Below are 55,108 nucleotides of genomic sequence, written 5' to 3'. Positions count from 1 at the left end.
GCGCACCATGTCACATCTTGACCCCGAGGTCGCCGCCCTCCTCGCAATGGGAGAGCAGCCGTCGGACGCTGACCGGCGCCACCTCGACGCCTGTGCGGACTGCCGCGCGGAGGTCGACTCGTTCGGCAGGGCCGTGCTCGCGGGTCGCGCATCGGGAGCAGGCGAGCCGCTTCTGACACCCCCGGACCGCGTCTGGGAGTCGATCCGTTCCGAGTTGTCGCTGTCGACCCCCATGCCGGACGACGGGGGACAGGACGATGCCGATTCGGCCCCGGCATCCGTCGGCGCGTCCCGCGGCTCCCGTTCACACCTCGCATCGCGCCGCAGGCGGGTCAGCCGCCGACCGGTGTTCTTCGTCCTCGCCGGCGCCGCGGTCGCGGTGGTGGCCATCGTCGCCGGAGTGTGGGCGTCGGGCGGCATCGTTCCGAAGGCCGACGTCATCTCCGAAGCGCGGCTGGACGGACTCCCCGGCTGGTCGGGTGCGGGCGGCGAGGCGCTCCTCGAGCGCGTCGACGGACACGATCGCGTCGTCATCGACCTGGCGGCATCCGTTCCGGACGACGGGTACCGCGAAGTCTGGCTCCTCACCGCCGACGCGAGCGACCTCGTCAGCCTGGGGACACTCGACGGCTCGACCGGGACCTTCGATGTGCCCGACGCGGTCGATCTGTCTCGCTTCACCGTGGTCGACATCTCGCAGGAGGACGTCGACGGCGACCCCGGGCACTCGGGCGATTCCATCGTCAGGGGAACCCTGTCACCCCCCTGAGTGATCGGGAGTGTCGCTGACGGGTGCCGGCGGCTTCCCGCTTAGGCTCGACTGGCCATGATCCGCTTCGAAAAGGTCTCCAAGAAGTACCGCGGCACCAGCAAACCCGCTCTCAGCGACGTCGAGTTCGACGTCCAGCGCGGGGAGTTCGTGTTCCTCGTCGGCGCCTCGGGCTCGGGCAAATCCTCGTGCCTGCGCCTCATCCTCCGGGAGGACACCGCGTCCGACGGCCGTGTCGTCGTCCTCGGACGCGACGTGCGTGGGCTGAGCACTCGCAAGGTGCCGTACTTCCGTCGTCACATCGGGTCGGTCTTCCAAGACTTTCGTCTCCTGCCGAACAAGACCGTCTTCCAGAACGTCGCCTTCTCGCTGCAGGTCATCGGCTCGAGCCGCGCGTTCATCCAGCAGTCCGTGCCCGAGGCCCTCGCGCTCGTCGGCCTCGCGGGAAAAGAGAAGCGCCTGCCGCACGAACTGTCCGGCGGTGAGCAGCAGCGCGTCGCGATCGCGCGGGCCATCGTCAACCGCCCGCAGATCCTCCTCGCCGACGAGCCGACCGGAAACCTCGATCCCGGCACGTCGGTCGACATCATGCAGTTGCTCGCGCGCATCAACGCCGGCGGCACAACGGTCGTCATGGCCACGCACGAGGCGGGCTTCGTCGACCAGATGCAGCGCCGCGTGATCGAGCTGCGCGGCGGTGTCGTCGTCCGCGATGAGCGACACGGCGGGTACGGCGACACCTCCGGTCTCCCGGTCCTGACCCCCGAGACGGTCAAGGGCGCCGCGGCCACCGCTGCGCTGACAGCGGTCCTCGAGTTGCAGAAGCAGATCGCTTCATCGGGTGACACCGGCGACGTCGAGCCCCTGCCGGAGTCCGTAGAGCCGCCCGCGCCGCAGCAGGACGCCGTGCTTCCGGCCGTCCCGGTCGTGCAGGACGAGCCCGTGGCGCCCCAACCGCGCCACGAGGACCGGCCGGCCGCCGAGCCCGATATCGGCACCCGCGGCATCCCGATCACGCCTGCGGACATCGATCTGGCAGACATCGACGGCCTCGGTGCCGCCGACCGGCTGGGACTCGGACGCCGTGACGACGACGAAGTGGGGCCGACCGCATGAGAGTCCGTCTCGTCCTCGGCGAAGCGCTCACCGGCCTTCGCCGCAACGCCTCGATGGTGATCTCGGTCATCCTCGTCACGTTCGTCTCGCTCACCTTCGTCGGCGCTGCGATGCTCATGCAGATGCAGATCGCGAAGATGCAGGGCTACTGGGCCGAACGCGCACAGGTCGCGGTCTTCATGTGCCGCGACGGCTCGACGCAGACGACCTGCAGCGACGGCGAGGCCACGGAGGAGCAGCTGAAGGAGGTCGCCGACAAGCTGGACAGCCCCGCGCTGAAAGACATCGTCCGCAGCGTCCGCTTCGAGACGCGCGACGAGGCCTACCAGAACGTCCTCGACCTGATGGGTCAGGACTACAAGGACTTCATCACCCCCGCCCAGCTCAACGAGACCTACTGGGTGAACCTGACCGACCCCACGCAGACGGACGTCATCGACGAGGCGTTCAGCGGCATGAGCGGCGTCGAGGAGGTGAAGGACCAGATGGAGTACCTGCAGCCCCTCTTCTCGGCACTGACGATCGCCACGTACATCGCGGTGGCGATCGCAGGCCTCATGCTCGTGGCGGCCGTCCTCCTCATCGCCACCACGATCCGCCTGTCCGCCTACGCTCGGCGCAAGGAGCTCGGCATCATGCGGCTCGTGGGGGCATCCAATCGGTTCATTCAGACCCCCTTCGTCCTCGAGGGCGTCTTCGCGGCGTTCATCGGGTCGGCGCTGGCGAGCGTCGCCATCTGGCTGGGTGTGCAGTACGGGGTGCGTGGTTACCTGGTCGATGAGGTCGACTTCGTGACCACCTGGATCGACGGACGCGATGCTCTCCTGGTGATCCCCGTCATCGTGGGACTGGGACTCGTCCTCGCCGCTTTGTCGGCGAGCGTCGCGATCCGCAGATGGCTGCGCACCTGAACCGGCGCCTCCGCTAGACTGGCAGGCCGGCCGCGCGCGGAGTGCGGCCGCGTCGAGGAGTCATCATGCCCAGGGAACGCGGAGAGCAGGTCATCGCGACCAACCGTCGCGCGCGCCACGAGTACGCCATCGAGAAGACGTACGAGGCGGGCCTCGTGCTCACCGGAACCGAGGTCAAGTCGCTCCGGCAGGGGCGCGCGAACCTCAGCGACGGCTACGCGTTCATCGACGGAGGACAGGCCTGGCTCGACGCCGTGCACATTCCGGAGTACTCGCAGGGTCATTGGACGAACCACTCGACCAAGCGCACCCGCAAGCTGCTCCTGCACAAGGACGAGATCATCAAGCTGTCTCATGCGATCTCCGCGGGCGGCTACACCCTGGTTCCCCTCAAGCTCTACTTCTCCGACGGTCGCGCGAAGGTCGAAATCGCCGTGGCGAAGGGCAAGCGGGAGTTCGAGAAGCGTCAGACGATCCGCGAGCGCGAGGACAAGCGCGAAGCCGAGCGCGCCATGCGCGGCCGCAACCGTCTGGGGGAATGACCCTCACGGCCGCCGGAGGCGTCGCCGGGGTTCCGGCGGCGGGGGAACGGCCTTCGCCGCGATGATCGCACCGCGCGGGATGCGCACGGTTCCGCGGACGCCCTCGACCACGACGAGGTCCGCCTCGACGCTGACGAGCGGACCCAGAGCGTCGGTGGCGCGTCCATCCGGCAGCACGTAGCGCACCACGACGCGGGATCCGGGTTCGGGAAGAGAGATCACCAGCGGCTGGGGGCGTAGTCCTTGAGGAAGACGCCGAACACATCGTCACCGGCCTCACCCCGAACGATGGGGTCGTAGACGCGCGCGGCACCGTCGACGAGGTCGAGCGGTGCGTGGAAGCCCTCTTCGGCGAGCCGGACCTTCGTGGGGTGGGGGCGCTCGTCGGTGATCCACCCGGTGTCGACGCTCGTCATCAGGATGCCGTCGGATTCGAACATCTCGCGTGCGCTCGTGCGGGTGAGCATGTTGACCGCTGCTTTGGCCATGTTGGTGTGAGGATGCCCCGGTCCCTTATAGCCGCGTTCGAAGACGCCCTCCATCGCGCTGACATTGACGATGTAGGTGCGCCGCGCCGGGCTCGCAGCAAGGGACGGCCGCAGCTTCGACACGAGCAGGAACGGAGCGGTCGTGTTCGCGAGCTGGACCTCGAGCATCTCGAGGGGGTCGACCTGCTCGACGCGCTGCACCCAGGAGTTGGAGTGGTCGAGGTCGGGGATAAGTCCGCCCGCATCGATCGCGGTCCCGTCCGCGAGTCGGTCGAGCGAGGTGGATCCTGCGGTCATCGCCTCGCGGGTGAGGATGTCCGCACGGTCGGCTGCGGCAGCCAGGATCGGATGGGCGCTCACGGAGCGCTCGAGGGCCTCGGGATGCCGGTCGTTCGTGTGCCCGAAGGTGACCAGTGCGGGGAGTGGACCGTCGGGCAGTGGTGCGAGTTCGGCGTCGATGAGCGGCTGGTAGGCGCCGGGGGAGCGCCTCACGGTCTGCGTTGCGTTGTTGATGATGATGTCGAGCGGGCCGTCCGCGGCGACGTCGTCGGCGAGAGCGATGACCTGTGCCGGGTCGCGGAGGTCGATGCCGACGATCTTGAGTCGATCGATCCAGTCCGCCGAGTCGGGCAGCGCGCGGAAGCGGCGCACGGCGTCACGGGGGAACCGGGTGGTGATGGTCGTGTGCGCGCCGTCCCGCAGCAGGCGCAGCGCGATGTACATGCCGATCTTCGCTCGACCGCCGGTGAGGAGGGCGCGGCGACCCGTCAGGTCGGTGCGAGCGTCGCGCTTGGCGTGGCTGAGGGCCGCGCAGTCGGGGCAGAGCTGATGGTAGAAGGCGTCGACGACCGTGTACGGCTGCTTGCAGATGTAGCACCCGCGCGCCTTCTTCAGCACGCCGGCGATGGGCGCGGCGGTTCGTGCCGCGATGGGTATGCCTCGGGTCTCGTCATCGATGCGGTCGGGTGCGCCGGTCGCCGTCGCATGAACGACATCGCGGTCGGCGTCGGCGATCGCCTGACGGATCTCGCGCCGCCGCTCCTTCTTCGCCGCCTTGAACATGGCGGCGGTCGCCTGTCGGACCGTGATGAAGTCGGGATGCGTCTGGGGGAGGGACGACAGCATCGCGAGGACGCGGAGCGTCGTGGCGAGGTCGTCGGGATCGATCCCGGGTTCGTCGGGCAGGGCGTCGGGGAGCACATGAGATTGTACGTCGGCCCGACTGTTAGCGTTTTCGCGTGATACTCCCCGACGCCGGCTCCGCTCCGTCCATCCGCGTATCGGCGGCCGTTATCCGTGACGACGCCGGCAGGTTGCTGCTGGTGCGCAAGAGCGGCACGAGCGCCTTCATGCAGCCCGGCGGCAAGCCGGAGCCGGGGGAGACGCCGGCCGAGACGCTCGTCCGCGAACTGGGCGAGGAGCTCGGCGTGGCGGTCGGGCTCGAGGATCTCCGAGGGGTCGGTGTCTTCCGTGCGGACGCCGCGAACGAACCGGGTCACGAGGTCGTCGCGGACGTGTTCGAGGTGTCGCTCGGCGGGCAGGTGCCGGTCGCTGCCGCGGAGATCGCGGAGCTTCGATGGGCGTCGCACGGCGATGCCGGCAGGATGGAGATCGCGCCTCTCGCCGCCGAGTATTTCCTCGCCGAGTGATCCCGACTCGAGCGGTGGTAGTCTGGGATGCTCGGACGCTCCGGCATCCGAGATATGACAACTCCACAGCGTGACAACGGTCCATACGCCGCCAGGCGTCTCGGGGATGATCGGTTTCGACATCGCCTGTGACTCTGCGGGAAGCGGGCCGAGGATGCAGGGTTATCTCGTAAACGATCTCTGCGAACCAATAACTGCCAATAAGAAGCAGTCCGACTTCGCCCTCGCTGCGTAAGCAGCCAGCTCGAGTCCGTCAGTCCGTGAGTGATCCCCTCACGGTCCCTGGCGTCATCTAAGGGATCTCGCTGCGTGGCGTCGCCTGAGCGTCACGCGGGACTTTTTCAGGCTGGGCTCGTCGACTTATGTGTCTGTACTGAAGGTCGGAGCCGAGCAGAACGCCTCTTACAGACTGCGCCCGGAGAAGACGCCGTCTCTCAGCGATGGACGGGGGTTCGATTCCCCCCATCTCCACGAACCGTTGTCACGGAGTACAGCCCCCGGTCCGTTCGCGGATGCGGGGGCTTCGTCGTTCACTCAGCCGAGGTCGATCAGGTCGAGACCTTGTCTCGTGTCCGAGACCTCCACCCATCCGTTGCGGAACAGATAGGTCATCCCATACCCCTGGTCGTCCAGGCGCAGGGCTGACGACGGATCCTCGGTGATCATCGTGCCGCGAGGATCGTCTTCGCGGAGCCATCCTTCCGCTTCCAGAGCGGCCTCCGCCGCAGACGCGTCGGCCTCGCTGATCGGAGACCACCCGAAGAGGATGAGGTCGTCGTTCGTCGGGGAGCTGAAGTCCCCCCAGGTGCACGCGATCCCCTTCGGCAGTTCGAGGTCGAGGATGACGAACGGATCCTCCCGTACCGTCCACCCCGTCGAACCGAACGTCTCGACGGTGTCGGGAGAGAGCATGTTCTCGCAGGTGACGTCGTCCGGATCGATCTGCGCCGGCCCAGGTCCCGCGGTCGACGACGCCTGCGGCGTGCCGTCGGAAGGAGCGGCGCCGGGGGCGCCCCCGGGGACGCAGGCACTGAGCAGGACGACCGAGCCGACCGCGACGATCCCGGCCGCCCGCAGACGTGCGGAAAGGAGCGTCACGTTCGCAGCATCTCCAGGAAGGAGTCGTGCAGGATGCCGTTGGTCGCCAGCGACGACCGGGCGTCGAGTCGCTCCCCGCCGTCGATGTCGGTGAAGCGACCGCCGGCCTCGATGATGATCGGGACGTGAGCCGCGATGTCGTACTCGCGGACGTCGAACTCCGCGACGAACTCGAGGCGTCCCTCGGCGAGGAGCATGTACGGCCAGGCGTCGCCGTACCCACGGTCTCGCCACACGGCGCGCGTGAGGCGCAGAAGAGCGTCCGTGCGACCCGCGGCATCCCACTGACCGATGCTCTGGAAGCTGATGCTCGCGTCGCCGAGCGAGGTGACGTCCGAGGTCCGGATCGGGCGGGTCGCGCCGTCGGCGGTGCGCGTCCACGCACCGGACCCCGTGGCGCCCCACCAGCGGCGGGAGATGGCAGGCTGGCTGACGACTCCGACGCGCGGGGCGCCGTCGATGACGAGGGCAATGAGGGTCGCCCACATGGGGATGCCCTTGAGGTAGTTCGCGGTGCCGTCGATCGGATCGATGATCCACTGGCGGCGAGTGTCGCCACTCGTGCCGTACTCCTCGCCGAGGATCCCGTCGCCGGGACGCTCCGCGGTCAGGAGGTCGCGGATGGCGCGCTCCGTAGCGAGGTCGGCCTCGGTGACGTGTGTGGCATCGGCTTTCGTCCTGATCTCGAGATCGGGTGCGTCGAAGCGTTCCATCGAGACGCGATCCGCGGCATCCGCGAGGCGAAGGGCGAGCGCGAGGTCGTCACTGAGGTCGTCGCCGAAGGGGGCTGTCCAGTCCGTCGAAGAGGGAGAGGGCGTCACGGTGTCCAGGATACGGCGTGCACCTGAGTGCGCCGATGCGTGCAGGGCGCCTCGATTGGCGCGGGACGCAATCGTGATGCTAGTGTTGACCCTCGGTTCGAGTTCTTCGAATCACGCACCTCTAGCTCAATCGGCAGAGCAACTGACTCTTAATCAGTGGGTTCCGGGTTCGAGTCCCGGGGGGTGCACGGACGGCCTCGATCACTCTCGCCAGTGATCGGGGCCTTCTGCTTTTCCGCAGTCTTCTCGGACGCCGGAGGTGCCGTCAGAGCCAGTGTTTGCGCTTGAACACGACGTAGAGGGCGACGGAGCTTGCGACCATCAGGCCGAGAGCCATCGGGTAGCCGTACGTCCATCGGAGCTCGGGCATGTTCTCGAAGTTCATGCCGTAGATCGTTCCCACCAGGGACGGGCCGAACAGGATCGCCGCCCACCCGGAGATCTTCTTCACCTGATCGTTCTGTTCGAGTGACGTGTCGGTCTGACGCTGGGTGACGAGGGTGGAGTGCACCGTCAACGCGTTCTCGAGGATGGAGCGGAACGCCACGATCCGCTCGTTGAGGCGGATGACGTGATCGAGGACATCCCGCAGCGATCGCTGGAGTTCGATGTCGACCCCGTACTTGTCCGATCCCTGCAGCAGCCGCTGCAGCATGTCGTCGAGCGGGAGCGTCGACTTGTGGAGCGCGATCACCTCGCGAGCCAAGCCGTAGATGCGCTGCGAGAGGCCGGCATCCGATCCGCCGAAGAGCACCTCCTCGATCTCGTCGATGTCGTTCTCCACGCCGGTGGTGACCGGCGCGTACTCATCGACGACCTGATCGAGGATGGCGTAGAGGATCGCTTCCGGCCCCATGCGCAGGAGCTCCGGCTGCTGCTCCATCCGGGCGCGTACCTGAGCGAGATCGGGCGAGTCCGCGTGCCGCACCGTCACGACGAAATCGGGGCCCACGAACACGTGGAGTTCGCCGAACGCCACCGACTCCGTCCGATCGTTGTAGCGCGCCGGCCGGAGCACGGCGAACAGGACATCGCCGTACCGTTCGAGCTTGGCGCGCTGATGACCGGTCAAGGCGTCCTCGACGGCGAGCGGGTGCAGCGAGAACTCCGCAGCGACAGCGGCGACCTCGTCCTCGGTCGGGCGGTACAGCCCGATCCAGGCCATCCCGTGATGATTCCGCATGTGCTCGAACGTCTCGCTGAGATTCGAGGGGTCTGTGATGCGATGGCCGTCCACGTACACGGCGTTGTCGACGATGGGCATGGGACGATTCTCCGTCCTCGAGGGAGCGGATGCCGTCGCCGCGCTCGCGTGCCTCAGCCCAGATGTGGGCTCAGGTCCCGCTCGTACCTTCCCCTTAGACGCCCTCCGCCGAAGGTGAGCACCATCGAGAAGGATGCGCCCAATCGTCCGGAGCGCCCAACAGGTGGCCTACGACGGCGCCGATGAGATCGCAGGTCGTGTCAGGCGTCATCGCGTCACGACGAGAGTTTCCGCAACGCGGACCCTTTGTGCGCTGCTTTCGCGCCGGTCTTCTCGGATTCCACGATGAAGGCGGGCTCGTCCGATGAGGCGGTGAAGTCCTGACCATCGAAGGTGAAGTCGCTCGTCTTCCGCTCGGTGACGGTGCCCTGCGTCCGTCCCTGCGACGTGTTCCAGCTGACGCGATCGCCCTTCTTCAGATCTGCCATGTCTCTTCCTCCTTGTTCACCGCGACGAGCGCGGACCGGTCGATGGTGACGCGAGTGAGCACGATGCCCGTCAGAAGCGAGCCGAGCCCGCCGACGGCCATATCGCCGATCGTGTCCTGGTACGTGACGAAGATGTCGGGAGCCAGGTAGGTCTTGCCGAGCCATTCGACCATCTCCCACAGAGCACTGATGGCGAGCCCGATCGTGGGGACGAGGACGACGGTGCCCCGGCGGGGGAGCGTCGGGGGCACCACGCCGGCGCGCTGCAGGAGCAGAAGCGCCATTGCTGCGATCAGTCCGGTGGCGGCGAAGTGCACGACGAGGTCCCACCAGGCGATCGATCGGTACAGATCGAGGACGTTGCTCCAGGCCGCGACGGTGACCGTGGCTCCGTAGAGGAGATCGAAGCCCGGTCTGGCAGCGATCGCTCGGGGGATCAGAAGTGCGGGCAGGGCGAGGGCCAGGATGCCGGCATCCGTCGGAGTCCACCAGATGGCGGCGGCCAGCACGCTCACGAGACCCAGGAGGCGGACGCCGTCGGCCATCCATTCCGTCGCGGTGTGGGCCCGGCGAAGGGGATCGTGTCTCATCTGGGCACCTCGATCGCCGCGTGGATCGCCAGGTGATCCGACGGCGCAATACCGTCCTCTCGCCGAGCATCGATGCCGATGCGGTCCACCGCGATGTCGGGGCTTGTCAGGATCACGTCGATCCGTGCTCCGCCGCGGATCGGGTCGCGGTATCCCGTGTACGTGCCGAACGCGGGCGTCACCCGCTCGTCCGCCGTGGCCCAGGCATCCGTCAGGAGGTCGTCTTTCAGAAGCGCACGCTGAGTCGCCGAGTCCACTCCGGCGTTCAGGTCACCCGTCACGACGGCCGGGATGCCGAGACGCCGTACCTCGTCTCGTACAGCGTCGGCGGCGCGCAGGCGGGAACGAGCGGAGAACGGATCCAGGTGGGTGTTGACCACTGCGAACCGTGCGCCGGTGGTCCGATGCCGGAAGACCCCGACGACCATGATCCGGGGGACGAGGTTGCCCCACGAGCGGGATCCCTGGAGCTCCGGGGTGTCGGAGAGAGCGAGCTGTCGTGTCGCGACGAGCTCGAGTCGCGCAGTGTCGAAGAAGATCGGACAGCCTTCGCCCCGTCCTCCGCGTCCGCGTCCCACGCCGATGCGTGTGTACGACGTTCCCAACGACTGCAGGATGTCGCGAGCAGGTGAGGGCAAGACCTCCTGCGTGGCGAGCACCGCCGGGGCCTCGCGGGCCAACATCCGCATCATCGCCTGCCGGCGACGGTCCCAGCTGTCAGCGGGAAGGGAGAGGAAGCGGGGGAGGGGACGGCGCACGTTGAAGGTCGCGAGGTGAAGGAGACCCCCACCGACATCGCCGAGGAGAGGAGTCATGTCCGCTGCTCCCCGGGACCGCGATGACGGCGTGCGCGGCGCAGGACAGAGCGGGCCACTCGGATAGGCGCGAAGTCCGCGGGCCAGTGCGACACGACCGTACGGATGCCGCGGACGATCCGCCGCCGGAAGGCCGATGCGGACGCGAACGGCCGCATCGAGATACCCATTCCTGCCTCGGGGACGAAGCGGATCCGGTGGTGTTCACCCAGGTGGAACGCGAGGTCGAGATCGTCGTGTAGTTCCGGATCGCCGCGGTGCACCGCATCACTGACCCGCCTCCACGCGCTGCGACGCATCGCCAGGTTCGACCCGAAAAGAGGGAGGTGGCCCAGGGTGGGGGTGAGAACCAGTCCGTAACTGCCGAGGTACGCCGCGGCCAGGGGCCGTCGGAGCGGGCGAGGGCCGTCGATGAACCGAGCGCCACCGGCGAAGACGTCGACGTCGGGTCGTCGATGGGCGACGGTACTCATGGTCTCGATCCACGATGCGGCCGGCACGCAGTCCGCGTCGAGCCGGAGGATCAACTCACCCTTCGCAGCGTCGTAGCCGGTCGCGGCGGCGGCGGGGATGCCGGGCTGGGCGCACGCGACGACTCGGGCCCCGCCCTCACGCGCGACACGGGCGGAATCGTCGTCCGAGCCGTTGTCGACGACGACGATCTCGTCGGCCGCACGTGTCTGCAGAGCGAGGGCCCGGAGGCATCGCCGGAGTCCTTCGGCGTCGTCCTTCACGGGGATGACGACGCTGACGGATCCGGTGATGTCCTGCGGGCCCTCGCCTGTCATGACTCAGCCGAGGTTCTCAGCGATCCAGTCCTTGGCGATGTCCGCGCTCGAGCGCTGTCCGTCGGTGGACTCGACGTTCATGGCCACGAGCTCTTCAGGGCTCATCGCCGCGCTCACCTTGTTGATGACGTCCGCGATCTCATCAGCCTTGTCGGCGTTGGCGATGGGGACCACGTTCGCGGCGAGGAAGAGTCCCTTAGGGTCCTGGAGCGTGACGAGATCCTCGGTCTCGATGCGCGGGTCGGCGCTGTACACGTTGGCCACCTGGATGTTGCCCGCGACGAGTTCGTCGACGGTCGTGTCGGCGGTCGCCTCGAACTTGGCATCGACGCCGTACACCTTCTGGAGGTCGGTGAAGTAGGGGCGCTGCTCCAGCTCGGGCGCGCCGCCGAACGTCAGATCCGTGAGGCTGGCCAGGTCGCCGATCTCGGTGAGGTTGTTCTCCTTCGCGAATGCAGCGGTGACGTTGTAGGAATCCTGGTCGGTCGCCGGCGAGTAATCGAGCGCCGTCAGGTTCTCCGGCAGCACCTTCTCCATGGCTGCGTAGACCTCGTCGGCCGATCCCGCCGTCGCGGACTTGTCGTAGTACTGCAGCAGGCTGCCCGTGTACTCGGGGAAGAGATCGATGGAGCCGTCCTCGATCGACGGCATGTACGCGTCACGCTGTCCGATCGCGAACTTCCGTTCGACCGTGAAGCCGTCGCTCTCGAGCACCTGCGAGTAGATCTCGGCGATGATCTCGTTCGACGGGTACGACTGCGAGCCGACGACGATCGTCTTCGACTGGTCTCCTCCGCCGTCGTTGCCGTTCGAGCCGCTGCCCTCGAGGGAGTCGCTCGAGCCGCAGGCGGAGAGGGCGACGATGGCGACGGCAGCGAGGCCGACGGCTGGCAGGATGCGGGTGCGTGTGATGGACATGGATGCCTCCGGGTGGGGTGGTGGTCGGGATGTCTGGGTCAGGTGGTCGGAACGGCCGTGCGCCGGGTGCGGCGACGCGCGGGGGAAGCGTGCTGGACGGCGACGCCGCGGGGCACGACGATGCGCTGGAAGAGGGCGAAGATCCCGTCCAGTGCGAGGGCGAGGACGACGACGACGATCGACGCACCGAGGATCTGGGCGGCGTTACGGGTCTGGATGCCCTGGATGAGGGCGAAGCCGAGGCCGCCCAGACCCACGTATGCCGCGATGGTGACCGTCGCCACGACTTGCAGGACCGCTGAACGGATGCCGCCGATGAGCAGGGGGAGGCCGAGGGGGACCTCGATCTTCCAGAGGATCTGCATCGGCGTCATCCCGACGGCGCGTCCCGCCTCCACGGTGGACCGGCTGATCGCTTCGACGCCGGCGTAGGCCCCGGCGAGGATCGACGGGATCGCGAGGAGGACGAAGGCCACCACGGCGGCCTGCTCCTTGAAGTTGACGCCGATGACGAGGTACAGCAGGACGACGAGCCCCAGCGAGGGGAGGGACCGCGCGGCTCCCGAGAGGAACACGGCGATCTCACGGCCCTTGCCGGTGTGGCCGATCGCCCACCCGGCGGGGATCGCGATGATCGCGGCGATCGCGACCGAGCCGAAGGTGAAACCGAGGTGCTGAAGGACGGCCTCCCAAAGGGGGAGGTAGCCGGTGGCCCGGTCGGGGGAGAAGATCCACGCGAAGGCCTCGAGGAAGACGTTCATGCCGTCACCTCCGCCGCGCGTGCACGCTCGCGGGGCACTCGTGTCCGGCGGGTCCACGGCATGAGCGCACGCCCGGCGAGCACGAGGACGAGATCGATCACGAGGGCGATGACCACGACGGCCAGGACACCCGCGAGCACTTCGGGGATGATCCGCCGCTGCGATCCGTTGGTGAAGAGGTACCCGAGGTTCTGCACCCCGATGAGTGCTCCGACCGTGGCGAGCGAGATCGTCGAGACCGCGGTCACCCGCAGACCCGCGAGCATGACCGGGCCGGCGAGCGGGAAGTCCACCGTCCAGAAGCGCTTGACCGGCCCGAACCCGACGGCGACCGCCGCGCTGCGGACCGCGGCATCCACCGATGCGAGGCCGTCGGTCACGGAGCGCGTCATGATCGCGACCGCGTAGATCGTGAGGGCGACGACGAGGTTCGTCTCGGAGAGCAGACCGATGCCCGTCGTCGCGCTGATGAGGGCGAACAACCCGAACGAGGGGATCGTGTAGAGGATGCCGACCACGCCCAGCAGCGTGCCGCGGAGCCTCGTGAACCGGAACGCCGCCCAGCCGAGGGGGATGGCGATGACGAAACCGAGGATGATCGAGATGGCGCTCTGTCGGAGATGGGCGAGAGTCAGCTGTCCGATCAGGTCGAGGTTCTCGGAGACCCAGTTCATCCGGGCGTCACCCTTCGTCACCCGGCGCGCCGGGAAGAAGGACGCCCTGCGTACGGCCGGACCCGTCGACGAGCACCGTGCCCCGGTCGGTCTGCTTGGCGTGGAAGGCCCGCGCACCGCGGTCGGCGCCGATGAAGCTCGCGACGAACTCGTCGGCGGGGCCCTCGATGATCTCCGACGGCGTCCCGCGCTGCGCGATGCGAGCGCCCTTCTGGAGGATGACGACCTGGTCACCCAGGAGGAATGCTTCGTCGATGTCGTGGGTCACGAAGACGATCGTCTTGTCGAGTTCGCGCTGCAGCCGGATGACCTCAGCCTGCAGCTCCTTGCGCACGATGGGGTCGACCGCCCCGAAGGGCTCGTCCATGAGCAGGATGTTGGGGTCCGCGGCGAGTGCGCGTGCGACCCCGACGCGCTGCTGCTGACCGCCCGAGAGCTGAGCGGGATAGCGGTCGGCGAACGCCGTGTCGAGGCCGACGACCTCCATCAGCTCCAACGCGCGACGCCGGGCGCTCGCGCGGGTCTGGCCCGTGAGCACCGGCACGGTCGCGATGTTGTCGGCCACGGTGTAGTGGGGGAGGAGGCCGGCGTTCTGGAGGACGTAACCGATGCTGCGACGCAACTGCACGGCGTCGCGCGAGCGGATCGACTCGCCGTCGATCGTGATGTCGCCGGAGGTCGGTTCGATGAGCCGGTTGATCATCCGGAGCAACGTCGTCTTGCCGCAGCCGGAGGATCCGACCAGCACCGTCGTCTTGCGAGCCGGCATCTCGAGGGAGACGTCGTCGACGGCGGCTGCTCCGTCGCCGAATCGCTTCGTGACGGATCGGAATTCGATCGCCATAGGGGTCCTTTCGGCCGGTGCTTCAGCAAACCACAGACCTCCGACATCCCGGCAGTCCCGGGCGTCCATTGACGTCATCTGCCCGATATGGCAAGGGGCGGCCTCGGGAGGCGTCCGCTCGGTACGGTGTGGGGCATGACCACACGCGAGTACGACCTCATCGTCATCGGAGCCGGCCCTGTCGGCGAGAACGTCGCCGACAGGGCCGTGCGCGGCGGATTGTCGGCCGTGATCGTGGAGAGCGAACTCGTCGGCGGCGAGTGCTCGTACTGGGCGTGCATGCCGTCGAAAGCGCTTCTGCGGGCACCCGCCGCTCTGCGGGCCGCCCGAGACGTCGCGGGCGCTGCCGAGGCGGTGAGCGGGGGCGTCGACGTCGCGGCCGTCCTCGCGCGACGCGACCGGATGGTGCACGACTACCAGGACACGTCGCAGGTCGAGTGGCTGGAGAGCGCAGGGATCGATCTCGTCCGGGGTCACGGCCGCCTGACGGCGGAGAAGCAGGTCACGGTCGAGGCTGCCGACGGGTCGACGACGGTACTCCGCGCGCGCCACGCGGTCGCCGTGTGCACGGGCTCGGCTGCGCTGCTGCCCGACATCCCCGGACTGCGGGATGCCGCGCCGTGGACGAGCCGCGAGGCGACCGGCGTCACCGAGGTGCCGTCCTCCCTCGTCGTGCTCGGTGGCGGCGTCGTCGGGGTCGAGATGGCGACCGCGTTCGCCGCATTCGGATCCGAGGTCACGGTGATCGCCCGGTCGTCCCTGCTGGGCGGCCTCGAGGACTTCGCCGGCGAGGCCGTGGGCACGTCGCTCACCGCTGCCGGCGCGACCGTCCGCACCGGCGTCGGGGTCACCGGCGTCGAGCGTGCCGAGGACGGCGTGACAGTGTCGCTCGACGACGGGTCGACGGTGCGTGCCGAGGAGATCCTCGTCGCCACGGGTCGGGTGCCCCGCACCGAGGACGTCGGGCTCGACGCCGTCGGGCAGAAGGCCGGAGAGTGGATCGAGGTCGACGACACGCTCCGCGTCCCCGGCAGCGACTGGCTCTACGCCGTCGGCGATGTCAACCACCGCGCGCTTCTCACTCACCAGGGCAAGTACCAGGCGAGGATCGCTGGCGACGTCATCGCGCGGCGCGCCGCCTCAACCGACGTCGACACCTCGGCCTGGGGACCGCTCGCAGCGACGGCCGACCATACCGCCGTGCCGCAGGTCGTGTTCACCGACCCCGAGGTCGCCGCCGTCGGGCACACCGAGGCATCCGCGCGAGCCGCCGGCATCGCCGTCCAGGTCGTCGACTACGACCTGTCCTGGGTCGCCGGGGCCAGTACCCACTCGGACCGCTACGAAGGCATGTCGCGGGCCGTCATCGACACCGAGCGGCGCGTCCTCGTCGGAGCGACGTTCGTCGGACCCGACGTCGCCGAGCTCCTGCACGCCGCGACCATCGCGATCGTCGGCGAGGTCCCGCTGGAGCGCTTGTGGCACGCTGTCCCGGCGTACCCGACGGTCAGCGAGGTCTGGCTCCGGTGGCTGGAGTCGGCCGGACTCTGACCCGCGTCACATCCGTCTCGCGGACTGGACGCGCGTCGTCAGCTGGTGCGCGTGGGCGAGCAGCAGCCTGCCCAGTTCCGGCAGCCGGTCTGCGCCGAACCGGAACTCGACCCCGGTGAGGCTGAGGGCCCACGCCGGTCGTCCCGCGTGATCGAAGACGGCCGCGCCCAGCCCCCAGGACCCCGGCACGATGAGTCCGGGATTGACGGCGTACCCGCGGTCGCGTGTGTCGGCGACTCGCCGTGTGAGGGACGCCGCATCGTGGGCCTCACCCCATCGTGCGACGAGTTCGGGATGTCGGACGAGGTAGGCATCCACGTCCTCCTGGGGCAGGAAAGACAGGATGGCGAGTCCGGCGGACGCCACGCCGAGGGGGAATCGGACGCCCTCGCTGAGAACGAAGGACCGGATCGGGAACGAGCCCTCCTCGCGCACCAGGCACACGGTCTCGTCGCCTCTCCGGACGGACAGGAACGCGCTCTCCTCCGTCTTGACTGCGAGGGAGCGGACGATGTCGCCCGCGAGATGGGTGACGTCGTAGCGAGGGGCGGCCGCGGCGCCCATGAGGAACAGCTCCGGGCCTGCGAGCCAGCGCGCACTCCGTTCGTCCTGGTCGACGAGCCCCTCCGCGCGGAGGGCGGACAGGAGGCGGTGGGTGGTCGTGCGTGTAAGGCCGGCGTCGACGGCCAGCTCCCGCACACCCTTGCCCGTCGTCCCCGCCGCGCTCACGAGTCGCAGCAGGTGGACGGCGCGCGCGATCGCCTGCGCGCCGGGGACGGATGCCGCGGGTCGTTCCACAATGTGGACCCTAGGCGCCGGCTCGCCCACATGGCAATCATCCGTTCCCGCTCCGGCTCACCGACGGGGGAAGCTGGAGGGCGGACGACACGAAGGAGTGCGCAGTGATCGACAAGACGGTGGCAGGCGCGGCGGAGGCGGTCGCCGACATCCCGGACGGCGCGAGCATCGCCGTGGGCGGTTTCGGGCTCTCGGGCAATCCGATCGCCCTGATCGAGGCCCTGCTCGCGCAGGGCACAACGGACCTCTCGATCGTCTCCAACAACTGCGGGGTCGACGACTGGGGGTTGGGCATCCTTCTGCGTGCGCGCCGCATCCGGAAGATGACCTCGTCCTACGTCGGTGAGAACAAGGAGTTCGAGCGGCAGTTCCTCTCGGGTGAACTCGAACTCGAGCTGACGCCTCAAGGGACCCTCGCCGAGAAGTTGCGCGCCGGCGGCTCGGGTATCGCGGCGTTCTTCACGCAGACGGGCGTCGGGACGCAGGTCGCCGACGGCGGGTTGCCGCGGCGCTACGACGGCCGGGGCGGGGTGGCGCTGGCATCCCCGGCCAAGGACGTCCGGACGTTCGCGGTCGATGGCGTCGAGAAGGAGTACGTGCTCGAGGAGGCGATCACGACCGACTTCGCTTTCGTGCACGCGCTCCGCGGCGATCGGCACGGGAACCTCGTCTTCGCGAAGTCGGCCCGCAACTTCAACCCGTTGGCCGCGATGGCGGGTCGCGTCTGCATCGCGCAGGTCGAGGAGCTGATCGAGCCGGGCGGGATCGATCCGGATGCCGTCCACCTGCCCGGCGTCTTCGTGCATCGTGTGGTGGAGGTCGGGACCGAGATCGAGAAGCGCATCGAGCGACGTACGGTCGCTGCGGAGGGGGAGTGAGATGGCGCTGACCAGGGATCAGATGGCGGCACGGGCGGCCGCGGAGCTGCAGGACGGCTCCTACGTGAACCTGGGGATCGGGCTCCCGACTCTGGTTCCCAATCATGTGCCCGAAGGGGTCGTGGTCGTACTGCAGTCCGAGAACGGCATCCTGGGGGTCGGGCCCTACCCCCGAGAGGCCGACGTCGATCCCGACCTCATCAACGCGGGAAAGGAGACGGTGACGACGCTCCCGGGGGCTGCGTTCTTCGACTCCGCACTCAGCTTCGGGATGATCCGCGGGGGGAAGATCGACGCCGCGATCCTCGGCGCGATGCAGGTCTCGGCGACCGGCGACCTCGCGAACTGGATGATCCCCGGGAAGATGGTCAAGGGTCCGGGCGGGGCGATGGACCTGGTCCATGGCGCAGCCCGCGTGATCGTCCTGATGGAGCACGTCGCCCGGGACGGCTCTCCGAAGATCGTCGACGCGTGTTCCCTGCCGTTGACCGGCCGCGGCGTGGTCGACCGCATCATCACGGACCTCGCCGTGATCGACGTCACGGGCGACGGTCTGGTGCTGGTGGAGAGCGCCCCCGGCGTCAGCGTGCAGGATGTCCGCGACGCGACGGAGCCGGGCCTCATCGTGTCCGATGCGAAGGTGGAGTCATGAGCGAAGAGATCGTCATCGTCGGTGCGGCCCGCACCCCGCAGGGCAAGTTGAAGGGCGCGCTGTCGTCCTTCTCGGCGCCGGAGCTCGGGTCGTTCGCGATCCGCGGAGCCCTCGAACGCGGTGGGGTGGATCCCGCGGCGGTCGACGCGGTGATCATGGGACAGGTCCTGCCCGCCGGTTCGGGTCAGAATCCGGCGCGGCAGGCGGCTCTCGGGGCCGGCATCGGCTGGGGCGTCCCGGCATCCTCCGTCAACAAGGTCTGCCTGTCCGGTCTCACCGCGGTGATCGACGCCAAGCGCATGATCGCGTCGGGGGATGCCGCGGTCGTCGTCGCCGGCGGGATGGAGTCGATGTCCCGTGCCCCGCACCTTCTGACGGGTTCGCGCGACGGCTGGGCGTACGGCTCGATCGAGGTCCTCGACCACATGGCGCACGACGGACTCACGGACGCCGCCGAGGGGATCTCTATGGGGCTCTCGACCGAGCGGCGCAACCCGGGTCTCGGACTGACGAGGCGGGAGCAGGACTCCGTCGCGGCGCTCTCGCACCAGCGTGCGGCCGCCGCGGCCGAGGCGGGCGTGTTCGACGCGGAGATCGTGACGGTCGAGGTTCCCCAGCGCAAGGGTGAGCCGCGACGGATCACCGCCGACGAGGGCGTCCGCCCCGATACGACGGTGGAGAGCCTGGCGGGGCTGCGACCTGCGTTCTCACCCGACGGCGACATCACCGCGGGGAACGCCTCGCCGATCTCGGACGGCGCGGCCGCGGTCGTCGTGACGACGCGATCCCGCGCCGAGGCAGAAGGATGGACTGTCCTCGGGGTGATCGGCGCCGCAGGGCAGGTGGCGGGACCCGACAGCTCGCTGCACTCCCAGCCGGCCCGCGCAATCGCTCACGCCCTCGAGCGGCAGGGGCTGTCGGCATCCGACCTGGACGTCGTCGAGATCAACGAGGCCTTCGGCGCGGTCGTCGCCCAGTCGCAGCGGGAGCTCGGCGTCGACGAGGACATCGTGAACATCCACGGCGGCGGTATCGCGATCGGTCACCCGATCGGCGCCTCCGGTGCACGACTGGTCGTCCACGCGGTGCACGAACTCGTTCGTCGAGGGACGGGGATCGCTGCGGTCGGCCTGTGCGGCGGCGGCGGTCAGGGCGAAGCGCTCATCCTGACGCGCTGAATCCGCCGGACGTCAGCGGGAGAGGCGGCGCTTGAGCAGCTTCGTCTTCTCTCCGTCGCGCGGCGAGTCCATCGGGATGAGCTTGCCCCGGGATGCTCGACGTGTGTCGACGACCGAGCCGATCGCGAGCGCAAGGGTGATGCCCCAGCTCAGCCATGCGAGGGCGGTGCGCCACGTGAAGGGCTCCGGGCTGCGCGCGGAGCGCAGCAGCGTGACACCGCCGGTGAGGGCTGACAGCAGGCCGGTTCCGAACAGGTATTTGCGCATACCACCCACGGTACTGCGCCGGACGCATGCCGCGGCGGTTGTTAGCCTGAAGTCATCCATCGAGAGGAACACCGTGACTGTGGCTTCCGACTTCGTCGTCGTGTCCAACCGCCTTCCCGTCGACCGGACCGACGATGAGAACGAACCCTGGCGACGCTCTCCCGGTGGACTCGTCACCGCCCTCGATCCCGTGATGCGCAGCACCAACGGTGCCTGGGTCGGCTGGCCCGGCCAGCCGGGTGTCGAGCTCGACCCATTCGAGTTCGACGGCCTGCACCTGGTGCCCGTAACGCTCTCGGCCGACGACATGCAGCTCTACTACGAGGGCTTCTCGAACGACACGATCTGGCCGCTGTACCACGACGTCATCGCCGCTCCCACCTACCACCGCACCTGGTGGGACGCCTATGTCAAGGTCAACAAGAGGTTCGCCGAGGCGGCGTCGGAGCACGCCGCCGAGGGGGCGACCGTGTGGGTACACGACTACCAGCTCCAGCTCGTGCCGAAGCTCCTCCGCGAGCTCCGCCCCGACCTCACCATCGGCTATTTCCACCACATTCCGTTCCCCGCATACGGGCTGTATGCGCAGTTGCCGTGGCGCCGCCAGGTGCTCGAAGGACTGCTGGGCGCCGATGTCATCGGCTTCCAGCGGGTGGCGGATGCCGGCAACTTCGCGCGTGCCGTGCGCCGCCAGTTGGGATTCGACACCAAGGCGGGCGCCATCGCCGTCCCTACGGAGGACGGGGGAGTGCGCACGGCGGTGGCCCGCGCCTATCCGATCTCGATCGATGCCGCGGAGTACGAGGAGCTCGCGAAGCGGCCCGACATCCGGGCGCGCGCGGAGGAGATCCGCTCCAGCCTGGGAAACCCGAAGGCGATCCTCCTTGGCGTGGATCGCCTCGATTACACGAAGGGGATCCGTCACCGTCTGAAGGCGTACGGCGAACTGCTGGCCGACGGCCGACTGTCGGTACACGACGTGATCCTCGTCCAGGTCGCGAGCCCCAGCCGCGAGCGGGTGCAGACGTACATGGAGCTCCGTGACGAGATCGAACTGACCGTCGGTCGCATCAACGGGGACGCGGACGAGCTCGGCTACAGCGCCATCCAGTACCTGCACCACTCGTACCCTCGCGAGGAGATGGTCGCCCTCTTCCTCGCTGCCGACGTCATGCTCGTCACAGCCCTGCGCGACGGCATGAACCTGGTCGCGAAGGAATACGTCGCGAGCCGGGTCGACGGTGGCGGGACGCTCGTGCTGAGCGAGTTCACCGGCGCGGCGGACGAACTGACCCAGGCGATAAAGGTCAATCCGCACGATATCGCGGGACTGAAGGACGCGATCATGCAGGCGATCGAGATGCCCGAGAAGGAGAAGGACCGCCGCATGCGCGCGCTCCGTCGACGTGTGCGCGAGAACGACGTCGCGAAGTGGTCCGAACGGTTCCTCTCGGACCTGAGCGCCGCGCGCGAGGAGCGTTCATGAGCGACGTCCACGCCGTCGCGCGGACGAAGAAGCTGCTCGTCGCGCTGGACTTCGATGGCACGCTCTCGCCCCTCGTCGACGAGCCGATGAGCGCCCGCATGGCGCCGGCCGCACGTGCCGCCGTGGATGGCCTCGTCGCCGCGCCCGCGACGGTCGTCGCGTTCGTCTCCGGCCGCTCGCTCGGCGACCTCCGCATCATCGCGGAGCACAGCGACGATTCCCCGATCCTGCTCGCGGGATCGCACGGCGCGGAGTACCTCCTCCCCGGGGCGGACTCCAAGGCCGCACTGGATCCGGGCGACACCGATCTGCGCGACCGCCTGCGCACCCAGGCCGAGGAATCGGCCCGCGAGGTGCCGGGCGCATGGATCGAGCCGAAGACGTTCGGGTTCGGGGTGCACCTGCGCACCGTCTCGGATCCGTCCGCGGCCGAGCGACTGCGATCTGCGGTGGACGCGCTCGTGGCGGATGCCGCACCCCACTGGCGTCGCCGGCAGGGACACGGCATCGTCGAGTACGCCTTCACGGATGTGGGGAAGGATGCCGCCATCGCCCACCTCCGCGATGTCGTCGACGCCTCGGCGGTGATCTTCGCCGGAGACGACGTCACCGACGAGGACGCGCTCCGCTCACTCGGACCCGACGATCTCGGCATCCGGGTCGGAGCGGGGGAGACCGCGGCATCGGTCCGTGTGGGAGACATCGAAGAACTCGCCGCTTTGCTGTCGACTGTCGCACGCGAGCGCGTCGCCGCACAGCAATAGACTTCGAGAATGCCCTCTCCCGACGAGATCATCGACATCAAGCCCCGCAGCCGCGCGGTCACCGACGGCATCGAAGCCACCACCTCGCGCGGAATGCTCCGCGCGGTCGGCATGGGCGATGAGGACTGGGACAAGCCCCAGATCGGCATCGCCTCGAGCTGGAACGAGATCACACCCTGCAACCTGAGCCTCGACCGGCTCGCCCAGGGCGCGAAGGAGGGAGTGCACGCCGGTGGCGGCTACCCCCTTCAGTTCGGCACGATCTCGGTCTCGGACGGCATCTCCATGGGCCACGAGGGCATGCACTTCTCGCTCGTGAGCCGCGAGGTCATCGCCGACTCCGTCGAGACGGTCATGATGGCCGAGCGCCTCGACGGCTCGGTGCTGCTCGCCGGCTGCGACAAGTCGATCCCGGGCATGCTCATGGCCTCCGCCCGCCTCGACCTCTCGAGCGTCTTCCTCTACGCGGGCTCGATCGCGCCGGGCTGGGTCAAGCTCAGCGACGGCACCGAGAAGGACGTCACGATCATCGACTCCTTCGAGGCCGTGGGAGCGTGCCTCGCGGGCAAGATGAGCGAGGCGGACCTCAAGCGCATCGAATGCGCCATCGCCCCCGGTGAGGGCGCGTGCGGCGGCATGTACACGGCCAACACGATGGCGTCTGTCGCCGAGGCCCTGGGGCTCAGCCTCCCCGGCTCCGCGGCCCCGCCCTCCGCTGACCGTCGCCGCGACTACTTCGCGCACCGCTCCGGCGAGGCCGTCGTCAACCTCCTCCGCCAGGGCATCACGACTCGCGACATCCTCACGAAGGAGTCCTTCGAGAACGCGATCACGCTCGCGATGGCCCTCGGCGGCTCGACGAACGTCGTGCTGCACCTCCTCGCCATCGCCCGTGAGGCCGAGGTCGACCTGACGCTCCACGACTTCAACCGCATCGGCGACAAGGTCCCGCACGTGGCCGACATGAAGCCGTTCGGCACCTACGTCATGAACGACGTCGACCGACACGGCGGCATCCCGGTCATCATGAAGGCCATGCTCGACGAGGGCCTGCTCCACGGCGACGCGCTCACCGTCACGGGCAAGACGCTCGCTGAGAACCTCCGCGACCTCGACCCGGACCCGATCGACGGCACCGTCATCCACACGTTCGACGACCCGATCCACGCCACCGGCGGAATCACGATCCTCCACGGCTCGATGGCCCCCGAAGGCGCCGTCGTGAAGACCGCTGGGTTCGACGCCGCCGTCTTCGAAGGACCCGCCCGGGTGTTCGAGCGCGAGCGCGCCGCCATGGACGCGCTGGAGGAGGGACGCATCGCCGCCGGCGACGTCGTCGTCATCCGCTACGAGGGTCCCAAGGGCGGTCCCGGCATGCGCGAGATGCTCGCCGTGACGGCCGCCATCAAGGGCGCAGGCCTCGGAAAAGATGTACTACTGTTGACGGACGGACGATTCTCAGGCGGCACAACCGGCCTGTGCATCGGCCACATAGCACCCGAAGCGGTGGACGCTGGTCCCATCGCCTTCGTGCGCGATGGTGATCTGATACGGGTCGATATCGCGGCTCGTTCTCTCGACCTACTCGTCGACGAAGCTGAGCTGAACTCCCGCCGTGAGGGCTGGGAGCCCCTTCCCCCGCGCTATACCCGTGGCGTGTTGGCCAAGTACTCGAAGCTCGTGCGCTCCGCTGCGGAGGGCGCGACGACGGGCTAGGCCCCACACACTCGTCATCCATCACCACAGAGGTCTCTCTCATGTCTTCTGACACCGTCGCCGCCGTGCCCCGGCCACCGGCCGGAGGCTCGTCCACGCCAGTGCTCACCGGAGCTCAGGCCGTCGTCCGCTCGCTGGAGCTCCTCGGCGTCACCGACGTCTTCGGCCTCCCGGGCGGCGCCATCATCGAGGTCTACGACCCGCTGATGGACTCCACCGATCTGCGTCACATCCTGGTCCGTCACGAGCAGGGCGCCGGCCACGCGGCCGAGGGCTACGCCGCGGCATCCGGTCGCGTCGGCGTCGCGATCGCGACGTCCGGCCCCGGTGCCACCAACCTCGTCACCGCGATCGCGGACGCCTACATGGACTCGATGCCGATCGTCTGCATCACCGGGCAGGTGTACTCGACCCTCATGGGGACGGACGCCTTCCAGGAGGCCGACATCGTGGGCATCACGATGCCGATCACGAAGCACTCGTTCCTCGTGAAGGACCCGGCCGAGATCCCCGGTGCCATCGCGGCGGCGTTCGAGATCGCCTCCACGGGTCGCCCGGGCCCCGTCCTCGTCGACATCACGAAGGACGCCCAGCAGGCCAAGGCTCCCTTCGTCTGGCCGCCGAAGGTCGACCTCCCCGGCTACCGCCCGGTCACGAAGGCCCACGGCAAGCAGATTCAGGCAGCGGCTCAGCTGATCGCAGAAGCCAAGAAGCCGGTGCTGTACGTCGGCGGCGGCGTGGTCCGCGCCGGCGCGGCCGCGGAACTGCGGCGGTTCGCTGAAGCGACGGGTGCGCCCGTCGTCACGACCCTGATGGCGCGCGGCGCGTTCCCCGACTCCCACCCGCAGCAGCTCGGCATGCCGGGCATGCACGGCACGGTGCCGGCCGTCCTGGCGCTGCAGGAATCCGACCTGCTCATCGCGCTGGGTGCGCGCTTCGACGACCGGGTCACCGGCAAGGCGGCGCTGTTCGCCCCCGACGCCAAGGTCATCCACGTCGACATCGACCCCGCCGAGATCTCCAAGATCCGGACGGCGGACGTCCCGATCGTCGGTGACCTGAAGGACGTCCTGGTCGACCTCGACGCGGCGTTCGCGGGGGTGGACAAGCCCGACATCTCGGAGTGGTGGTCCTATCTCGAGGGCCTCCGCACCGAGTTCCCGCTGGGGTACGCGCCGACCACGGACGGTCTCATGTCGCCGCAGCATGTCATCCAGCGCATCGGCGAGCTGACCGGGCCCGAGGGCGTCTACGCCTCGGGCGTCGGGCAGCACCAGATGTGGGCGGCGCAGTTCATCGGATACGAGCGCCCCAACGCCTGGCTCAATTCCGGCGGCGCCGGGACGATGGGCTACGCGGTCCCTGCCGCGATGGGCGCCAAGGTCGCCGAGCCGGACCGGACGGTGTGGGCGATCGACGGTGACGGCTGCTTCCAGATGACAAATCAGGAGCTCGCCACCTGCGCGATCAACAACATCCCCATCAAGGTCGCGATCATCAACAACTCGTCGCTCGGCATGGTGCGGCAGTGGCAGACGCTCTTCTACGACGGGCGCCACTCCAACACCGATCTCAACACGGGCCACGACAGCATCCGCATCCCGGACTTCGTGAAGCTCGCCGAGGCGTACGGCTGCCTCGGCATCCGCGTCGAGAAGGCGGAGGACGTGGATGCCGCGATCCAGACCGCGCTCGAGACCAACGACCGTCCCGTCGTCATCGACTTCGTCGTGAGCGCCGACGCGATGGTGTGGCCGATGGTGCCGCAAGGCGTCAGCAACAGCTACATCCAGTACGCGCGCGAGCACGCGCCGGCGTTCGAGCAGGGGGACTGACGATGAGCAAGCACGTCCTGAGCCTCCTCGTCGAGGACAAGCCCGGTCTGCTGACCCGCGTCGCGGGCCTGTTCGCCCGCCGCGGATTCAACATCGACTCGCTCGCCGTGGGCGTCACCGAGGTCCCCGGGCTCTCCCGGATCACGGTGGTCGTCGACGTCGAGGAGCTGCCCCTCGAGCAGGTGACGAAGCAGCTGAACAAGCTCGTCAACGTCATCAAGATCGTCGAGCTCGACTACGCGACGTCGGTCCAGCGCGAGCACATGCTCGTCAAGGTCCGCGCCGACAACCAGACGCGCTCGAACGTCATCGAGGTCGTCAACCTCTTCCGCGCCTCGGTCGTGGACTACGCCACCGACGCACTCGTGGTGGAGGTCACCGGCGACCGCGGCAAGGTCGACGCCTTCCTCAAAGCCCTCGAGCCGTTCGGCGTGAAAGAGCTCGCGCAGTCCGGAATGGTCGCCATCGGCCGAGGCGGCAAGAGCATCACCGAGCGCGTCCTGCGCGGCTGACCCCACAACTTCTCTACCGACATCTACAAGGAGACACACACGAACATGGCTGAGATCCTCTACGACGCCGACGCCGACATCTCGCTCATCCAGGGCAAGAAGGTCGCCATCGTCGGGTACGGCTCGCAGGGCCACGCCCACGCCCAGAACCTCCGCGACTCCGGCGTCGAGGTCGTCATCGCCCTCAAGGACGGCTCGAAGTCCGCGCCGAAGGCGGAGGAGGACGGCTTCCAGGTGAAGTCCGTCGCGGATGCCGCCGAATGGGCCGACCTCATCATGATCCTCGCGCCGGACCAGCACCAGCGCGGCATCTTCAACGACGAGATCAAGCCGCACCTCGCCGCAGGCAAGACGCTCGCCTTCGCCCACGGCTTCAACGTGCGCTTCGGCTACATCGAGGTCCCCGACGACGTCGACGTCATCCTCGTCGCCCCGAAGGCCCCGGGCCACACGGTGCGTCGCGAGTTCGTCGCAGGCCGCGGCATCCCCGACATCATCGCCGTCGAGAAGGATGCGTCGGGTCACGCATGGGACGTCGCGCTCTCGTACGCGAAGGCGATCGGCGGCACCCGCGCCGGCGTCATCAAGACCACGTTCACCGAGGAGACCGAGACCGACCTGTTCGGCGAGCAGGCCGTCCTCTGCGGCGGTGTGTCGCAGCTCGTGCAGTACGGCTTCGAGACCCTGTCCGAGGCGGGCTACCAGCCCGAGATCGCCTACTTCGAGGTGCTCCACGAGCTGAAGCTCATCGTCGACCTCATGTGGGAGGGCGGCATCGCCAAGCAGCGCTGGTCGGTCTCCGACACGGCCGAGTACGGCGACTACGTCTCGGGCCCGCGCGTCATCGACCCGAGTGTCAAGGAGAACATGAAGGCCGTCCTCGGGGACATCCAGTCGGGTGCTTTCGCGAAGCGCTTCATCGACGACCAGGACAACGGCGCCGTGGAGTTCCAGGAGCTCCGGGCCAAGGCCGCCGCACACCCGATCGAGGCCGTCGGCAAGGACCTGCGCGCGCTCTTCGCGTGGAAGCAGCAGGACTTGGACTACACCGAGGGGTCGGCCGCGCGCTGACCTTCGGCATCCAGCCCTCGGCGCATCCGCCGGGATCGGCTTGACATGAGCCACGGAGGCCCGACCCTTACAAGGGGTCGGGCCTTCGGCGTCGGTAGACTCGGACCGTGGCTTCCGACCCCCGAGACGACGAGGACGCCTTCCGCTGGGAAGGCGACGATTCCCCGACGCGACCGCCGCGCCCCGAGCGCACCGATGCGGCTCTGCCGAGCGGCTGGCAGGCCGTGGGGAAGGGGAGCGGTGCGGCCGCCACCGAGCCGGCGCCGGCTGATGTGGTCGCAACGGTCGAGGCGGAGCCCCCGGCATCCCTCGGCAACGTCGCACTCGTCTCGCTCGGCTTGCTCGGCGGGATCTACCTGCTCTACACCGTGGGCTGGATCCTGGCGGCGTCCCGCCTGTCGGCAGCGACGTCGTTCTGGCTCGAGCCTGCCTCGGTCGTCCCGGCCTTGTTCGTGGCCGCTGCGGCCCCGGTGCTGTGGTTCGGGGGGACGTTCCTGTTGACCCGGTCCGCTGCAACGTGGATTCGGTTCGCCTGGCTGGTGGTCGGCGTCTTCCTCCTCGTTCCCTGGCCCTTCGTGATCGGACTGTGACGCCGTGATGACTTCGTCTTCTGCTGTCCGTCGCGGACCGTCCTGGGTCCCCGCTGCCATCGCGGGTGTCTTCGGACTCTTCTACGCCTACGCGGTGTGGACGGCGGTTGCCTTCCTCATCGCGCAGGCGAGCGGTGTCGAGGGACTGAACGGCGGCGGATGGGCGATTCTGCTGTTCTCGGTCGTCTTCCCGATCATCGTGTTCGTCGCAGCCGTGGTGCTCGGCCGTCGACGCCCGCTCCTCCAGCTCGCGGTCGTCCTCTTCGTCGGGCTGGGGCTCGTCGCCGTCTTCTGGCTGAACATCCTCACGTACGCGATCACCAACGGGAACTCCCTCATCGGGTCGTGATCGGCGTCACACGGTCGGGGCCGTCCGGTCGAATTCGCTAGGCTGGCCGTGCCGCGTACCGTCGTCGGTCCCAGCCCGGCCGGACTCGTGGCGATCCACACTCGCGTACCCGAAGGTCTGCCGTGCCCAAGCCTGTCGTCCTGATCGCCGAAGAACTCTCTCCCGCCACGATCGAGGCCCTGGGCCCCGATTTCGACGTCCGATCCGTGGACGGCGCCGACCGTGCCGCGCTCCTCCCTGCCCTCGCCGATGCGGACGCCGTCCTCATCCGCTCCGCCACGAAGATGGATGCCGAGGCGATCGCCGCAGCCCCGTCGCTCAAGGTCATCGCGCGCGCCGGGGTCGGTCTCGACAACGTCGACATCAAGGCCGCGACGAGCGCGGGCGTCATGGTCGTCAACGCGCCGACGTCGAACATCATCTCGGCCGCCGAACTCACCGTCGGTCACATCCTGAGCCTCGCCCGTCACATCCCGGCGGCGCACGCGTCGCTGGCGACCGGCGCGTGGAAGCGCTCGTCGTTCACGGGCACCGAGCTCTACGAGAAGACCGTCGGCATCATCGGCCTCGGTCGCATCGGCGCGCTCATCGCGGCGCGCCTGCAGGCCTTCGGGGTCTCCGTCGTCGCCTACGACCCCTACGTCACCCCCACGCGCGCGCAGCAGCTCGGAGTGCAGCTCCTGGGTCTCGACGAGTTGCTGAGCTCCAGCGACTTCGTCACGATCCACATGCCGAAGACCCCTGAGACGACCGGCATGATCGGCGCTGCGCAGTTCGAGATCATGAAGGACACCGCCTACGTCGTGAACGTCGCCCGCGGCGGCCTCATCGACGAGGCGGCGCTGCACACGGCGCTGACGACCGGCCAGATCGCCGGCGCCGGACTCGACGTGTTCACGAGCGAGCCGCCGAAGGAGGACGGCACGGCCTTCCCGCTGCTGTCCCTGCCGAACGTCATCGTCACGCCCCACCTGGGCGCGTCGACCGAAGAGGCCCAAGAGAAGGCGGGCGTGTCGGTCGCGAAGTCCGTCAAGCTCGCGCTCGAGGGCGACCTCGTTCCGGATGCCGTGAACGTCGCCGGTGGCGTCATCGACCCGTTCGTGCGTCCCGGCATCGCGCTCGTCGAGCAGCTGGGTCAGATCTTCACGGGGCTCGCCCCGAGCGCCCTCACGAGCCTCGACATCGAGGTGCGCGGCGAGCTCGCCGACTACGACGTCAGCGTCTACCGGCTGGCAGCGCTGAAGGGCATCTTCACGAACATCGTGAGCGAGAACGTGTCCTACGTGAATGCGCCGCTGTTCGCCGAGCAGCGCGGCATCGAGACGCGACTGATCGTCGAGTCCGAGAGCCCGCTCTACCGGAACATCACGATCCTCCGGGGGACGCTGTCGGACGGCACCGTCCTCACCGTCGAGGGGACCCTCGCCGGCACGCGCATGGTGCCGAAGGTCGTCGGCATCAACGGCTACGAGGTCGAGGTGCCGATCAACCGCTATCACGTGGTGATGCGGTACGCCGACCGGCCCGGCATCGTCGCGATCTACGGCCAGAAGCTCGGCGAAGCGGGCATCAACATCGCCGGGCTCCAGGTCGCGCGTCCCGACGCGAGCGGCCGCGCGCTGTCGGTCCTGACCGTCGATTCGCCGATCCCCGAGCCGATGCTCGACGAGCTCCGCGCCTCGGTCCAGGCCGACCTCTTCCGGCAGATCGAACTCACCGAGGTCTGACGCGCTGCGGCATCCTTCGCCCGGTCGGCGGGGGATGCCTCAGCGCGCTGCGCGCTCGACGAGCGCGATCAGTGCGTCGAGGTCGGCGCCTTGCGGGATGGGGCCGGGCACGCCCGTCGTCGCCAGTGCGCTGTTGAAGTAGAGCCCGTCGCTGACGAGCAGCACCAGCTGCAGAGCGCTCTCATCGCGCGTGTGCGGCCGGAGAGCGTCCTCCCATACCCGCCGCACGTCGCGGAGGGCGACGGATGCCGCGTCGTGCCCGGTCTGCGCCAGGCGGGAGGTCGCCACCATCGCGCGGTCCAGGGGAGTGTCGGACTGGACGGAGGTGCGGACGAAGGCGGAGACGATGCCGTCGGGGGAGCGGAGCATGTCCTCCACGTCCGCGTCGACGAGTCGTCGCATCCGCTCGATCAGGGCGGCTTCGAGCGCCTCCTTCGTGGCGTAGTGGTAGAGCAGTCCGCCCTTCGAGACGCCGGCCGCGGCGGCCACGGCATCCATCGTCGCGCCGCGTGCGCCCTCATCGATCAGGGCGGCTTCGAAGGCGTCGAGGACGCTCTCGCGCGCCCGAGGAGGTCTACTCATGTCTCCGATCCTCTCCCGTACGGCATCCGATTCTGTTACTATACCGGCTGGACGGTGTATAAATCATGACGTTGACAGAAGAGATCCGGGTGGCCGACGCCGCGGGAACGCGCCAGGGATGGCGGGGCTGGGCGGCGCTCGCGGTGCTCATGCTCCCGGTGCTCCTGGTGTCGGTGGACAACACGGTGCTGAGCTTCGCGCTACCCGAGATCGCGCGTGACCTGACCCCGACGAGCGCGCAGCAGCTGTGGATCATCGACGTGTACCCGCTCGTTCTGGCCGGACTGCTGGTGACGATGGGCTCGTTGGGAGACCGTCTCGGTCGCCGGCGGCTCCTGATGATCGGTGCCACCGGGTTCGCGGTCATCTCCGCGCTGGCGGCGTTCGCGCCCTCGGCGGAGCTCCTGATCGTCGCCCGCGCGGCGATGGGTTTCTTCGGGGCGATGCTCATGCCGTCGACGCTGTCGCTCCTGCGGAGCATCTTCACCGACCGGGACCAGCGGCGGCTCGCGATCGCGGTGTGGGCGTCGATGTTCTCGGCCGGTTCGGCCCTCGGCCCGATCGTCGGAGGTGTGCTCCTCGAGCACTTCGCGTGGGGTTCCGTGTTCCTCCTCGCCGTCCCGGTTCTCGTTCCGCTCCTGGTGCTGGCGCCGATCCTCGTCCCCGAGAGTCGCGATCCGAAGCCGGGCAGGATCGATCCGCTGAGTATCGTCCTCAGCATGGCGACGATGGTTCCGATCGTCTACGCGATCAAGGAGTTCGCGGTCCACGGTCCCGGCGTGCTGCCGGTCGTGCTCGTGCTCGCGGGTCTGGCCTTCGGGTGGATGTTCGTGCGCCGTCAGCTGCGCTCCGACGCCCCGATGCTCGACATGCGGCTCTTCCGGCAGGGGGCGTTCACGGGCGCGCTGCTGGTGAACCTCCTCAGCGTGGTCGCCCTCGTCGGGTTCTTGTACTTCGTGACGCAGCATCTTCAGCTGATCGTCGGCCTCAGCCCGCTGCAGGCCGGTCTCGCCCTCGTGCCCGGGCTCGTGCTGATGATCGTCTCCGGCCTCGCCGTCGTGCCGATCTCGCGCCGGGTATCTCCGCGAGTGGTCGTACCCGTCGCGTTGGCGCTCTCGGTCGCCGCGTATGTGATGATCGCCCTGTCGACGGATGCCGCGGCCCTCGGCACGCTCATCGCCGCCTTCGGGCTCCTCGGTCTCGGCATCGGCGCCGCGGAGACGGTGTCGAACGAACTGATCCTCGCGACCGCTCCGCCGACCAAGGCGGGTGCCGCGAGCGCGGTGTCCGAGACGGCATACGAGCTCGGCGCGGTCTTGGGCACGGCTGTGCTCGGCGGCATCCTGACCGCTCTCTACCGCTCCGGCATCCGCCTTCCCGAGGGGGTGCCCGCCGATGCTGCGGACGCCGCCCGCGAAACACTGGGCGGCGCGGTGACGGTGGCGGAGGGGCTGCCGGCGGGGCTCGGCCAGCGCGTGCTGGATGCCGCGGCATCCGCCTTCGACTCCGGTGTCGGCGTGACGTCGATCATCGGCGCGGTCCTCGTCGTCTGCGCAGCCGTCATCGCGGCCACTACGCTGAAGGGAACCCGCACTCCGCGCGTCGACCACTGACGACACGCGAGTCCCCCCGACAACGAGGAGAGCGATGTCGCGCGTCGTGAAGCTGGCCGTCATCCCCGGAGACGGCATCGGCCCCGAGGTCGTCGCAGAAGCCGAGAAGGTTCTGGACGCGGTCACCGAAGGCACGGAGGTGACGTTCGAGAGGACCCGCTTCTCCCTCGGCGCCGCACGCTTCCTCGAGACCGGTGACACTCTCACCGACGATGACCTCGCAGCCATCGCGTCCCACGAGGCGATCCTGCTCGGCGCCGTCGGCGGGATGCCGGGGGACCCTCGCCTGAAGGACGCGAACATCGAGCGGGGCCTGCTGTTGAAGCTGCGCTTCGCCCTGGACCACTACGTCAACCTCCGCCCGTCCGTGCTCTACCCGGGCGCCTCCGGGCCGCTCGCGAACCCCGGGGACATCGACTTCGTCGTCGTCCGTGAGGGCACTGAGGGTCCCTACGTCGGCAACGGCGGCTCCATCCGCACGGGGACCCCGCACGAGATCGCGAACGAGACGTCGGTCAACACGGCGTTCGGCATCGAACGGGTCGTTCGGTTCGCCTTCGCGCAGGCCGAGAGGCGTCGCAACAAGCTCACCCTCGTCCACAAGACGAACGTCCTCGTCCACGCCGGGGGAATGTGGAAGCGGATCGTCGACGAGGTGGCGCAGGAGCACCCCGACGTCGCCGTAGACTACCTGCACGTCGATGCGGCGACGATCTTCCTGGTCACGAACCCGGGCCGCTTCGATGTGATCGTCACCGACAACCTCTTCGGCGACATCCTGACCGACTTGGCCGGCGCCGTCACCGGAGGCATCGGCCTCGCCGCTTCGGGGAACATCAACCCCGACGGCGCGTTCCCGTCGATGTTCGAGCCCGTGCACGGTTCCGCGCCCGACATCGCCGGACAGCAGATCGCCGATCCCACCGCCGCGATCCTCTCCGTCGCCCTCCTGCTCGAGCACCTCGGGTTGAGTGACGAGGCGCAGCGCGTCACCCGCGCTGCGCGAGAGGACATCGAGGCGCGGGACGGCTCCGCCCGTACGACCGCGCAGGTCGGCGACGCCATCACCGCACGCCTCCGGGCGTAATCTGACTGGATGCGCGCCGCGCAGACGCCGCGCGAGGAACAGGAATGACATGACCCTCACCGACTCGACCGCAGCCCCCCTCACCTTCTCGGTGACGAAGAACCTGGCCGCGGTCTCGCCGTCCGCCCGCGAGGAGATCCTCGCGAACCCCGGGTTCGGCACGAACTTCACCGACCACATGGTCGACATCTGCTGGTCGGTCAAGGGCGGGTGGCATCGTCCGCGCGTCTCGCCGTACGGCCCCATCTCGCTCTCGCCCGCCGCAGCCGTGCTGCACTACGGCCAGGAAATCTTCGAGGGCATCAAGGCGTACCGCCACGCCGACGGCTCGATCCACACGTTCCGTCCTGAGGAGAACGCGGCGCGCCTGCAGCGGTCGGCTCGTCGGATGGCGCTTCCGGAGCTCCCCGAGGAGTACTTCCTGCAGTCGCTCCGCGAGCTCATCGCCGTCGACGGCGCGTGGGTTCCCTCCGGCGAGGACCAGAGTCTCTATCTGCGCCCCTTCATGTTCGCGAAGGAGGCCTTCCTCGGCGTCCGCCCTGCGGAGAAGGTCGCGTACTACTTGATCGCGAGCCCCGCCGGCGCCTACTTCAAGGGGGGCGTGAACCCCGTGAAGATCTGGCTGAGCGAGGACTACGCGCGGGCCGGCAAGGGCGGCACAGGAGCAGCGAAGACCGGCGGCAACTACGCCGCGAGTCTTCTGCCGCAGTCCGAGGCCTACGAGAAGGGCTGCGACCAGGTCGTCTTCCTCGACGAGGACGGCAACGTCGAGGAGCTGGGCGGCATGAACGTCGTCTTCGTGATGAAGGACGGCACGCTCGTGACCCCCGAGTCCGAGTCGATCCTCGCCGGGATCACCCGCAACTCGATCCTGCAGCTGGCGGAGGACCGCGGGCATCGGGTCGAACGCCGCCCCGTCTCGCTCGCCGACTGGCGTGAGGGCGTCGCGTCGGGCGACATCGTCGAGGTGTTCGCCTGCGGCACCGCCGCAGTCGTCACCCCGATCGGCGCGCTGAAGGCGTCTGGCTTCGAAGACGTCCAGCCCACGGGCAGCCTCGCGCTCGAGCTCCGTCAGCACCTCACCGACATCCAGTACGGTCGCGCCGAAGACGTGCACGGCTGGCTGACCCGGCTGGACGGCTGAGCCGTGCGCATCGTCCGCTACCGCCGCAACGAGGCCATCCGCTACGGGATCATCGACGAGAAGGAGGTCGTCGAGCTCGCCGGCGACCCGATGTTCGCCGGTTTCGAGACGACGGGGGAGCGCATTCCGCTCGCCGAGATCACCCTCCTCGCCCCGTCCATTCCGCGCTCCAAGGTGGTCTGCGTCGGCAAGAACTACCGGGACCACGCCGCGGAGATGGGCGGCGAGGCCCCCGGCGAACCGCTGCTGTTCCTGAAGCCGAACACGTCCGTCATCGGTCCCGACGACGCCGTCGTCCGCCCGCCGCAGTCCGAGCGCACGGACTACGAGGGCGAGCTCGCCGTGGTCATCGGACGTGTCGCCAAGAACGTCAGCGTCGAGAAAGCGCTCGACTACGTCTTCGGGTACACGATCGGCAACGACATCACGGCCCGCGATCTGCAGCGCTCCGACGGACAGTGGTCCCGTGCCAAGGGATTCGACACGTTCTGCCCCCTGGGTCCGATCATCGAGACCGAATTCGACCCGGAGGGCGGGGCGCGGATCGTGTCCCGCGTCAACGGCGAGGTGCGTCAGGACGGCCCCATCTCCGACATGGTCCATTCCGTGCCGGAGATCATCGCCTACGCGTCCGCGGCCTTCACGCTTCTGCCGGGCGACGTGATCCTGACGGGCACGCCCGCAGGGATCGGTGAATTCCACGCCGGCGATGTGCTCGAAGTCGAGATCACGGGTCTCGGCATCCTGCGCAACACGGCGCGGAATGCCTGACGGGGGAGACCTCACCCTCTCGGCGGCCGACGTCGCCCGCATCCAGCGGCGGACGGTCGGCGTCCTCGCTGCCGGGCAGGTCCTCGGCGGCGTCGCCTTCGGCTCGACGGTCTCGCTGGGGGCGCTGCTCGCGGCCGACCTGTCGGGCGAGGAGTCGTTGTCGGGGTTCGCGACGGCGTCCGTCACCCTCGGAGCCGCGCTCTGCGCGATCCCCCTCGCCCGACTCGCGTCGGCGCAGGGGCGCCGTCGCGCGCTGACCCTCGGGAACCTGCTGGCCCTCGTCGGGATCGCCGTGGTGATCACGTCGGCCGCCCTGCGGCTGTTCCCGCTCCTGCTCGTCGGTGTCATCCTCATCGGCGCCGGCAATGCGGGCAACCTGCAGTCGCGGTTCGCCGCGACCGATCTCTCGGGGCAGGGGCGTCGCGGACGGGACCTCGGCACCGTGGTGTGGGCGACGACCGTGGGCGGGGTCGTGGGGCCCCTGATGCTGACACCGGGTGAAACTGTCGGCCAGTGGCTCGGGATGCCGCCGCTCACCGGCTCGTACGCTTTCTCGATCGTCGCGCAGACGCTCGCCCTGATCCTGTACCTCGTCGCCCTCCGGCCGGACCCGTTGAAGGTCGCGCAGCAGCTCGCGCGAACGAGGGACATCGGGGCGCAGCGAATCGTCGAGGTCGACCGTCCCATCGTCGCGAGATACGCGGTGTTCGCCGTGGCGGGGTCGCACGTGACGATGGCGTCCGTCATGGCGATGACGCCGGTGCATCTGTCCCACCTCGACCCCCGGAACGTCACGACGATCGTGGGCGTCACCATCGCGTTGCACGTGTTCGGCATGTATGGTCTCTCGCCGGTGTTCGGCATCCTGGCCGATCGGTGGGGGAGGCTGCAGACGATCCTGCTCGGGCAGGCGATCCTCGCCGCCTCGCTCGTCACGGCGGCGATCGCGCCGAACTCGCCGACAGCCGTGCTCATCGCGCTCCTGCTGCTCGGGCTCGGGTGGAGCGCCGCGACCGTGGGCGGTGCGGCGCTGCTGACCGAGGCGACGCCGACCGAGCTCCGACCGCGCCGGCAGGGACGCAGCGACACGGCGATGACGCTGTCGGCGGCCATCGGCTCCGTGCTGGCCGGCGGCATCCTCAGTCTCATCGGGTACGGGGGGCTCGCGCTCGTCGCGCTCGCGGTCGTCATCGCGATCACGGTCCTCTCGCCCTACGCCCGCCGCTGAGCTCGCGGGAGGGCACGGGCCGCGGCCGTAGACTTGACGGCGATGTCCACTGCACCGCACCCCCTCACCACGACCGCTTCCGGCTCGGACGTCCGCGTCCGCTTCTGCCCCTCGCCGACCGGCCTCCCGCACGTCGGCATGGTCCGCACCGCCCTGTTCAACTGGGCGTATGCGCGGCACACAGGCGGCAAGATGATCTTCCGCGTCGAGGACACCGACGCGGCGCGCGACAGCGAGGAGAGCTACCGTCAGCTCGTCGACGCGCTCACGTGGCTCGAGATCGACTGGGACGAGGGCGTGGAGAAGGGCGGACCGCACGAGCCGTACCGACAGTCTCAGCGCCACGACATCTACCGTGAGGTGCTCGACAAGCTGATAGCCAGCGGAGCGGTCTACGAGTCCTACTCGACGGCCGAGGAGATCGACGCTCGGAACGTCGCGGCGGGCCGCGCGAAGCAGCTCGGCTATGACAACTACGACCGAACCCTCACCAACGAACAGAAGGCCGCCTTCCGCGCCGAGGGGCGCGAGCCCGCGTGGCGCCTGCGTGTGCCCGACGAGGACGTCACCTACGTCGATCTCATCCGCGGCGAGGTCACCTTCCCCGCCGGGTCCTTCCCCGACTTCGTGGTCGTCCGCGCCGGCGGCATCCCGCTCTACACGTTCACCAACCCCGTCGACGACGCGCTCATGGGTATCACCCACGTCCTCCGCGGCGAGGACCTGATGCCGTCGACGGCGCGCCAGCTCGCGCTCTACGGTGCGCTGATCGACGCAGGGGTGACCGACTTCGTGCCGCGCTTCGCGCACATGCCGCTCGTGCTGGGCGAGGAGGGCACCAAGAAGCTCTCCAAGCGCGATCCGAAGGCCGACCTCTTCCTGCAGCGCGAGAAGGGCTTCATCCACGAGGGTCTGCTGAACTACCTGTCGCTCCTCGGCTGGTCCATCGCCGCCGACCGCGACGTCTTCACGCGTCAGGAGCTGATCGAGGCGTTCGACATCGTGAACGTCAACCCCAACCCGGCCCGCTTCGATCAGAAGAAGGCCGAGTCCATCAACGGGGACCACATCCGGATGCTGGAGCCGGGCGACTTCGCGTCGCGTCTGGTGCCCTACCTCGTCGGCGCCGGCGTGGTCAGCACGCCTCCCACCGACGTGCAGCGCGAGATGCTTGCGAAGGCCGCACCGCTCGTCCAGGAGCGCATGCAGATGCTCGGTGAGGCGCCGGGCCTGCTCGGCTTCCTCTTCCGCGACGTCGAGACCTACGACGAGGATGCTCTCAAGGGGCTGCCCGCGAACGCCGCCGAGGTCCTGGCCGCGTCCATCGACGCACTCGAGGGGGTGCAGGCCGACGCTTTCCGCGCCGAAACCATCCAGGCGGCCCTCGCGGGCTCACTCATCGACGGACTGGGCCTGAAGCCCCGCGTCGCCTACGGGCCCGCCCGCGTCGCGCTCAGCGGCCGTCGCGTTTCGCCGCCGCTCTTCGAGTCGATGGAGCTCCTGGGCAAGGACGTGTCGATCGCGCGTCTCGAGAAGCTGCGGGCGACACGCGGCTGATGCCTCGGTTTGGCCGGGACCGCGGCGTGGGCTAAGCTTGACCCTCGGAACGGTTCCGGCCGGATCCAGTGGGGTATGGTGTAATTGGCAACACGGCGGTTTCTGGTTCCGTTGTTCTTGGTTCGAGTCCAGGTACCCCAGCAAGATGAAAAACCCCCGCTCCGGCGGGGGTTTTTGCTTTTCAGCAAGAGCTGTCGCGGCTCGCCGCGCAGGCGCACAATGGTCCCATGGGACTCTTCACGCAACGACCCGAAGAACCGACCGAATGGGGCGGTCTTCCGTCCGAGCCTCTCGAACCGACGAACCCGGTCGATCGGCTGGGTGAGGGCCCGGCGGTCGGCGGGTGGACGCCCGATCTGCTGTCGCAGGCGCCCGTAACGGCCACCTGGATCGAGATCCCGGTCGACCCCGCGCCCGAGGCCGATGGCGGAGCCGACGGCGACTGACCCTCAGCGCATCGCGTCGCCGATGTAGGAGTAGATGACGAAGACCTCCGACGCCCAGCCCGCCTCTTCGAGCACGCCCTGGACCGCGGAGAGCATGTACTTCGAATCCCACCCGAGGTACAGGTACTGACCCTCACCCAGCTGGTCCCACTGACCGTTCCACGCCATCGCGGGGTACACCGGACCACCCTGGCGTGCGCTGTAGTCGATGACGCTCTGACGTGAGTCTGCCCAGAGTCGGGCGAACACTCGGTTGAAGAGGTAGCGGACGTCCCGCACATCCCAGTGCTCGCCGCGGTACTCGACGTAATCGAACTCCCGCTGCCAGCCGCGCGGCCAGCCGCGCCGCTTCTTGGCATCGAGGATCGGCGTCAGGTTGTCGTCGTCGATCCCCACGACGGCAGGCCGGCGCCAGGCATCCATGAAGCGGGCGGTCAGCTGTTCGGTGCGCGCCGCGATCTGCGCCGTCGACCATGCCGCGGCGCCCGCGACCTCACGGGTCAGCGGGACCGAGCTCGTCTCGTACGCCGTGCGCTTGTGGGGGAATGACGCATCGAACACGCGGTCCGCGAGGTGCTCCTCGAGGAGGGTCAGGTTTCCGAGGGTGTTCACGAGTGCCCGGTGCGCGTTCTGCTCATCGTCGGTGAGAGCCGCCCACCGGCGGACCCCGTCCCCGCTCCAGTCGTCAGAGGGAGCGGTGGGCAGGATGTGCTCGAGGACGAGGTCCGAATCGGGGTCGACTCCCGCGAGGCGCTCGAGGACGAAAGCCGCGTGCGGCAGCTCCCCGTAGCGGAGGCCGACCCGCGTGCGCTCATCGGAGGGCGTGATGCGCGCGATCGCGAGGACGAGCGATTCCATGCCCTCGTCCGCGGCCCGGCAGAAGCGGGCGACCAGGCGGTCGATCGGCAAGCCGACGACCGTCCGACGCAGCAGGAGCGACTCGACGTGGGTGAGGGCCTGAGAGAGATCGGATGCCGACAGCTCGCCCCGCAGGTGGTCGCGATACAGACGCATCGCGATAGGGAACATGCCGCGACCGAGGACGTTGATCGCCCCGAAGTGGCGCGCGACCGCGGGATCCGTCGTTTCGGCCGGTTCGAGCAGGAGTCGGTAGATCTCCGACAGCTCCCGCCATTGCGCCGCGTTCGCACGGAGGGTCTCTCGGTCGAGTCGGGGGAATTCGTGCCGGAACGCGTCGTACACCCCGCGCTCACCCTCGACGAGCACCTCGCGACCGGTGAGCATGACGAGGTAGTCCCGCCAGAACGCGCCGATCTGCTCACCGGTGTTCGCCTCGATCGGGAGCCAGTACTCGTTCTCGATCTCGCTCTGCTCGGCGTGAGAAAGCCCCATGAGGACGTAATTGTGGATGAGCTCGTGATCGCGGAGAGGCTCACCCGTCGAGTTGAGGCTCTCGAAGATCTGCTGAGCGTTGGCGCCTACGCCCAGGGTGATCGACACGTGTTCGAGCTTGCGCAGACCGCGCCAGATCCCCGCAGCCTCGTCAGGACGGATCTGACTCCGGAAGAACGCGTAGTTGTCGTCGAAGCGCGATGCGCGGTCGGCATCAGCGGGGGCGCGGCGGTCCAGGACCACGCTCTCGAAGACGTCCGCCCACGCCCGGTGCGGACGCAGTTTCGTCCGGCGGGGATCGTCGCGTCGCACGAGGACGGCCTCGAGCTCCGCCGCGAGGGCCGGATCGTCCTCGCGGAGCGTGTGATGGAGTGCGGCGATGAGCAGCATCAATGTCGTCACGCGCTGCTGTCCGTCGATGAGGACGAGGTGCGCGTCGTCATCGGCCGATGTGCTCGCGGTCGACAGGATGGAACCGATGAAGTGCGTCTGACCGTCGTCGCTGCCGGCGACGGCGCGGATGTCTCCGAGGAGTTGCTCGCACCCCCCGATGTCCCACCGGTACTGCCGCTGGTACACCGGAACGACGATCGTCGTGTCCGAGGCGGAGAGCCAATCGATCGTGTTGACGGCGGTCGCATCGACGTTCGTGGCGCTGCTCATGTTCCTCGAATCGCTCCTCGAATTTTCCCGGTCGAGTCTACTGACGGTCTCGGAGGCGCTAGGTAGGCTGACCTAAGTCGGGCCTGTAAAAACTTCGCTCGCCCGACAGAAAGGTTGATCCGCATGGGTTACATCAAGAGTGCTCTGCTCGAGGAGACCGGCTACGTCGTCCTCGACATGTACGGCAAGGAAATCGATCCCAAGGAATGGCTCGACATCGAGTACGTCGACTGGAAGTCCTCCGGCGACACGCGATTCGCGCCGCTGGCTTCGGCCAAGGGCGAGATCGAGTGCAACGGCTTCTGGAACCACCAGCCGCCGCGCACCGACAAGGACGGCGTCTGGATCCCGTCGCAGACCGAGAAGGCGCCGACCCTCACCGAGCGTGCGCTCGAACCCGGCTCGAACGTCGGACGTTGCCGCATCATCGAGCTGCAGCCGAACACGTACGCCGACGCGCTGTACAACCTGCACCAGGACGACAACAACCGGCTGAACCCCGACGGGACCGGCTGGGTCGTCCGGAGCTTCTTCAACCTCACCGATGACAAGGACAGCTTCTTCGTCCTGCGTGACAACCGCACCGACCCGAACGGTGAGACCCGCATCGCTCTCCCCGCCGGTGCGCAGCTCGTCATCGACACGCAGCGCCTCTGGCACGCCGCCTACCACCCGGGCGACGCCCCTCGCTACTGCCTCATCACGTCGTGGGAGTCGGGCCCCGAGCTCGACGCCTACATGGAAAAGTACAACGGCGTGAACACGGTCGAGAGCGTCCCGCTCGATCAGGAGACGATCGACGCCGGGCAGGCCGAGCAGGAGCGTCGCATCGCCGCTCGTGCCGCCGCACTCGCGGCACGCGGTCAGCGCGAGGTCCTCGCCATGAGCGAGGCCTGAGCCTCCGAACCACGCGACGACGCCCCCGGTCCGGAACCGGGGGCGTCGTCCGTTATCGCATTCTTGTTTCATGTTGGTTTCTGTTGTAACGTGTGGACTTGTTCGAGGAGGACCACATGTACGCAACGGAGCGCCAGCAGCAGATCGAGCAGCTGATCGTCAGTGACGGCCGCGTCGCCGTCATGGACCTCGCCGACCGCTTCAGCGTCACGACCGAAACCGTCCGCCGCGACCTCGCCGCCCTCGAACGGGCCGGCATCGTGCGCCGCGTCCACGGGGGAGCGGTCCACCGTGCCCGCGCCAGCACCGCGGAGGCGTCCGTCGCCGAGCGCGCCTCGCAGCGCAGCGGCTCCAAGCAGGCGATCGCCCGTGCGGCGGTCGACCTCCTCGGCTCCGAGCTCGACGGTGCCCTGTACCTGGATGCGGGGACCACGACCGATGCCATCGCACAGCTCCTGGTGACCGGTCCCCATCCCGCCGGCGACCTCGAGGTCGTGACCCATTCGATGTCGGTCGCGCACACACTGGCCGGCGCGCAGGGAATCGGGCTGACCGCGATCGGCGGGCGTGTCCGGGGGCTGACCGCCGCGGCCGTCGGCGCGCAGACCGTGGAGGCGATCGCCCGCCTGCGACCGGACATCGCCTTCATCGGCACGAACGGCGTCGCCGCGGGCTTCGGCCTCAGCACCCCTGATCCCGATGAGGCGGCCGTCAAGCGCGCGATCGTCGCGTCCGCACGCCGGGTCGTCGTGGTCGCCGACGGCGACAAATTCGATGCAGAGCTCCTGGTCTCCTTCGCCTCGCTGTCGGACGTCGACGTGCTCCTGACCGACACGACGCCCGGAAGGATCCTCGCGGAAGCTCTCCGCGAGGCCGATGTGGAGGTCCAGCTCGCATGATCGTCACGCTGACCACGAACCCCTCGCTCGATCGCACCATCTCGCTCGGCGAGCCGCTGCGAGTCGGCGAAGTGCAGGCGGCGCTCGGTGCACGCGAGGATGCGGGTGGGAAGGGCATCAACGTCGCGCGGGTCGTTGCGGCGGCATCCCGTCCCGTTCTCGCGGTCCTGCCTCTCGATGCCGCCGACCCCTTCGCCGTGGCGTTGGCGGCCACCGGCATCCCCGCCCGGATCGTCCCGCACGACGGTGCCACCCGCGCCAACGTCACGATCGCCGACGAGGCGGGCACCACGACGAAGCTCAACCTTCCGGGTGCGGCGTTCACCGAAGCGGATGCCGCGGCCCTCACCGCCGCGGTCGTCGCCGCGACGGAGGGCGCCTCCTGGCTCGTCCTCGCCGGCTCGCTCGCCCCGGGATTGCCGGACGACTACTACGTCACCGTCATCGAGGCTGTCCGTTCGGTGTGGGGCACCGCGGCCCCTCGCATCGCCGTCGACACCTCGGGGCCGGCGCTCGCGGCCGCCGTCGCCTCGGGTCGCCCGGATCTCATCAAGCCGAACGACGAGGAACTGGCCGAGCTCGCCGGGCGGGACCTCGACACCACGGTCGGCCTCGCCGATGCCGTCGCCGAGATCGCCGCGGAGCTCGTGCCTGCGCGGGTCGGCACCGCACTCGTGACCCTCGGCGGCGACGGCGCGGTCCTCGTGACCGGCGACGGGTCCTGGCACGGCTCGCCGCCCCCGACGCGCGTCCGGAGCACCGTCGGCGCGGGGGACAGCTCGCTCGCCGGGTATCTCCTCGCCGAGGCGACCGGCGCCGACCCCGCAGAGCGCCTGCGCTCCGGCATCCGCTACGGATCCGCCGCCGCTGCCTTGCCCGGTACGCAACCCCCGACCCCGAACGACCTGTCGACCGGCGAGGTGCCGGTCCGACGACTCCCGCAGCAGGAAAACCCGACCACTGGAGGTCACCGTGACTGAGATCATCACCGCGGAACTCGTCAGTATCGACGAGCCGCTCGGCGCCGACAAGCGCGCCGTCATCGACGCACTCGCGCACCGCGTCGCCGCGCAGGGGAGGGCCACCGACGGTGCCCGCCTGGCCGACGACGCGTGGGCCCGCGAGGAGAAGGACGAGACCGGGCTTCCCGGCGGCATCGCCATCCCGCACGCCAAGAGCGCCGCGGTGACGCAGGCGTCGCTCGCCTTCGCTCGGCTGAACCCCGGCGTCGACTTCGGTGCCGAGGACGGTGGGGCGGACCTCGTCTTCCTCATCGCCGCCCCCGACACCGCGGCCGAGGAGCACCTCGCCGTGCTGTCCAAGCTCGCGCGCAGCCTCATGCGCGATGACTTCACCTCGGGACTCCGTGCGGCCACGAGCGCCGACGAGATCGTCGCCATCGTCCGTGACGCGATCTCCGATGCGCCCGCCGCCGCAGAAGCGCCCACGTCTCGCGCCGAGGCGCGCGCGGCGGCGCCGTCCGCGCCCGCCGTCGACGACGAACTCCTGATCGACGGCCGTCCCGCACGCATCGTCGCGGTCACCGCGTGCGCCACCGGGATCGCCCATACCTTCATGGCCGCCGATGCGCTCACCGCGACCGGCAAGAAGGACGGCGTCGACCTCACGGTCGAGCCGCAGGGCTCGAGCGGCTACAAGGCCATCGACCAGCGGATCATCGACGAGGCCGACGCGGTCATCTTCGCCGTCGACGTCGACGTCCGCGAGCAGGCCCGGTTCGCCGGCAAGCCCGTCGTCCGCTCCGGTGTGAAGCGCGGTATCGAGCAGCCCGCTCAGATGGTGCGCGAAGCCGTCGCCGCCGCGAAGAACCCGAATGCGGCCCGCGTTCCGGCCGCGTCGGGCGCCGCGACGGCGAGTGACGCCGCGCCGAACTCTCTCGGGGGCGCGATTCGTCGAGCACTGCTCACGGGTGTGAGCTACATGATCCCGTTCGTGGCCGGCGGCGGTCTCCTGATCGCGCTCGGGTTCGCCCTCGCCGGGTACGAGATCGCGAACACCGCCGACGGGAACACCGTCAACAACGCGATCTTCACGCTGCAGAACTTCACCCTCTGGAACCTGCCGCCCGAAGGACTCGTCTACTATCTCGGCGCCGCGGCATTCCAGATCGGACAGTTGTCGTTCGCCTTCCTGGTCCCCGCCCTCGCCGGTTACATCGCCTACGGTTTGGCTGACCGTCCGGGCATCGCCCCCGGTTTCGTCGCCGGTGCCGCGGCCACCTTCATGGGTGCGGGCTTCATCGGCGCCATCGTCGGTGGTCTGCTCGCCGGTCTCGCCGCGTGGTGGCTCAACCGCCTGTCCGTCCCGCGCTGGTTGCGCGGCCTCATGCCGGTCGTCATCATCCCGCTGCTGGGCTCGATCTTCGCGTCGGGGCTGCTGCTGTTCGTCTTCGGCGGTCCGATCGCCGCACTCACGAAGCTCCTCAACGACTGGCTGTCCGGACTCTCCGGCGCCGGCGTCATCCTGCTCGGCGTCATCCTCGGGCTCATGATGTGCTTCGACCTCGGTGGGCCGCTCAACAAGGTCGCCTACGGCTTCGCCACGGCGAACCTCGCGCAGGGCATCGCCGGCGACGAGCGCTACCTCCAGATCATGGCGGCTGTCATGGCCGCGGGCATGGTGCCGCCCCTCGCCATGGCGCTCGCGTCCACCGTCCTCGGCCGTAAGCTCTTCACCGCCCCCGAGCGCGAGAACGGCAAGGCCGCCTGGCTGCTCGGTGCCGCCTTCATCTCCGAGGGCGCCATCCCGTTCGCGGCGGCCGACGTGTTCCGCGTCATCCCCGCCGCCATGCTCGGCGGTGCCGTGACCGGCGCGCTGTCGATGTTCTTCGGGATCACCTCGCGCGCCCCGCACGGCGGCGTCTTCGTGTTCTTCGCCATCGACAACTTCTGGCTGTGGTTGCTGTCCATCGCGATCGGCACCGTCGTCAGCGCAGTCTCGGTCGTTCTGCTCAAGCGCTACGCCCGCCGTCGTCCCGTCGAGGTCGATGCGCCTGCCGTGGCCGTCACGGCATAGTCTCGTCGTACCGACTCAAGGAGGAAGAACCACCATGGCCGAACGGACCGCAACCGTCGCGAGCAGCTCTGGACTGCACGCCCGCCCCGCAAAGCTCTTCGTGCAGGCGGTCAAGGAGACGGGTGTGCCCGTCACGATCGCCGTTCCCGGCGGTCCCGATCAGAACGCCGGCAGCATCCTCACCCTCATGGGTCTGGGCGCGACGCAGGGCACTGTCGTGACGCTCAAGGCCGAGGGCGAGGGCGCCGATGAGGCGCTCGACAAGCTCGTCGCCTTCATCGAGACGGACCACGACGCCGAGTGAGTCTCGACCCCCACGAATGACGGATGCCGCGGAGCGAAAGCCCCGCGGCATCCGTCATTCTGTCGTGTCCGATCAGAGGTCGGCCGACTCTCCCGGTTCGAGTTCGAGGAACTCGCCGCCGTTCTGCTCGGTCGCCCACTTGAGGCGGTCGCGGTGCATCGCGAGCCCGGCGCGCGACAGCGTCATGTCGTGGGTGCCGAACGCGCGTCGGGGCTTCACGGCGAGGACGTAGTCGATCGCGTCGCCGATCTTCAGCCAGGGCGCTCCGACGGGCGCGGCGAGAAGCCCGACGTCGACGCCCTCGGGGACGGCGTACGAGTCGCCGGGGTAGTAGAACTCGTCATTGACGAGCACACCGAGGTTGTCGATGACCGGGATCGATTCGTGGATCAGGGAGTGCGTCCCGCCGAAGAACCGCATCCGGAACGGACCGATCTCCACCTCGTCCCCGACTGCCACCGTCGTGACGTCGTAGTCGGATGCCGCGGCAGCCACTCCGGCCGGCCCGAACACCGGCACCGTGGGCGCCTGCGATCGGATCGCGTCGAGCTGGGCGGGAGTCCAGTGATCGGGGTGCTCGTGGGTGAGGACGACACCGACCAGGTTGCCCAGATCGTCGAGGGGGAGGGTGAACGAACCCGGATCGATGAGAAGGGTCTTCCCCTCGCTGTCGAGGCGGAGGCAGGCATGTTCGTGCTTCGTAACGCGCATGCATCCAGTCAACTCAGGACGCGCGGTCATTGGCAAGGGCGCGCCGATTTTGCACGACTGTGAACGTCGTGCATAATTGAACGGTTGCCTCCGCAGGGAGGGAACGAAAAGTACGGCCCCATCGTATAGCGGCCTAGTACGCCGCCCTCTCACGGCGGTAACGCGGGTTCGAATCCCGCTGGGGTCACACAGATGACGAAACCCCCGACCATCAGGTCGGGGGTTTCGTCGTTGCGGCGCTGCGTCACGACTCTTCGGTCGTGGCCCTCGCGCGCCGGTTCCGTCGTGCGCGCCGTGCCGCGCGCACGATGACGATGACGACGGCGGCGACCGCGAGCCAGGGGAGGAGGAATCCCAGCCCGATCACGACGCCGTTGAGGGTCACGAGGAGGGCGTTCCACCCGGTGGCGAGACCGTCACCGAAACCTTCCGGTTCGGCGGCCACCGACTGGCCGGGTCGAGAGATCGTGATCGTCGCGCTCGACAGCGCGACGTCGTCCGAGAAAGCCTTCTCCTGGGCCCGCAGCGAATCGAGCTCGGCCTGGCGTTGCGCGAGGGCGTCCTCAGCCGCGAGGACGTCCGCCGTGGTCGCGGCATCCGAGATCAGTACCCGAAGGCGCTCCGCGGACGTCTCGAGCGACGCGATCCGGGCGCGCAGATCCGTCGTCTCGGCGGTGACGTCGTCCCGCGAGATGTCGGTCGCGCCGACGGTGCCGAGCTCGTCGAGGTCGCGCAGGAACTCCGCGAGGCCCGACGCCGGGACGCGCACGGTGATGCGGGCGTCGTCTGATCGCGTCGTGTTTCCCGTCGTCGCGTCGCTGACGTTCAGGGATTCCACGTAGCCCCCGGATGCCTGGGCCTTCGTCGCGATCTCATCTGCGGCGTTTGAGGGGTCCTCGGCCTCGAGGTGGGCTTCGGCACGAGCGATCACGGCTCTCTCGCCGACGGAGGTCGTCGCTGCGTCGGAATCCTCGAAGTCCTGGCTGCCGCCGTTCACCTGCGTGCCGCCGCTCATCTCGCCGCCTCCGTCGTCGGGGCGTGTCATCGACTCCCCGGAGGCGGCACCGTCAGCCAGGGACCCGGCAGAGCCGAAACCGGTACCGTTCGCGAGAACCGGACCGATGAAACCGGCGACCACGATGACGGCCGCCGCTGCTCCGGCGTACGCCCACCCGCGCCGACGCCGACGCCGACGGCCCGGTGCCTCCCGCGCCGGGCGCGAGGAATCGGCGATCTCGGCGAAGAGCGCCCGCTCGATCTCGTCCTGCCGGGTCCGGGTGAGGGTAGGGAGGTCGATGTCGTCCGGAGTCATGATCCCTCCGTTCCCAGGGCGGTCCGCAACCGGGTACGGACCCGCGAGAGGCGGTTGCGGACGACGGCGTGCGAGATGCCCAACTCCTCGGCCGCAGCGGCGTAGGCGTACCCTTCCGTGGCGCAGAGCCGGAAGATCTGCTGATCGAGGGCCGAGAGCGTTCCGAGCTCGGCGACGACGCGCTCGGCGAGCGCGGAACCGATGACCTGATCCTCGACGTCGACGGTCGCGGGGATCGTCTCGTCCGCCGCGGCATCGGTGTTCATGCGATCGCGCCGCTGTCGTCGCATCCTGTTCGCGCTCTGGAACCGGCAGATCGTGACGAGCCAGGGCAGAAGCGAGTCGCTGACGAGATCGAGCGTCGGCAGGCGCCGCCACGCGACCAGGAAGGTCTCCTGCATGACGTCCTCCGCATCCGATGTGTCTCCGAGGAGGCCGTGGGCGAGCCAGTAGACCGGTCGCGCGTACGCGCGATAGAGCTCGCGGAAGGCCTGCTGGTCGCCGCTCGCCGCGGCTGCCACCAGGTCCGCGTCACTCTTCGCGAGCGGGTCGGCCATGGCATCCTCGTTCGTTCTGTCGCTGGGGGAGTGTCGCCACTGCGGGGATCGTCTCAGACATCTCGAAAGGTACTCTTAGGGTCGCCCCCGCATGAAAGGCCCCCATGGAGCTCCCCCTCTGGTTCGAGGTCGGCTCGCTCGTCGGTCTGACGCTCATCCTCGTCGCCGACCTGCTGTTGATCATCAAGCGCCCGCACGTCCCGTCGACGAAGGAATCCACCCTCTGGGTCGTGTTCTACGTGGCGCTCGCCCTGCTGTTCGCGCTCCTGATGCTCGTCGTCACGAACGGGGAGTACGCGGGACAGTTCGTCGCGGGATGGCTGACCGAGTACAGCCTCTCCATCGACAACCTGTTCGTATTCGTCCTGATCATGAGCCAGTTCTCGGTGCCCCGCGCGGCGCAGCAGAAGGTGCTGATGGTCGGCATCATCATCGCGCTGATCCTCCGAGGTATCTTCATCCTCCTCGGCGCGGCCATCATCGAGCAGTTCAGCTGGGTCTTCTACATCTTCGGCGCCTTCCTCATCTACACCGCCTGGAAGCAGGCCTTCGACGGTGACGACGAGGAGGACGAGGAGAAGAAGGAGAGCTTCCTGGTCCGCCTGCTCCGTCGCCGCATGAAGGTCAGCGAGGAGTACGACGGCGCGAAGGTGCGCACCGTCATCGACGGCAAGAAGGTCTTCACGCCGATGATCATCGTGTTCGCGGCACTCGGCATGACCGACCTGCTGTTCGCGATCGACTCGATCCCGGCGATCTTCGGCATCACCCAGAGCGCCTTCATCGTCTTCACGGCGAACATCTTCGCGCTCATGGGGCTCCGCCAGCTCTACTTCCTCCTCGGAGGGCTGCTGGACCGGCTCAAATACCTCCACTTCGGCATCGCGTTCATCCTCGCCTTCATCGGCGTGAAGCTCGTCCTCCACGCCCTGCACGAGAACGAGCTCCCCTTCATCAACGGCGGCGAGCACGTCGAGTGGGCGCCGGAGATCTCGACATGGGTGTCGCTCGGTGTCATCGTCGGGTCGATGGCCGTCGCGACGGTCGCCAGCCTCGTCGCCGCGCGCCGCGAGGGACTGCGGGAGCCGCTGCCGGCGACGGGTCCCACTCCGGTCCGCCACGCGGAGGACGTCGCCGAACAGCAGGGCACGCCCCGCACGGTCGACCCGCACCCGTCGGACGGCGACACGTCGCGCTGAGCGCAGTCGTCAGAACGGTCGGAGGTTCTTGCGCAGCGTGTCGTCGTACTCGCGGCGGAGGATGCCGCGGCGTCGCAGAATCGGCACCAGCTCGTCCAGCGTGCGGTGCACGGTGACGGGGTGCAGGTCGCCCCACAGGAGCACACCGTCGTTGCCCCACGTGCCGTACTCCTCGATGCGGTCGGCCAGCTCGCCGGCGGTTCCCACCCAGCCGGACCCGTCTCGGAGTCGGCCGAGCCGAGCGTGCGCGGCGAGGATCGTGCGCAAGGGCGCATCCTCGTCGTGATCCCCGACGAGGCGGCGGATGCTGCCATGCGAGACGTGCTCGCCGAAGATCCCTCGGTCGACGGGGCGGTCCAGGTCGAGTGCGGTCAGGTCGGTCTCGAGGTCGCTCGATTGGCGCTCGGCGATCGCCTGCAGTGTCCTGTCGTCGGGATGCTGCGACGCGGCCACCAGCCTGTCGGCCTCCTCCGGTGAGGAGACGACGACCGGCTGGATGGCGAACAGGATCGTGATGTCGTCGGGCGAGCGTCCGGCCGCGGTCGCCTCGTCGTGGATGCGACCACGGTAGGCCCGCACCGAGTCCTCGGTCATCGGCGCGAGCGCGAGCTGCACGTCGGAGTTCGCCCCGGCGAAGCCGAGACCGCGCGTCGACCCGCCCGGCGAGACGATGACGGGCTCGCCCTGGACGAAGGGGATCGCGTTCAGCGGCCCGTCGAAGGAGTAGTACTCGCCCCGGTGCACGGTTGGCTCCAGCAGCGTGCCGTCCGCGTAGCGACCCGCGGCGGGGTCTGCGATCAGGGCACCCTCGGGCCAGCTGCGCCACAGCGCGGTGACCGCCGACATCCATTCCTCGGCGCGGTCGTACGCGGCGTCGTGACCGAGCTGGGGCGCCGTTCCGAAGTGGCGCGCGCTGCCTGTGTCGGTGACGACGTTGAGGCCGAGCCGATGCCCGCTGAGGTGCTGCAGCGTCGCGAACTGGCGGGCAGCGGTGTACGGAAGGGTCGCGGCCGGGTTGACGGTGGGGACGATCCCGATGTGCTCGGTGGCCGCGAAGAGGTACGGCGCGAGCAGGAGGGGGTCGAGCTTCGGCCCGCCGAAGGCCTGCCGCACGCGCAGGTCGATCGTCGCGGCCGAGCCGAGCGAGGGTGCGTCCTCGATGATGAGCAGGTCGAATCCGGCCTGTTCGAGGGTGCGGGCCGCCTGCTGGTAGAGCGCGGGTGAGGTCCAGTCGTAGTCCCAGTCGAGGTACGGATGGCCCCAGCCGTGCGGTCCGAATCCGCGGGCGAGGAACCAGCCGAAGTGCTGCGGACGGCTCACGCCACGACCGCCACATCGGGTTCGGCGACGGATGCCGCGGCCTGCAGTCCTCGCGCGAGGTCGCCGATGAGGTCATCGACGTCCTCGATGCCGACCGAAAGTCGGACCGTCCCCGGGTGGACGCCGTGCTGCGTCCGCTGCTCCGGTGACCGGCGTGCGTGGCTCGTCGTCGCCGGGTGGAGCACGAGCGAGCGGACATCTCCCAGGTGGGTCATGTGGGTGATGACCGAGAGCTCCTCTATGAACGCCCGCGCCGCGGCCAGACCGCCGTGTAGGGTCACGGCGAAGACGGAGCCGTATCCGCCGCGCAGATACGTCCGCGCGAGGTGATGGCTGGGATGCGTCGGCAGGCCGGCGTAGTCGACCGCTGCGACGTCGGGGCGGGCATCGAGCCAGCGTGCCACGGCAAGCGCGTTCTCGGACTGACGCTGTACGCGGAGGCTGAGCGTCTCGATGCCTTGACCCACGAAGAACGCCGTCAGCGGGGACGGCGTCGGCCCGTATCGCGGGGCGACGCTCTCTCGGAGGTGAGCGATCCGCGCGCGCCCCGCGTGGCGTTCCCACGGGCTGGGGGAGCCGTCGGGACCACGCCGCGCGAGCTGGGGGAACAGTCGGCCCGCACGCGTGCCGTCGAACCGACCGTCGTCGACGATGACTCCGCCCAGGACGGATCCGTGGCCCGACAGGAATTTGCTCGCCGAGTGCACGACGATCGCGGCTCCGTGCTCGAGAGGACGCAGGAGGTAGGGAGTCGCGAACGTGTTGTCGACGATCAGCGGGATGCCGGCGGCCTCGCCCACGGCGGCGATGGCCGCGACGTCCAGGACGTCGTTCCGTGCGTTCGCGATCGACTCGCCGAACAGCACGCGGGTCTCGGGCCGGATCGCTCGACGCCACGCATCCGGATCCGCGATGTCGTCGACGAACGTCGTCTCGATGCCGAGGCGCGCGAGGTTGTCGAGGAGGAGCCCGCGCGTGCCTTCATAGATGTGCGTCGAGCTGACGATGTGCGATCCCGACTCGAGCAGGCCGAGGAGGGCGACGGCGATCGCTGCTTGGCCGGAGGCGACGAGGAGCGCCTCGGCACCGCCCTCGAGGGATGCGAGCTTCCTCTCGACGGCGTCGACCGTCGGGTTGCCGGTGCGGGAGTAACCGAACCCGTCACCCGAACCGAAGTGCGCGGCCGCGTCGTCGAAGGAGTCGAACGTGAAACCGGCGGTGAGGTGGATGGGGATGGCGCGCGGCGTCGCCGGTGCGGCATCCGCCCCGATGTGCACCTGACGCGTCGTGAATCCGCCCGCGGCTCGTTCGGTCATGCGGCTCTCCTGTCCTCAGACCGACACAGTGCCACGGCCCCGCGCGCGGCGATCGTCGTGAGACGCGGTGTTACGGGCAGCGGCCACGCGGGTCCGGCCGCGCCGGTGATAGTCTGGCGCCGTGCGGACCGCTCGACTCCTTATCGGCCGCGACGAGACCTCGTTCTGAGCCCTCTCTCGTCGCGGAGGCTGTCGCGGGCGCCATCCGACATCAGGAGACATCATGAGCACGATTCCCGACCGTCCGCGGACCCTCGCCGAGAAGGTGTGGGACGACCACCTCGTCGTGAAGGGTGAAGGCGGCAGCCCCGACCTCATCTACATCGACCTCCACCTCGTGCACGAGGTGACGAGCCCGCAGGCTTTCGACGGGCTCCGCGCCGAAGGTCGCCCCGTGCGTCGCCTTGACCTCACCATCGCGACCGAGGACCACAACACGCCGACCCTCGAGATCGACAAGCCGATCGCCGACCTCACGAGCCGTACCCAGATCGAGACCCTCCGACGCAACGCCGAGGAGTTCGGCGTCCGCCTGCATTCGCTGGGCGACAAGGAGCAGGGCATCGTCCACGTCGTGGGACCCCAGCTGGGTCTGACCATGCCGGGCATCACGGTCGTCTGCGGCGATTCGCACACCTCCACGCACGGCGCGTTCGGAGCCATGGCCTTCGGCATCGGCACGAGCGAGGTCGAGCACGTCCTCGCGACGCAGACGCTGCCGCTCAAACCCTTCAAGACGATGGCGATCACCGTCGAGGGGACGCTGAAGCCCGGTGTGAGCGCGAAGGACATCATCCTCGCGATCATCGCCAAGATCGGTGCCAACGGCGGTCAGGGCTACGTCCTGGAGTTCCGCGGATCCGCGATCCGCTCCCTCTCGATGGAGGGGCGCATGACGATCTGCAACATGTCGATCGAGGCGGGCGCCCGCGCCGGCATGATCGCCCCCGACGAGACGACGTTCGCGTACGTCAAAGACAAGCCGCACGCCCCTCGGGGCGCCGACTGGGACGACGCAGTCGCCTACTGGCGCACGCTCCCCTCCGACGAGGGGGCGGTCTACGACGCCGAGGTCTTCCTCGACGCCGACGAGCTGGAACCCTTCGTGACGTGGGGGACGAACCCCGGTCAGGGAGTGTCGCTGAGCGGCGTCATCCCGAACCCCGAGCAGATGACCGACCCCAATGAGCGCGCAGCGGCCGAACGCGCCCTCGAGTACATGGACCTCGCTCCGGGGACGGCGCTGAAGGACGTGTCGGTGGATGCCGTCTTCATGGGCTCGTGCACGAACAGCCGCATCGAGGACCTCCGTCAGTTCGCGTCGATCGTGCAGGGCCGGGCGAAGGCCCCGGGCGTTCGGGTGATGGTGGTCCCGGGCTCCGCCCGGGTGCGCCTCGAGGCCGAGGCCGAAGGGCTCGACAAGGTCTTCACCGACTTCGGAGCGGAGTGGCGCTTCGCCGGTTGTTCGATGTGCCTCGGCATGAACCCCGACCAGCTGGCGCCGGGAGAGCGATGCGCCTCGACGAGCAACCGCAACTTCGAGGGCCGGCAGGGCAAGGGCGGTCGCACACACCTCGTGTCGCCTTTGGTCGCCGCCGCGACGGCCGTCCTCGGCCGCCTCGCGAGCCCCAGCGATCTCGACGCACTGACCCTGACGGAGGCCTGACATGGAGAAGTTCACCCGCCACACGGGCGTCGGCGTGCCCCTGAAGCGCTCCGCCGTCGACACGGACCAGATCATCCCCGCCGTCTACCTCAAGCGCGTCACCAAGACGGGTTTCGAGGACGCGCTGTTCGCCAACTGGCGCCAGGACCCCGCGTTCATCCTCAATCAGGATGCCTACCGCGACGGTTCCGTCCTCGTCGCGGGCCCTGACTTCGGTACCGGCTCGAGCCGCGAGCATGCGGTCTGGGCGCTCCGCGACTACGGCTTCCGGGTCGTCCTCAGCACGAAGTTCGCGGACATCTTCCGCGGCAATTCGGGCAAGCAGGGCCTGGTCACCGGCGTCGTCACCGAGGACGTCCTCGAGTCGATCTGGGCGGCGCTCGAGGCTGAGCCCGGCCGTGAGATCACGGTGGACCTCGAGACACGGACAGTGGAGGTCGGCGACCTCCAGGCCTCCTTCGACATCGACGATTACACTAGGTGGCGGCTTCTCGAAGGGCTCGACGACATCGGGCTCACGCTGCGCAGCGAAGATCAGATCGCGCAGTTCGAGGCGCGCCGCGAGGCGTGGCGGCCACGGACGCTCCCCGTCCGCTGATCGGCCGGCGCCCCGCACAACGGGGCCGGACCACGCTTCCTCGACACCAGTAATGAGGTCCCACCCATGAACACACTTCTCAGCGACTCCGCGTCGACCCCCGCCAGCGGCGGAAACACCGGCCAGACGCTCCGGATCCGCGGCGGTCGACCGCTGCGGGGCCGCGTCGAGGTGAAGGGGGCGAAGAACCTCGCCACCAAGGCGATGGTCGCCGCCCTCCTGGGTGAGACCGCCAGCATCCTGCGAGACGTGCCGGACATCAGCGATGTGCACGTCGTGCGTTCGCTCCTCGAGGTCCACGGCGTCCGCGTCGAGGACCTCGAGGACGGCGTCCTCCGGCTCGACCCGAGCGGCGCGGTCTCGGCGCACATGGAGGAGATCGACGCGCACGCGGGAGCGTCCCGCATCCCGATCCTCTTCTGCGGCCCCCTGCTGCACCTGCTGGGTCAGGCGTTCATCCCGGACCTCGGCGGGTGCCGCATCGGCGACCGCCCGATCGACTTCCACCTCGACGCGCTCCGCTCGTTCGGTGCCATCGTCGACAAGCTGCCCAGCGGCATCCGTCTCTCGGCACCCGATGGCCTGCACGGCGCCAACATCGAGCTCCCGTACCCCAGCGTCGGTGCGACCGAGCAGGTGCTGCTCACCGCGGTCCGGGCGAAGGGCACCACCGAGCTTCGGAACGCAGCCATCGAGCCCGAGATCATGGATCTGATCGCCGTCCTGCAGAAGATGGGCGCGATCATCTCCTACGAGCCCAACCGGGTCATCTTCATCGAGGGTGTCGAGTCGCTCCGCGGCTACGACCACCGGGCGATCTTTGACCGCAACGAGGCCGCGTCGTGGGCCGCCGCGGCGCTCGCGACCGACGGCGACATCTTCGTCGGGGGAGCGAAGCAGCAGGAGATGCTGACCTTCCTCAACGTCTTCCGCAAGGTGGGCGGCGACTTCGACATCGCCGAGGACGGCATCCGCTTCCGTCGCGGCGGCGCACTCAAG

The 55,108-nt window shown here is 68.9% G+C and carries 57 protein-coding genes, 3 tRNA genes and 1 other RNA gene (2 of these 61 running past the window's edge); 39 read left to right on the top strand and 22 right to left on the bottom strand.

All coding sequences use genetic code 11. The features are described from left to right. The 5 genes from BLP38_RS05655 to smpB form a co-directional block, all read left to right on the top strand. Positions 1-21 carry the end of an RNA polymerase sigma factor gene (locus tag BLP38_RS05655; protein WP_091354202.1) on the top strand. It extends 561 nt beyond the left edge of the window, so the window shows 21 of its 582 coding nt (coding positions 562-582); its start codon lies beyond the left edge, outside the window; it ends in the stop codon at positions 19-21. Further along, on the top strand, positions 8-769 hold the full coding sequence (locus tag BLP38_RS05650) for an anti-sigma factor domain-containing protein (protein WP_091354198.1): 762 nt from the start codon (positions 8-10) through the stop codon (positions 767-769). Before BLP38_RS05655 ends, BLP38_RS05650 begins: the two co-directional genes overlap by 14 nt. A gap of 57 nt (positions 770-826) precedes the next feature. Further along, positions 827-1,885, top strand: a complete 1,059-nt coding sequence (gene ftsE, locus BLP38_RS05645) for a cell division ATP-binding protein FtsE (RefSeq protein ID WP_091354195.1) — start codon at positions 827-829, stop codon at positions 1,883-1,885. Continuing rightward, the gene (gene ftsX, locus BLP38_RS05640) at positions 1,882-2,796 is read left to right on the top strand and encodes a permease-like cell division protein FtsX (RefSeq protein ID WP_091354191.1); all 915 of its coding nucleotides are present in this window, start codon (positions 1,882-1,884) and stop codon (positions 2,794-2,796) included. The genes ftsE and ftsX overlap by 4 nt, the downstream gene beginning before the upstream one ends. Positions 2,797-2,861: 65 nt before the next feature. Continuing rightward, positions 2,862-3,338: an SsrA-binding protein SmpB gene (smpB, locus tag BLP38_RS05635; RefSeq protein ID WP_091354186.1), complete on the top strand. Its 477-nt coding sequence runs from the start codon at positions 2,862-2,864 to the stop codon at positions 3,336-3,338. 3 nt (positions 3,339-3,341) lie between these two features. Here the strand turns inward: smpB and BLP38_RS05630 are convergent, their stop codons facing one another. Both BLP38_RS05630 and BLP38_RS05625 read right to left on the bottom strand, forming a co-directional pair. Next, positions 3,342-3,560, bottom strand: a complete 219-nt coding sequence (locus tag BLP38_RS05630; RefSeq protein WP_231916574.1) for a putative acetyltransferase — start codon at positions 3,558-3,560, stop codon at positions 3,342-3,344. Further along, entirely contained in the window at positions 3,557-5,026 is a 1,470-nt protein-coding gene (locus BLP38_RS05625; RefSeq protein WP_091354183.1) for an SDR family oxidoreductase, read from the bottom strand. The genes BLP38_RS05630 and BLP38_RS05625 overlap by 4 nt, the downstream gene beginning before the upstream one ends. A gap of 41 nt (positions 5,027-5,067) precedes the next feature. On the opposite strand from BLP38_RS05625, the gene BLP38_RS05620 reads away from it, so the two are divergent. Continuing rightward, entirely contained in the window at positions 5,068-5,475 is a 408-nt protein-coding gene (locus tag BLP38_RS05620) for an NUDIX hydrolase (protein WP_091359574.1), read from the top strand. Positions 5,476-5,577: 102 nt separating this feature from the next. Beyond that, positions 5,578-5,949, top strand: a transfer-messenger RNA (tmRNA) gene (ssrA, locus tag BLP38_RS05615). Between the two features lie 60 nt (positions 5,950-6,009). Here ssrA and BLP38_RS05610 read toward each other — a convergent pair. Both BLP38_RS05610 and BLP38_RS05605 read right to left on the bottom strand, forming a co-directional pair. Continuing rightward, positions 6,010-6,573, bottom strand: a complete 564-nt coding sequence (locus BLP38_RS05610; protein ID WP_091354179.1) for a hypothetical protein — start codon at positions 6,571-6,573, stop codon at positions 6,010-6,012. Then, entirely contained in the window at positions 6,570-7,394 is an 825-nt protein-coding gene (locus BLP38_RS05605; protein ID WP_091354176.1) for an inositol monophosphatase family protein, read from the bottom strand. Before BLP38_RS05605 ends, BLP38_RS05610 begins: the two co-directional genes overlap by 4 nt. Positions 7,395-7,509: 115 nt before the next feature. Between BLP38_RS05605 and BLP38_RS05600 the strand changes: the two genes are divergently transcribed. Then, positions 7,510-7,582 (top strand) — tRNA-Lys (locus BLP38_RS05600). A gap of 77 nt (positions 7,583-7,659) precedes the next feature. Here the strand turns inward: BLP38_RS05600 and corA are convergent. From corA to BLP38_RS05555, 9 genes are all read right to left on the bottom strand, one after another. Continuing rightward, on the bottom strand, positions 7,660-8,658 hold the full coding sequence (corA, locus tag BLP38_RS05595) for a magnesium/cobalt transporter CorA (protein ID WP_091354172.1): 999 nt from the start codon (positions 8,656-8,658) through the stop codon (positions 7,660-7,662). A 215-nt stretch (positions 8,659-8,873) separates the two neighbouring features. Then, positions 8,874-9,086 carry a DUF2945 domain-containing protein gene (locus BLP38_RS05590; protein WP_091354169.1) on the bottom strand — a complete coding sequence of 71 codons (213 nt, stop codon included), beginning with the start codon at positions 9,084-9,086 and terminating at the stop codon, positions 8,874-8,876. Continuing rightward, on the bottom strand, positions 9,074-9,676 hold the full coding sequence (locus BLP38_RS05585) for a DUF2238 domain-containing protein (protein ID WP_091354166.1): 603 nt from the start codon (positions 9,674-9,676) through the stop codon (positions 9,074-9,076). The genes BLP38_RS05590 and BLP38_RS05585 overlap by 13 nt, the downstream gene beginning before the upstream one ends. Continuing rightward, on the bottom strand, positions 9,673-10,491 hold the full coding sequence (locus BLP38_RS05580; protein WP_091354163.1) for an endonuclease/exonuclease/phosphatase family protein: 819 nt from the start codon (positions 10,489-10,491) through the stop codon (positions 9,673-9,675). The genes BLP38_RS05585 and BLP38_RS05580 overlap by 4 nt, the downstream gene beginning before the upstream one ends. Further along, positions 10,488-11,279 carry a glycosyltransferase family A protein gene (locus tag BLP38_RS05575; protein ID WP_091354159.1) on the bottom strand — a complete coding sequence of 264 codons (792 nt, stop codon included), beginning with the start codon at positions 11,277-11,279 and terminating at the stop codon, positions 10,488-10,490. Before BLP38_RS05575 ends, BLP38_RS05580 begins: the two co-directional genes overlap by 4 nt. 3 nt (positions 11,280-11,282) lie before the next feature. Beyond that, the gene (locus tag BLP38_RS05570; RefSeq protein WP_091354154.1) at positions 11,283-12,197 is read right to left on the bottom strand and encodes an ABC transporter substrate-binding protein; all 915 of its coding nucleotides are present in this window, start codon (positions 12,195-12,197) and stop codon (positions 11,283-11,285) included. A 38-nt stretch (positions 12,198-12,235) separates the two neighbouring features. Beyond that, the gene (locus tag BLP38_RS05565) at positions 12,236-12,958 is read right to left on the bottom strand and encodes an ABC transporter permease (RefSeq protein ID WP_091354150.1); all 723 of its coding nucleotides are present in this window, start codon (positions 12,956-12,958) and stop codon (positions 12,236-12,238) included. Continuing rightward, a complete protein-coding gene (locus BLP38_RS05560) occupies positions 12,955-13,632 on the bottom strand; it encodes an ABC transporter permease (protein WP_091354147.1) in 678 nt (225 codons plus the stop codon). The genes BLP38_RS05565 and BLP38_RS05560 overlap by 4 nt, the downstream gene beginning before the upstream one ends. A 7-nt stretch (positions 13,633-13,639) precedes the next feature. After that, positions 13,640-14,476 carry an ABC transporter ATP-binding protein gene (locus BLP38_RS05555; RefSeq protein WP_091354143.1) on the bottom strand — a complete coding sequence of 279 codons (837 nt, stop codon included), beginning with the start codon at positions 14,474-14,476 and terminating at the stop codon, positions 13,640-13,642. Between the two features lie 135 nt (positions 14,477-14,611). Between BLP38_RS05555 and BLP38_RS05550 the strand changes: the two genes are divergently transcribed. Further along, positions 14,612-16,027: a dihydrolipoyl dehydrogenase family protein gene (locus BLP38_RS05550; RefSeq protein ID WP_091354140.1), complete on the top strand. Its 1,416-nt coding sequence runs from the start codon at positions 14,612-14,614 to the stop codon at positions 16,025-16,027. A 6-nt stretch (positions 16,028-16,033) separates the two neighbouring features. Here BLP38_RS05550 and BLP38_RS05545 read toward each other — a convergent pair whose 3' ends face one another. Beyond that, on the bottom strand, positions 16,034-16,825 hold the full coding sequence (locus BLP38_RS05545) for an IclR family transcriptional regulator (RefSeq protein ID WP_091354137.1): 792 nt from the start codon (positions 16,823-16,825) through the stop codon (positions 16,034-16,036). Positions 16,826-16,929: 104 nt separating this feature from the next. Here BLP38_RS05545 and BLP38_RS05540 point away from each other — a divergent pair, with 104 nt between their 5' ends. Genes BLP38_RS05540 through BLP38_RS05530 form a run of 3 tightly spaced genes read left to right on the top strand, consistent with a single transcriptional unit; the run spans position 16,930 to position 19,533 of the window. Then, positions 16,930-17,703 carry a CoA transferase subunit A gene (locus BLP38_RS05540; RefSeq protein ID WP_091354133.1) on the top strand — a complete coding sequence of 258 codons (774 nt, stop codon included), beginning with the start codon at positions 16,930-16,932 and terminating at the stop codon, positions 17,701-17,703. A 1-nt stretch (position 17,704) separates the two neighbouring features. Beyond that, positions 17,705-18,355: a 3-oxoacid CoA-transferase subunit B gene (locus tag BLP38_RS05535; protein ID WP_172824661.1), complete on the top strand. Its 651-nt coding sequence runs from the start codon at positions 17,705-17,707 to the stop codon at positions 18,353-18,355. Continuing rightward, positions 18,352-19,533, top strand: coding sequence for an acetyl-CoA C-acetyltransferase (locus BLP38_RS05530; RefSeq protein WP_091354130.1), 1,182 nt, complete (start codon positions 18,352-18,354; stop codon positions 19,531-19,533). The genes BLP38_RS05535 and BLP38_RS05530 overlap by 4 nt, the downstream gene beginning before the upstream one ends. A 12-nt stretch (positions 19,534-19,545) precedes the next feature. Here BLP38_RS05530 and BLP38_RS05525 read toward each other — a convergent pair whose 3' ends face one another. Beyond that, complete coding sequence (locus tag BLP38_RS05525; protein WP_091354127.1) at positions 19,546-19,800, bottom strand: hypothetical protein; 255 nt, start codon at positions 19,798-19,800, stop codon at positions 19,546-19,548. A gap of 73 nt (positions 19,801-19,873) precedes the next feature. Here BLP38_RS05525 and BLP38_RS05520 point away from each other — a divergent pair, with 73 nt between their 5' ends. The 9 genes from BLP38_RS05520 (at position 19,874) to serA (ending at position 29,850) form a co-directional block, all read left to right on the top strand. Beyond that, a complete protein-coding gene (locus tag BLP38_RS05520) occupies positions 19,874-21,286 on the top strand; it encodes an alpha,alpha-trehalose-phosphate synthase (UDP-forming) (protein WP_091354123.1) in 1,413 nt (470 codons plus the stop codon). After that, positions 21,283-22,050 carry a trehalose-phosphatase gene (otsB, locus tag BLP38_RS05515; protein ID WP_091354120.1) on the top strand — a complete coding sequence of 256 codons (768 nt, stop codon included), beginning with the start codon at positions 21,283-21,285 and terminating at the stop codon, positions 22,048-22,050. Before BLP38_RS05520 ends, otsB begins: the two co-directional genes overlap by 4 nt. A gap of 9 nt (positions 22,051-22,059) precedes the next feature. Further along, positions 22,060-23,766: a dihydroxy-acid dehydratase gene (gene ilvD / locus BLP38_RS05510; RefSeq protein ID WP_091354116.1), complete on the top strand. Its 1,707-nt coding sequence runs from the start codon at positions 22,060-22,062 to the stop codon at positions 23,764-23,766. Between the two features lie 41 nt (positions 23,767-23,807). Next, complete coding sequence (locus BLP38_RS05505; protein WP_091354113.1) at positions 23,808-25,601, top strand: acetolactate synthase large subunit; 1,794 nt, start codon at positions 23,808-23,810, stop codon at positions 25,599-25,601. Between the two features lie 2 nt (positions 25,602-25,603). After that, positions 25,604-26,113 carry an acetolactate synthase small subunit gene (ilvN, locus tag BLP38_RS05500; RefSeq protein WP_020097174.1) on the top strand — a complete coding sequence of 170 codons (510 nt, stop codon included), beginning with the start codon at positions 25,604-25,606 and terminating at the stop codon, positions 26,111-26,113. A gap of 45 nt (positions 26,114-26,158) precedes the next feature. Continuing rightward, a complete protein-coding gene (gene ilvC / locus BLP38_RS05495) occupies positions 26,159-27,184 on the top strand; it encodes a ketol-acid reductoisomerase (RefSeq protein WP_091354109.1) in 1,026 nt (341 codons plus the stop codon). Positions 27,185-27,291: 107 nt separating this feature from the next. Beyond that, the gene (locus BLP38_RS05490; RefSeq protein WP_091354106.1) at positions 27,292-27,774 is read left to right on the top strand and encodes a hypothetical protein; all 483 of its coding nucleotides are present in this window, start codon (positions 27,292-27,294) and stop codon (positions 27,772-27,774) included. Positions 27,775-27,781: 7 nt separating this feature from the next. Continuing rightward, positions 27,782-28,123, top strand: coding sequence for a hypothetical protein (locus tag BLP38_RS05485; RefSeq protein ID WP_231916573.1), 342 nt, complete (start codon positions 27,782-27,784; stop codon positions 28,121-28,123). 122 nt (positions 28,124-28,245) lie between these two features. Next, the gene (serA, locus tag BLP38_RS05480) at positions 28,246-29,850 is read left to right on the top strand and encodes a phosphoglycerate dehydrogenase (protein WP_091354097.1); all 1,605 of its coding nucleotides are present in this window, start codon (positions 28,246-28,248) and stop codon (positions 29,848-29,850) included. A 39-nt stretch (positions 29,851-29,889) separates the two neighbouring features. Here the strand turns inward: serA and BLP38_RS05475 are convergent, their stop codons facing one another. After that, a complete protein-coding gene (locus BLP38_RS05475) occupies positions 29,890-30,432 on the bottom strand; it encodes a TetR/AcrR family transcriptional regulator (RefSeq protein ID WP_091354094.1) in 543 nt (180 codons plus the stop codon). A gap of 65 nt (positions 30,433-30,497) precedes the next feature. Here BLP38_RS05475 and BLP38_RS05470 point away from each other — a divergent pair, with 65 nt between their 5' ends. The 8 genes from BLP38_RS05470 to BLP38_RS05435 all read left to right on the top strand — a co-directional run bounded on the left by BLP38_RS05470 (position 30,498) and on the right by BLP38_RS05435 (position 38,278). Next, positions 30,498-32,045 carry an MFS transporter gene (locus BLP38_RS05470; protein WP_091354091.1) on the top strand — a complete coding sequence of 516 codons (1,548 nt, stop codon included), beginning with the start codon at positions 30,498-30,500 and terminating at the stop codon, positions 32,043-32,045. Positions 32,046-32,079: 34 nt separating this feature from the next. Then, entirely contained in the window at positions 32,080-33,132 is a 1,053-nt protein-coding gene (locus BLP38_RS05465) for a 3-isopropylmalate dehydrogenase (protein WP_091354089.1), read from the top strand. 49 nt (positions 33,133-33,181) lie between these two features. Further along, a complete protein-coding gene (locus BLP38_RS05460) occupies positions 33,182-34,276 on the top strand; it encodes a branched-chain amino acid aminotransferase (protein ID WP_091354084.1) in 1,095 nt (364 codons plus the stop codon). Between the two features lie 3 nt (positions 34,277-34,279). Further along, the gene (locus BLP38_RS05455; protein ID WP_091354081.1) at positions 34,280-35,047 is read left to right on the top strand and encodes a fumarylacetoacetate hydrolase family protein; all 768 of its coding nucleotides are present in this window, start codon (positions 34,280-34,282) and stop codon (positions 35,045-35,047) included. After that, positions 35,040-36,275: an MFS transporter gene (locus BLP38_RS05450; protein ID WP_091354078.1), complete on the top strand. Its 1,236-nt coding sequence runs from the start codon at positions 35,040-35,042 to the stop codon at positions 36,273-36,275. The genes BLP38_RS05455 and BLP38_RS05450 overlap by 8 nt, the downstream gene beginning before the upstream one ends. 42 nt (positions 36,276-36,317) lie before the next feature. Then, a complete protein-coding gene (gene gltX / locus BLP38_RS05445) occupies positions 36,318-37,832 on the top strand; it encodes a glutamate--tRNA ligase (RefSeq protein ID WP_091354075.1) in 1,515 nt (504 codons plus the stop codon). A 69-nt stretch (positions 37,833-37,901) separates the two neighbouring features. Then, positions 37,902-37,973 (top strand) — tRNA-Gln (locus tag BLP38_RS05440). An 86-nt stretch (positions 37,974-38,059) separates the two neighbouring features. Next, on the top strand, positions 38,060-38,278 hold the full coding sequence (locus BLP38_RS05435; protein ID WP_091354071.1) for a hypothetical protein: 219 nt from the start codon (positions 38,060-38,062) through the stop codon (positions 38,276-38,278). Positions 38,279-38,281: 3 nt separating this feature from the next. Here BLP38_RS05435 and BLP38_RS05430 read toward each other — a convergent pair whose 3' ends face one another. Then, complete coding sequence (locus BLP38_RS05430; protein WP_091354068.1) at positions 38,282-40,294, bottom strand: DUF262 domain-containing protein; 2,013 nt, start codon at positions 40,292-40,294, stop codon at positions 38,282-38,284. A gap of 123 nt (positions 40,295-40,417) precedes the next feature. Here BLP38_RS05430 and BLP38_RS05425 point away from each other — a divergent pair, with 123 nt between their 5' ends. From BLP38_RS05425 to BLP38_RS05405, 5 genes are all read left to right on the top strand, one after another. Continuing rightward, entirely contained in the window at positions 40,418-41,191 is a 774-nt protein-coding gene (locus tag BLP38_RS05425; RefSeq protein ID WP_065570413.1) for a hypothetical protein, read from the top strand. A gap of 116 nt (positions 41,192-41,307) precedes the next feature. Next, positions 41,308-42,090, top strand: a complete 783-nt coding sequence (locus BLP38_RS05420) for a DeoR/GlpR family DNA-binding transcription regulator (protein WP_091354065.1) — start codon at positions 41,308-41,310, stop codon at positions 42,088-42,090. Next, positions 42,087-43,070, top strand: a complete 984-nt coding sequence (locus tag BLP38_RS05415; protein ID WP_091354062.1) for a 1-phosphofructokinase family hexose kinase — start codon at positions 42,087-42,089, stop codon at positions 43,068-43,070. The genes BLP38_RS05420 and BLP38_RS05415 overlap by 4 nt, the downstream gene beginning before the upstream one ends. Beyond that, complete coding sequence (locus tag BLP38_RS05410; RefSeq protein ID WP_091354059.1) at positions 43,063-45,126, top strand: PTS fructose transporter subunit IIABC; 2,064 nt, start codon at positions 43,063-43,065, stop codon at positions 45,124-45,126. Before BLP38_RS05415 ends, BLP38_RS05410 begins: the two co-directional genes overlap by 8 nt. A gap of 34 nt (positions 45,127-45,160) precedes the next feature. Beyond that, positions 45,161-45,430: an HPr family phosphocarrier protein gene (locus BLP38_RS05405; RefSeq protein WP_018188079.1), complete on the top strand. Its 270-nt coding sequence runs from the start codon at positions 45,161-45,163 to the stop codon at positions 45,428-45,430. Positions 45,431-45,502: 72 nt separating this feature from the next. Here the strand turns inward: BLP38_RS05405 and BLP38_RS05400 are convergent, their stop codons facing one another. Continuing rightward, on the bottom strand, positions 45,503-46,141 hold the full coding sequence (locus tag BLP38_RS05400) for an MBL fold metallo-hydrolase (protein ID WP_091354057.1): 639 nt from the start codon (positions 46,139-46,141) through the stop codon (positions 45,503-45,505). Positions 46,142-46,255: 114 nt separating this feature from the next. Here BLP38_RS05400 and BLP38_RS05395 point away from each other — a divergent pair. Beyond that, positions 46,256-46,328 (top strand) — tRNA-Glu (locus tag BLP38_RS05395). A 57-nt stretch (positions 46,329-46,385) separates the two neighbouring features. On the opposite strand, the gene BLP38_RS05390 is transcribed toward BLP38_RS05395, so the two are convergent. Continuing rightward, a complete protein-coding gene (locus BLP38_RS05390; RefSeq protein WP_091354053.1) occupies positions 46,386-47,453 on the bottom strand; it encodes a DUF4349 domain-containing protein in 1,068 nt (355 codons plus the stop codon). Continuing rightward, positions 47,450-48,010 (bottom strand): RNA polymerase sigma factor, encoded by a 561-nt coding sequence (locus BLP38_RS05385; RefSeq protein WP_091354049.1) that lies wholly within the window; start codon positions 48,008-48,010, stop codon positions 47,450-47,452. The genes BLP38_RS05390 and BLP38_RS05385 overlap by 4 nt, the downstream gene beginning before the upstream one ends. Positions 48,011-48,114: 104 nt before the next feature. Between BLP38_RS05385 and BLP38_RS05380 the strand changes: the two genes are divergently transcribed. Next, positions 48,115-49,209, top strand: a complete 1,095-nt coding sequence (locus tag BLP38_RS05380) for a TerC family protein (RefSeq protein WP_091354046.1) — start codon at positions 48,115-48,117, stop codon at positions 49,207-49,209. A 9-nt stretch (positions 49,210-49,218) separates the two neighbouring features. On the opposite strand, the gene BLP38_RS05375 is transcribed toward BLP38_RS05380, so the two are convergent. Beyond that, entirely contained in the window at positions 49,219-50,529 is a 1,311-nt protein-coding gene (locus BLP38_RS05375) for an LLM class flavin-dependent oxidoreductase (RefSeq protein WP_091354041.1), read from the bottom strand. Next, positions 50,526-51,845: an O-acetylhomoserine aminocarboxypropyltransferase/cysteine synthase family protein gene (locus tag BLP38_RS05370; RefSeq protein ID WP_091354038.1), complete on the bottom strand. Its 1,320-nt coding sequence runs from the start codon at positions 51,843-51,845 to the stop codon at positions 50,526-50,528. The genes BLP38_RS05375 and BLP38_RS05370 overlap by 4 nt, the downstream gene beginning before the upstream one ends. A 223-nt stretch (positions 51,846-52,068) precedes the next feature. Between BLP38_RS05370 and leuC the strand changes: the two genes are divergently transcribed. The 3 genes from leuC to murA form a co-directional block, all read left to right on the top strand. After that, positions 52,069-53,511, top strand: a complete 1,443-nt coding sequence (leuC, locus tag BLP38_RS05365) for a 3-isopropylmalate dehydratase large subunit (RefSeq protein ID WP_091354034.1) — start codon at positions 52,069-52,071, stop codon at positions 53,509-53,511. Position 53,512: 1 nt separating this feature from the next. After that, a complete protein-coding gene (leuD, locus tag BLP38_RS05360; protein WP_091354030.1) occupies positions 53,513-54,109 on the top strand; it encodes a 3-isopropylmalate dehydratase small subunit in 597 nt (198 codons plus the stop codon). 66 nt (positions 54,110-54,175) lie between these two features. Further along, positions 54,176-55,108: the 5' portion of a UDP-N-acetylglucosamine 1-carboxyvinyltransferase gene (gene murA / locus BLP38_RS05355; RefSeq protein WP_091354026.1), read on the top strand. Its footprint extends 432 nt past the window's final position; 933 of the gene's 1,365 nt are visible here — the first part of the coding sequence; it begins with the start codon at positions 54,176-54,178; its stop codon lies beyond the right edge, outside the window.

Source organism: Microbacterium sp. LKL04, from assembly GCF_900102005.1.
Classification (GTDB): domain Bacteria; phylum Actinomycetota; class Actinomycetes; order Actinomycetales; family Microbacteriaceae; genus Microbacterium.
Note: the sequence above shows the minus strand (reverse complement) of the source record. Positions and strands in the feature narration are given on the sequence as shown.

What these genes read in the sequence shown, in the direction of transcription:
- BLP38_RS05650 (WP_091354198.1), top strand. Translation starts at nt 8, where the DNA reads ATGTCACATCTTGACCCCGAGGTCGCCGCCCTCCTCGCAATGGGAGAG.
- ftsE (WP_091354195.1), top strand. Translation starts at nt 827, where the DNA reads ATGATCCGCTTCGAAAAGGTCTCCAAGAAGTACCGCGGCACCAGCAAA.
- ftsX (WP_091354191.1), top strand. Translation starts at nt 1,882, where the DNA reads ATGAGAGTCCGTCTCGTCCTCGGCGAAGCGCTCACCGGCCTTCGCCGC.
- smpB (WP_091354186.1), top strand. Translation starts at nt 2,862, where the DNA reads ATGCCCAGGGAACGCGGAGAGCAGGTCATCGCGACCAACCGTCGCGCG.
- corA (WP_091354172.1), bottom strand. Translation starts at nt 8,658, where the DNA reads ATGCCCATCGTCGACAACGCCGTGTACGTGGACGGCCATCGCATCACA.
- BLP38_RS05590 (WP_091354169.1), bottom strand. Translation starts at nt 9,086, where the DNA reads ATGGCAGATCTGAAGAAGGGCGATCGCGTCAGCTGGAACACGTCGCAG.
- BLP38_RS05585 (WP_091354166.1), bottom strand. Translation starts at nt 9,676, where the DNA reads ATGAGACACGATCCCCTTCGCCGGGCCCACACCGCGACGGAATGGATG.
- BLP38_RS05580 (WP_091354163.1), bottom strand. Translation starts at nt 10,491, where the DNA reads ATGACTCCTCTCCTCGGCGATGTCGGTGGGGGTCTCCTTCACCTCGCG.
- BLP38_RS05575 (WP_091354159.1), bottom strand. Translation starts at nt 11,279, where the DNA reads ATGACAGGCGAGGGCCCGCAGGACATCACCGGATCCGTCAGCGTCGTC.
- BLP38_RS05570 (WP_091354154.1), bottom strand. Translation starts at nt 12,197, where the DNA reads ATGTCCATCACACGCACCCGCATCCTGCCAGCCGTCGGCCTCGCTGCC.
- BLP38_RS05565 (WP_091354150.1), bottom strand. Translation starts at nt 12,958, where the DNA reads ATGAACGTCTTCCTCGAGGCCTTCGCGTGGATCTTCTCCCCCGACCGG.
- BLP38_RS05560 (WP_091354147.1), bottom strand. Translation starts at nt 13,632, where the DNA reads ATGAACTGGGTCTCCGAGAACCTCGACCTGATCGGACAGCTGACTCTC.
- BLP38_RS05555 (WP_091354143.1), bottom strand. Translation starts at nt 14,476, where the DNA reads ATGGCGATCGAATTCCGATCCGTCACGAAGCGATTCGGCGACGGAGCA.
- BLP38_RS05550 (WP_091354140.1), top strand. Translation starts at nt 14,612, where the DNA reads ATGACCACACGCGAGTACGACCTCATCGTCATCGGAGCCGGCCCTGTC.
- BLP38_RS05535 (WP_172824661.1), top strand. Translation starts at nt 17,705, where the DNA reads ATGGCGCTGACCAGGGATCAGATGGCGGCACGGGCGGCCGCGGAGCTG.
- BLP38_RS05530 (WP_091354130.1), top strand. Translation starts at nt 18,352, where the DNA reads ATGAGCGAAGAGATCGTCATCGTCGGTGCGGCCCGCACCCCGCAGGGC.
- BLP38_RS05525 (WP_091354127.1), bottom strand. Translation starts at nt 19,800, where the DNA reads ATGCGCAAATACCTGTTCGGAACCGGCCTGCTGTCAGCCCTCACCGGC.
- otsB (WP_091354120.1), top strand. Translation starts at nt 21,283, where the DNA reads ATGAGCGACGTCCACGCCGTCGCGCGGACGAAGAAGCTGCTCGTCGCG.
- ilvD (WP_091354116.1), top strand. Translation starts at nt 22,060, where the DNA reads ATGCCCTCTCCCGACGAGATCATCGACATCAAGCCCCGCAGCCGCGCG.
- BLP38_RS05505 (WP_091354113.1), top strand. Translation starts at nt 23,808, where the DNA reads ATGTCTTCTGACACCGTCGCCGCCGTGCCCCGGCCACCGGCCGGAGGC.
- ilvN (WP_020097174.1), top strand. Translation starts at nt 25,604, where the DNA reads ATGAGCAAGCACGTCCTGAGCCTCCTCGTCGAGGACAAGCCCGGTCTG.
- ilvC (WP_091354109.1), top strand. Translation starts at nt 26,159, where the DNA reads ATGGCTGAGATCCTCTACGACGCCGACGCCGACATCTCGCTCATCCAG.
- BLP38_RS05485 (WP_231916573.1), top strand. Translation starts at nt 27,782, where the DNA reads ATGACTTCGTCTTCTGCTGTCCGTCGCGGACCGTCCTGGGTCCCCGCT.
- BLP38_RS05475 (WP_091354094.1), bottom strand. Translation starts at nt 30,432, where the DNA reads ATGAGTAGACCTCCTCGGGCGCGCGAGAGCGTCCTCGACGCCTTCGAA.
- BLP38_RS05470 (WP_091354091.1), top strand. Translation starts at nt 30,498, where the DNA reads ATGACGTTGACAGAAGAGATCCGGGTGGCCGACGCCGCGGGAACGCGC.
- BLP38_RS05465 (WP_091354089.1), top strand. Translation starts at nt 32,080, where the DNA reads ATGTCGCGCGTCGTGAAGCTGGCCGTCATCCCCGGAGACGGCATCGGC.
- BLP38_RS05460 (WP_091354084.1), top strand. Translation starts at nt 33,182, where the DNA reads ATGACCCTCACCGACTCGACCGCAGCCCCCCTCACCTTCTCGGTGACG.
- BLP38_RS05450 (WP_091354078.1), top strand. Translation starts at nt 35,040, where the DNA reads ATGCCTGACGGGGGAGACCTCACCCTCTCGGCGGCCGACGTCGCCCGC.
- gltX (WP_091354075.1), top strand. Translation starts at nt 36,318, where the DNA reads ATGTCCACTGCACCGCACCCCCTCACCACGACCGCTTCCGGCTCGGAC.
- BLP38_RS05435 (WP_091354071.1), top strand. Translation starts at nt 38,060, where the DNA reads ATGGGACTCTTCACGCAACGACCCGAAGAACCGACCGAATGGGGCGGT.
- BLP38_RS05430 (WP_091354068.1), bottom strand. Translation starts at nt 40,294, where the DNA reads ATGAGCAGCGCCACGAACGTCGATGCGACCGCCGTCAACACGATCGAT.
- BLP38_RS05425 (WP_065570413.1), top strand. Translation starts at nt 40,418, where the DNA reads ATGGGTTACATCAAGAGTGCTCTGCTCGAGGAGACCGGCTACGTCGTC.
- BLP38_RS05420 (WP_091354065.1), top strand. Translation starts at nt 41,308, where the DNA reads ATGTACGCAACGGAGCGCCAGCAGCAGATCGAGCAGCTGATCGTCAGT.
- BLP38_RS05415 (WP_091354062.1), top strand. Translation starts at nt 42,087, where the DNA reads ATGATCGTCACGCTGACCACGAACCCCTCGCTCGATCGCACCATCTCG.
- BLP38_RS05405 (WP_018188079.1), top strand. Translation starts at nt 45,161, where the DNA reads ATGGCCGAACGGACCGCAACCGTCGCGAGCAGCTCTGGACTGCACGCC.
- BLP38_RS05400 (WP_091354057.1), bottom strand. Translation starts at nt 46,141, where the DNA reads ATGCGCGTTACGAAGCACGAACATGCCTGCCTCCGCCTCGACAGCGAG.
- BLP38_RS05390 (WP_091354053.1), bottom strand. Translation starts at nt 47,453, where the DNA reads ATGACTCCGGACGACATCGACCTCCCTACCCTCACCCGGACCCGGCAG.
- BLP38_RS05385 (WP_091354049.1), bottom strand. Translation starts at nt 48,010, where the DNA reads ATGGCCGACCCGCTCGCGAAGAGTGACGCGGACCTGGTGGCAGCCGCG.
- BLP38_RS05380 (WP_091354046.1), top strand. Translation starts at nt 48,115, where the DNA reads ATGGAGCTCCCCCTCTGGTTCGAGGTCGGCTCGCTCGTCGGTCTGACG.
- BLP38_RS05370 (WP_091354038.1), bottom strand. Translation starts at nt 51,845, where the DNA reads ATGACCGAACGAGCCGCGGGCGGATTCACGACGCGTCAGGTGCACATC.
- leuC (WP_091354034.1), top strand. Translation starts at nt 52,069, where the DNA reads ATGAGCACGATTCCCGACCGTCCGCGGACCCTCGCCGAGAAGGTGTGG.
- leuD (WP_091354030.1), top strand. Translation starts at nt 53,513, where the DNA reads ATGGAGAAGTTCACCCGCCACACGGGCGTCGGCGTGCCCCTGAAGCGC.